A 57,671-nucleotide genomic window follows, 5' to 3' on the forward strand; every position below is an offset into this window, starting at 1 on the left:
GGCGCCTTCACCATGAACCTGGAAGCCCTTGATCAATTCGCGGGGTTCAGGACACGTCCGCGCTGTTGTACGCCCAGTGTGCCGTACGGATAGTCGGCCACGATCGGACGGCTGACCTCGGTGAGCAGGCCTGCCTCCTTCTCGGACAGGTGCAACTCGGCGGCGCCGAGGTTGTCGTCGAGCTGTTCGAGCGTGCGCGCGCCGAGGATCACCGACGTGACCGCGGGCCGGTCCGCGACCCAGGCCAGCGCCACCTGCGACATGGACACGCCACGCCCCTCGGCGATCTGCCGCACCGTGTCGATGACCTGCCAGGTTCGCTCCTGCGCGTTGCGCGGGGCATAGGCCTCCATGCCACGCTGCGGGTCCTCGCCGAGCCGAGTGGCGCCGGTCGGCACGTGGTCACGCGCGTACTTCCCGGTCAGCCAGCCACCGGCCAGCGGCGACCACGGCAGGATCCCGATGTTCTCATTGCGGCACACATCCACCAGCTCGAACTCGATGTCGCGCACCAGCAGGTTGTACTGGGGCTGCAGCGTCACGATCGGCGCGTGCCCACGGAACCGGGTCAGCAGCGCCGCCTTCTGCAACTGCCAGCCGAGGAAGTTGCTGACGCCCGCGTATCGGATCTTGCCGGCGCGCACCGCGTCGTCGAAGAAGCCGAGCGTCTCCTCGATCGGGGTCAGGGGATCCCAGGCGTGCGCCTGGTAGAGGTCGATGGTCTCGACCCCGAGCCGGCGCAGACTCGCCTCCAACGCCCGGGACAGGTGGGTGCGGGTCAGGCCCGCATCGTTGGGCCCATCCCCCATGGGAAAACGCCCCTTCGTCGCGATGACGAGCTGATCCCGTACCCCCTGACGGGCCGCCAACCAGCGACCGATGATCTCCTCCGACACACCCCGGGAGTAGACATCGGCGGTGTCGATGAAGTTCCCTCCACGCTCGACGAACCGGTCGAGCTGAGCATGGGACACCTCCTCGCTGCTCTCATTGCCGAACGTCATCGTGCCCAGGCACTGTGTGGACACCACCGTGCCGGTGCTGCCCAAGGTGCGGTACTCCATCGGTCTGCCTCCCTCAACGAGATCCAGTTCGGAGTCTGCTCGACCGGCATTGATCTGTCCAACAGCAGAAACTGATCCGTTCCATCACCCAGCACGATGAATCCCGATGCCCACGAACCCGCCCGGCCGCACAGCCGGCTCAAGGGATGGCCGGGTCCACCCCTGAGGGGGACGGGATGACCCGCGCATGATGGGTAGCGGGGTAGCGAGCGGAGCGTGAGCGGTCATAATGTCGCAAGAACGACAAGGGCCGCCCAGCCGACCACTCGGCTGGGCGGCACCTGGAAGAGGAGCGGATCGATGACGATGCGGTTCGAGCACGAGTTCGCGGTCCCCGTGCCGATCGAGCAGGCGTGGTCGGTGCTTCTCGATGTCGAGAGGGTCGCTCCCTGCCTGCCGGGGGCGACACTCGACACCGTGGACGGCGACGTCTTCACCGGCCGGATGAAGGTCAAGGTCGGTCCCATCACGGTGACCTATCGGGGCCAGGCGTCGTTCGAGGCGGTCGACAAGGACGCGCACTCCCTCAGCCTCAAGGCCTCGGGCAAGGAGGCACGCGGCACGGGCACCGCCAGCGCGGTCGTGAGCGCGGCCCTGGCCGCGGAGGGCTCCCAGACCAAGGTCACGGTGGAGACCACGTTCAACGTGACCGGCCGTCCGGCGCAGTTCGGGCGCGGGGTGATGGCCGAGGTGGGGGCCAAACTGATCGACCGGTTCGCCGCCAACCTCGCGGCGCTGCTGCGGGAGACCCCCGAGGAGGTGACCGCGACCGCGCTGTCCGAGGGCGCCGCGCCTGCCATGTCCGAGGAGCCCGCGACCACCCCCTTCAACCAGCCCGTCGCCAGCCCTCTGGGCGAGCCGGCCACCCCCATCCTGGACGAACCGGCCACACCCGTCCTGGACGAACCGGCCACACCCGTCCTGGACGAACCGGCCACACCCGTCCTGGACGAACCGGCCACACCCGTTCTGGACGAGCCCACTCAGGCCGGCCCGCCCGCGGAAGCGGACCGACCGGTACAAACGGGGCCGTCCGCCGAAGCAGCCGAGCCCGCGCCGATCAGCGAGGCAGGCCACCCCGGCGAGCCCGCGCAGACCGGCGAGGCCGGCCACCCTGGGGAGCCCGCGCAGGCGGGGCAGCCCGGACGGCACCTCACCGCCGTGCCCGACTCCTACGACGAGCCGTACGCCGAGGAGGTCGCCGGGCGCGAGGCGCATCCCGCGGGGACGGCCCGTACGTCCCGGACCGCCGACGAGGAGGCACTCGACCTGCTGGAGATCGCCGGAGTTCCGCTACTCAAGCGGGTCGCCCCGGTGGTCGCCGGTCTCGCCGCCCTGATCTTCATCGTCTGGCTGGTACGGCGCGTGCTCACGGGCCGGTGACCCACTGATCCGCAGGTGATCACGTGAGCGTCGGTGACCCACTGACCGGTCGGTCCTCTGGTGACCGGCAGTTCCATCGGTGAGCCGCTGACCGCCCATACCCGACTCGTCCGCCAATATCAGCCACGGTCGCGACGATAAGCGCAAAAGTCCGGCAGGCGCAGGTCAGCACTCCCCCGAGACCGGCGGCATGACCACGTCCCTGGGCATACCCGAGTCAGGTCAATGCCGACTCAGGGGATCAAGCATGCAGCCGGACGTCAGCGTTGTGCTCATCACGTTCAACGATTCCTCCCGGATGGCACGGGCCCTCACCTCCGTCCTGAACCAGTCACTGCGCAACCTCGAAGTGATCGTCGTGGACGACGCCAGCACCGACGACACCGCCCGCGTGCTGGCCCGGTTCGACGACCCCCGCATCCGTTACCTCCGCCGGGAGACCAACAGCGGAGGGTGTGGCGCGCCGCGCAACACCGGGCTGGACGCCGCCCACGCTGCGCACATCATGTTCCTCGACAGCGACGACGAGCTGACCAGACATGCCTGCAAGAGCCTGCTCGGAGAGGTGGAGCGGACGGGGGCCGACTTCGCGTCGGGGCAGATATCGCGGCTGTTCGAGGCGACCGGGCTCACCCAGCGGTACTACCCCTCCCTCTACCGGCCCCGGAGGGTGGTCGAGGGCATCCGCTCCGAACCCGGCCTGTTCCTCGACGGGTTCGCGACCAACAAGCTCTACCGCACCGCGTTCCTCCGCGAGCAGGGCCTGCGGTTCGCCGAGAACATCCACTACGAGGACCACGTCTTCACCGCCGCCCTGTACTGCGCGGCCCGGCGCTTCGCGGTCGTTCCGTGGGTGGTCTACCTCTGGCACCGGGCCGTCGACCCGACCTCCATCTCGCTCTCCCTGCAACAGATGGACAACATCCGGCACCGGGTGCGGGCGGCGCAGATCAGCGACGCGATCCTGCGGGACAACGGCTGCTCGGACCTGGTCGGTGACAGGCAGCGGCGCTTCCTGGTCCAGGACCTGCGCGTCTACCTCAACAAGCTCCCCCACCGCACCAAGGTCTGGACCAAGGAGTTCGCCTCGGTGGTGCGCCCGTACCTCGACGAACTGGAGCCGGGCGTCCTCGGCCGCGCCGAGCCGATGACCAGGGTGTGCTGCCACCTGCTCCGTACCGACCGTCTGGAGGACCTGGTCGTGGCGACCCGGTCGCTGACCGCGCCGAAGGCCGCGCCCCGCCACGCGCTGCGGGTGGACGGCCGGACGTACTGGGGCACGCGCGCCGACCCCGGGCTGGACATCACCGATCTGCGGCTGGCCGAGCTGCCGTTCACCGCGTCCAGGATCCGGCACGAGATCTGCGAGATCTCCCACGAGGGCACGGTCGTGTCGATGACCGTTCGGACCTACGACCCCTTCGCGGTGCTGCGGCGCTCGAAGAGCGTGGCCGACCTGACCGTCAAGGGCCTCTCCGTACGGCTGGACCCGCGGCGGCAGGCCGACGGCAGCTATCTCACCCAGGTGGAGATGGATCTCGCCGGGGCCAGGCTCGGCAGGCTGGGGTTCGACGGCCGGCGAGACGTGCGGATCGCGTTCACCCGGCCCGACGGGCATCGGACGAGCGACCGCCTGCTAGTAGACCCCGGCACGCCCCCGCTGGTCCTCACGGTGGGCAGGCACCAGGTCACGGTCGGCCCGGAGGGCGACAGCGCCTTTCTGCGCGTCTCGTGGCGGCCCGCCGGTTCGCTGCGGGGCGCGTCGCGGTTGCGCGGGCTCCGCGCCCTGACCGGCCGCGCCGATCTCAAGCTGTGGGTGTACCGGCGCCTGATCCACGTGCTTCCGCGCCGTCGCGACCTGGCGCTCTTCGAGTCCGACATCGGCGCCGGCTACACCGGCAACCCCAAGTACATCCACGAGGAGATCCGGCGGCGCGGGCTGCCGCTGGAGGTGTGCTGGTCGGTGCGCGGCGGTGACCGTACCGGCTTCCCGGCGGACGTTCCCCTCGTGCGGCGGATGAGCTGGCGCTACATCTGGGTCATGGCACGGGCGGGGTACTGGGTGGACTCGCACGGGTTGCCGCTCGACTTCCCCAAGCCCAAGGGGACGCGCTACCTGCAGACCTGGCATGGCCAGACGCTCAAGACGGTCGGATTCGACTCCCCCGACCTGCGTGGCGACTTCCCCGGCCCCCGCGAGCAGTGGCGCGCCGCCGTGGCGCGGTGGGACGCGCTGGTGTCGCCGGGGCCGGAGTTCGAGCGGGTCTTCGTGCCCTCGAACGAGTACACCGGCACCGTGCTCGGCTTCGGCTCGCCGCGCTGCGACGTGCTCGTCAACGGCGATCCGGCGGCGGAGTCCCGCGTGCGCGAGGCGCTGGAGATCCCCGAGGACCGCAGGATCCTGCTGTACGCGCCGACGTACCGGGACCTGTCCAAGCGGAGCGGGACGTCGGTGCGGGTGGACCTCGACGTGCTGGCCGGGGCGCTGGCGGACGAGTGGGTGGTGGTGCTCCGCACCCATCCGGTCGAGCGGTTCAAGGTGCCCGAGCGGGTGCGGCACTTCGTGCGGCCCGCCGGCTCCTATCCCGAGGTCAACGACCTCATCCTCGCCTCGGACGCCCTGCTCAGCGACTACTCGTCGATCATCTGCGACTACGCCTGCACCGGGCGGCCGATCCTGCTCTACGCCGACGACTACGACGAGTACGTCCGGATCGAGCGCGGCCTGAACTACGACCTGCGCGAGATCGCCCCGGGACCGATGCTGTCGACCACCACCGAGCTGGTCACGGCGCTGCGCCACCTTCCCGAGGTCACGGTGGAGTTCGCGGAGCGGTACACCGACTTCGTCGGCCTGTTCTGCTCGGAGGAGACGGGCAAGGCCGCCCCCCGGGTGGTGGACGCCTTCTTCCGCGGCTTCGGAGCGCCTCTGTGAACACCGTCGTGTTCGCCTGCATGGACGCCGACACGCTCGGCGGCATCCAGCAGGTGACCCACACGGTCGCCCAGGGGCTGGCCCTGCGCGGCCACGAGGTCCACGTGATCGGCCTGCACCAGGCGACCGATCCGTTCCAGTACGTCGAGCGGCCGCTGTACGAGCACCATGTGGTGCAGCGCCGGCCGCTCGGCAGGGGACGGCGCCGGGTGGCGCGCAGACGGGTCTCCCGGCTGCTCTCCTCCCTCGGGCCGGGATACGCCGTGCTGACCTCGCCTGGGGTGGTGTCGTGGGTCGCGGACCTGATCCCGCCCCGGCTGCACGCCATCGGGCAGTACCACGGCTCGTTCGACCACGCCCGCGGCACCTCGCACTTCGCGTCCGTACGGCGGGGCTACGGGGACCTCGACCAGGCCGTCTTCCTCAGTCCCGACGACGCCTGGCGGTTCGCCGAGGAGGCGCTGCTGCCCAACACGGCCGCCCTGCCCAATCCGCTGCGCGGGTGGCCGGAGAAGGTCTCGTTCCTGGACGTGCCGCGGGTGCTCGGGGTGGGGCGCCTGGCCGCCGTCAAGCGTTTCGACCGGCTGATCACGGCCTTCGCCCGCGCCGCACGTACACAGGCGCAGTGGGAGCTGCACCTGATCGGCGACGGGCCGGAGCTGGGCCGCCTGTGCTCGCACGCCGCCTCGGTCGGGGTCGCGGACCGCGTGGTGTTCCGCGGCCGGGTCCCCGCCTCGGAGGTCGGCCAGGAGTATCTCAACGGCTCGATCCTCGGGCTCTCCAGCGAGCACGAGGGTTTTCCGCTGGTCGTCGGCGAGGCCGCCTCGTACGGCATGCCGACGGTGGCCTTCGACATCTCGGGAGGCGTGCGATCGCTGGTTCTCGACGGCATGACCGGCGTCCTGGTGCCGCCCGCGGACCTCGACGCGTTCACCGGAGCTTTGAGCGGGCTGATGGCGGACCCGGCCAGGCGGCGGCGCCTGGGAACGGCCGCCCGGGCGCACGCGGGGTCCTTCCGGCTCGACAGGGTGCTGGACCGCTGGGAGGACCTGTTCGCCCGCGCCCGTCGCTGACGGCGTCGACACGGCCCGGGCGGCCGAGGCCGCCGGCGCATCCCAGACCGCCGAGGCCGCCGGCACGGCCTCCCACCGGGGCGCCGGCGCCTGTCGTCAGCACCTGACGCGCCTGTCGTCAGCACCTGACGCGCCTGTCGTCAGCCCCGGATGAGCTGCTGCGCCGACCTGCGAGGCTGCGGGACCCGGACGAGGGAGAGCTGCCCTGAGGTCAGCATGGCCGCGAGGGGGCCGGGTTCGCGCATGCGGTTGACCACGTCGCGCCCCCGCTGGTCGGCCTGGGCCAGCCGGCGCCGGACGACCGTCTTGCGGTAGGCCAGCAGATGCGTCATGGCGGCCCGGGAGCGGCCGGTCACCTCGTAGCCCTGGGCCTGGAGGCGGCCTCCCAGCACCTCCTCGCAGAGCGCTATCTCCCAGGGCGCGAGCCGGGTGGTCCAGCTCCCCACCCTCGTCCTGGTGACCTCCCTGTGGGTGTTGCTGTGCCAGACCTTGTGGGCGGGGACCGCCGTCGTGGCCATGTGGCGCGGCTCGCACATCGCGGGATCGAACTCCTCGCCGAGGAACCCGCACAGCTTCGTGAGCTCCCCCTGGGGGTCGGCTGTGAGGTCCTCGTACCGCAGCTCGTAGTAGCCGTCAGCCGGCAGCCGCCGGGCGTACCGCCGTCCCTGGTCGATCGACTCGGCCCAGGTGGCGATCGCGTGGAAGACGTCGAGCGTGAACCACGGCATCTCCTTCAGCGAGGCCACGCAGTCGCGCCCGTCGCGGATCAGGTGGATGAACTGGGCGTCGGGGAAGAGCCTGAGCAGGACGTCGACGTGCTTGACGTAGCTGGGCCGCTTGTCCCCCCAGCGCGGCTTGCCGAACCGCTCGGCGTACGCCCGGAAGGCCTCGCCGGTCACCGATCCCAGCGAACCGGGGCCCTCGGCGGCCCTGCGGACGTAGGACGCGCGGTCGATCCCGAGCTCGCGGAACTTGGTGGTCTTGTCGGTGGCGATCCACTCGGCCAGCCTGCGCCGGTTCTCGGCGTCGCGCATGTCCCCGTGGACGCGGCGGTGGAAGTACGCCGGGATCAGGAACCGGGTCTCCGGCGGCACCGCGATGCGCTCGTGCGAGTGCAGCATGAGCTGCAACATCGTGGTGCCGGAACGTGGACACCCGATGACGAAGATCGGCCTGTCGGGACTCATCGATCTACACCCCCGTGAAGAACGGATCGGTCCGCACGTGCTGCTGGTCGTCCGGGCCGGGCGGCCTGGACCCGGTTCGCGCGGCCGGCGCCCGGGTCGAGAGCCACATGCGGTAGACGAGGAAGATTTCGTTGAGGACGAGCAGCGCACCGGCACCGGTCGTGACCGGAAGCAGCGCCGCGGGCCCGATCAGCGGCGCGAGGACGAACACGGCCGCGTGGAACTCGATGCCGCTCATCAGGTGGGTACGCACCCGGTGCCGGGCGAGGAACTGGCCGAAGCGCTGCCGCACGCTCATCCGGGCATCGGCCGGCTCGTACGGATCCGCCTTCTCCTGGTCGTACGGCGCGGCGCCCGGCGACGGCGGGGCGTGGGAGAGCGCCCGGCGCGAGATGGGCTGGGTGGCGGCGAAGGAGTCGGCGTGGGCGGACGCCTGCCGGGGGATCGTGGCGCCGTAGCCGGCGTCGTGACCGGGTTCCCGGGCGGGCGGCTCGTACGGCGTGGGCATGCGGTCGGCGGGCTCGTACGATTCGTACACGTGATCACCGTGGTCGGCCGGCTCGTGCGCGACGGCGGCGTAGTCGGGGAACTCGTGCGGCGGGGTCAACGGCGAGCTGTAGGACACGTCGTATCCGGCGCCCTGGCCGAGCGATTCGAGCGCCATCGCCTCCCGCATCGCGGCGAGCTCCTCGCGGCGTGCGACGCGCCGGCGGGACTTCACGGTCTGCCGCACCCGCTTCATCTGCGGGGCGTTGACGTACCGGAACAGGTCGAGAATGGCGATCCCGGCTCCGAGCAGCACGTAGGCGAGCCGCCCCGTCGCGACGTACTGGCCGTATGCGAGGCCCATGGCGCAGAAGACGACGCGGATCCGGTCGCCCACGTAGTCGAGCCAGAGCCCGAAAGGCGTGCCGGTGCCCTTGAGCCGGGCGATCTTGCCGTCGACACAGTCGACCATGAAGCTCACATAGAACAGCGCGGCGCCGAGCATGAGGCTGTTGGCCGCGAAACACGCCGCGGAAGCCATGCCGAGAATCAGCGAGAAGCGGGTCAGGGCATTGGGCGTGATCTCAGTGCGATTCGCTACGAACAGTGCCACCCGGCAGGCCACCGGGTCGACCATGAACACCGTCCACCATGAGTCTCTGCGTTTGCGCGTCGCGCGGACGTCATCCAGCGAATAGGACCTCATGGCTGCCAGCATGGCGACGCGAAGCCACCGAAAACTCACCGTCTGTAACTAACATGAGATCTCTAGATGCTTTCTTGACCGGTCCGGGCGACTGGCCCACGGTCCTTGACCTGCGGTCACAGGAAGCCGAGCTTCCGATCGCCTTGACGCTCCTTTCGCAGGGCCGAAGACCGGCAAACACGCGATCATCTCCGTTGTGTACACGGCCGACCACATATCGTGGTGACCATGAGCTCGACGCACAGGGGGGCGCATTCGCCGGAGCTGAGTGTCATCGTCCCGATCTACAACGTGGAGCGGTTCCTGGCGGCGTGCCTCGACTCGCTCGCCACGCAGACCTGGCGTGACTTCGAGGTCATCATGGTCGACGACGGCTCCCCCGACGCCAGCGCCGCCATCGCCGCGCGGTTCGCCGCACGTGACTCCCGGTTCCGGCTGGTCAGGCAGGCGAACGCCGGCCTGGGCCGCGCCCGCAACACCGGTGTCCGCCATGCCGGCGGAGAGTTCCTGGCCTTCGTGGACAGTGACGACCTCCTCCCGGAGTACGCCCTGGAGTACTTCCTCGCGAGCCTGCGCACGACCGGTTCCGACTTCGCGACGGGCAACGTCGACGTGCTGACCTCCCGGGGCAGGAGGCGGTCGCCGATGCATCGTCCGATCTTCCGGGGGTCGGCGGCGCAGACCCACGTCACGCGCAGGCCCGTCCTGCTGTACGACCGCCTGGTCACCAACAAGGTGTGGCGCCGCTCCTTCTGGGACCTGCACGGCCTGCGCTTCCCCGAAGGGGTGCTCTACGAGGACATCCAGGTGGCGATCCCGGCCCACTTCCTGGCCGCGAAGGTCGACGTCCTGGCCTCCCCCGTGTACGTCTGGCGGCGTCACGCGTCCTCCATCACGCGGAACCGCGTCAACATCAAGAGCATGGAGGACCGCTTCTCGGCCGTGGAGTCGGTCCGCCGCTTCCTGGAGGAAGAGGGGTCACGCAGGTTCCTGCGCGAATGGGACCGCGTGGCCCTCGACTCGGACCTGCGGATCTTCATGCACCTGCTCGACCGTGCCGACGAGCCGTTCCAGCGGCGCTTCCTCGATCTGGCGGCCGGCTACCTGCACCGTGTCCACCGCGCTTCGACCGACCGCCTCAGCGCCATCAGGCGGCTCCAGTGGCATCTCGCCGGGTCCCGGATGCTTCCCGAGTTGCTCGAGACGCTGTCGTTCGAAAGGGCGACCAGGGGCGAGCACGCACGGGCCGTGCGCCACGGGCTGCGCCACTACGGCAGGCTCCCGTTCCTCGACGATCCCCGGTACGCCGTGCCGCGCGCGGTCTACCGCATGCGGGAAGACCTCGCGCTCGAACAGGAGGTGCGCGCGGTGACCTGGCGCCGGGGTGATCTGCTGCTGTCCGGCCGCGCCCGCGTCCTGCACCTGCGCGCCAACCGGCGCCGTGATCAGCAGATGGTCGCCTGGCTGGTGCAGAAGGGCGGCCTGCGCCGGTTGCCGCTGGGCGTGGTCCTCGGGTCCCGTGGCCGCTACCGGCTCACCGTCGACCCCAAGCGGCTCCACGTCCGGCGGGCCCCGGCCCCGGTGACCTGGACGGTCGAGTTGTGGGTGCTGAACCACGGCGTCTTCCGCCGGGCCGAGCTCGGGCCGCCGGCCCACGTCAAGGCGCGGGGCCTGGTGAGCAGGCAGTTCGAGCAGGGGGTGTGGGCACGGCCCCACTGGTCCGACCAGAAGACGCTGCGCATCACCGTCGGCCCGGTCCAGGCGCAGCTCACCGGCCACCGCCTCGTCGGCGAGGACCTGGAGCTCTGCCTGAACGTCCCGGGCCTGGCCGGCGACGGCGCCCGTCTGTGCCTGACGCCCCGGCCGGGCGGCCTCACCCGCCACCACGCGCTGGTGCGGGGCGAGGAGGCGGCGTCGTTCAGCGTGCGCGTTCCCGTGGGTCCGCTGCGGCGAAGCGCGACGGGACGGCCGTCGGAGTGGCGGGCGCACGTCATGGGGGGCGTGCTGCCCGAGCCGGTCGCGGTCACGATGCCGGGCGCCAAGGGCCGGGCGCGTTACACCACCTCCGAGCAGGAGATCACGCTGAGCCGGGCGGCGGCCGACGAGCTGGCGATCCGGGTGCGTGAGCCACGCACCACGGCGACGGTGTTCCCCGCCGTACGCCAGGCGATTGTCTGATCATTAAGGTATCTATACCGATTTTGCGTGCTTTTTCCGTTTAAGGGAAGGCTGGGATAAGGTGGCGCGGCCCTGACGGAAAAGGAGAATACCGATGCGGCGATGGATCCCGATCGTGCTGGCGGCGGCCGCGACGCTGACAGCGGCTCCGACCGCGTCGGCTCAGACTTCGGGGCCGTCGATCGCCGCTCAAACCTCCCGGCCGTCGGCCGCCGCCGTCAACTGCGCGAAGGTGAAATGCATCGCCCTCACCTTCGACGACGGCCCTGGCCCTTACACCGGGAAGCTGCTCGACCTCCTGCGCAAGCACCACACGAAGGTCAGCTTCTTCCTCGTCGGCACGCGTGTCGAGAAGTACGGAAAGATCGCCCGGCGGATGGCGCGCGAGGGCCACGAGATCGGCAACCACACCTACGACCACCCGCACCTGACCTCGCTCCCCGACGACGAGATCGAGGAGCAGCTCGGCCGCACTCAGGACCTCATCGAGCGGGCGACCGGACAGGTGCCCGGCATCATGCGCCCGCCGTATGGTGACACCGACGACCGCGTCGGGTCCGTCGCCACCGAGCTGGGGTTGTCGCAGATCCTGTGGAACGCCTCCTCGCGAGACTGGGAGCTGCGTGACTCCGCCGCCATCACCAAGAAGGTCGTCGGCCTGGCCAAGCGGAACCGGGTCGTTCTGATGCACGACGTGTGGCCGGAGACCGTCAAGGCCATGCCGAAGATCCTGTCGACGCTGAAGAAGAAGGGCTACCACGTCGTACCGGTGAAGTCACTGCTGCGCGGCAAGGAGCTCGGCGCGGGCGAGATCTACCCCGTGGGCGGCTGGCGCTGACGCACGGCCGGTCAGCCGCCGGGCGAGGCGGGCGAGGCGGGCGAGGCGGGACCGGAGTCCGGGTCGGAGCCCGGGGGCAGCGTGTGGCAGGCGCGAAGGCGCCAGTGGCTGATGGCCGGGTCGGTGAGGACTTCGGTGACGGTCTCCTGGATCTGCGTGGTGGTGATGTCGTCGTCGGTCTCGACGCGGATGATGATCTCCCCGTTGGCCTGCCTGAGGTTCTTGCGCCAATGGTCGGGCAGCAGGGCCAATATCCGGATGCCGTCGATGGGCGATTTCCCCGAAAGGTGCGGCGGGGTGGTGTGCATCGTTAATTCGACCAGCATTGTCTCGCGTCCTCATTTAGTCCCAGATGGTACCGTTCGTGCCGGTCAGAGCCGGGTCCCAGATGGCGCTGGCGGGCGCGGAGCCCCAGGTGGCGACCCTGGCGGGACACGGGATCCCCGAGCCCCGTGTGGTGCCGGCGGTGAGGGTGGTGCAACCGCCGATGGCGATGCTACAAGCATCGGCGGCCGGGACAATGACGGCGCACACCTTCGCGACGAAGTTGAAATGCGCCGACAGGACCGGAGGATACGTCATTTCCTCCCCTTATTGGACATCGCCATTACCGCGACAACGGCTGCTAACGTTGTTCTGCGACCTTTCCGAGGTCGCGTTCAGCGCCGAAGACGGTCCAAGCCGATTCAGACGACGAGGAAGATGAGCGACGTGCGCGAAAAGGCCGAGCTGTACGCTCTTGACCTCTCCGATGTGACCTGGCTCAGCGCCCCCGGGAGCAGTTCGGAAGACCGCATAGAGATCGCGTATCTTCCGGGCGGCGCCGTCGCGCTCCGCAACCCGGCCGATCCCAACGGCACGGTGCTGAGGTACACGGCCGCCGAGTGGCACGCCTTCGTCCTCGGCGTCCAGGACGGCGAGTTCGACGACTGACCCGGCCGCGAGTTCGACGACTGACCCGGCCGCGAGCAGCCATCGCACCACCTCGACGACTGCTCGCCGGCCGCGGACCTACCGTCGCACCACCTCGACGACGGCGGCGTCGCCGTTTCGGTCGATCTTGACCACGGCCGCCGCCCGGTCGCCCGTCAGATCGCCCTGGACCAGACGAGCCCTGTCCTGGGGGAGGAACAGGCTGTCGATGCCGCAGGAGAGCGGCCCGTACCCTCGCGTCTCGCAGCGCAGGTACGGCGGAGCCGCCGGGCGCTGCCGCACGATGCCCGTGCCCTTCCACAGAGGGCCGTCGGCGACCAGCGGGACGAACACCTGCCCCGGCCGCTCGCCGTCGGCCACCGGAAGCCCTGGATAGTCCAGCATCACGTACGCGCCTCGGAACGGGTCGATCGGGTCGATCGGTCCGGCGGCCAGGCGGTACTCCGTGCCGGTCAGCCGGGCCGATAGCCGGGGCGCGACGGCCACCACGAGCAGAACGGCCTGCAGGAGCAGCGCGGCGGCGACCAGCACCGGGCGCGAGAGCAGGGTGAGGCGGCTCATCGGGTCACCTCCATCAGACGGCGGCGCCCGTAGATGACCAGGACCCCGGTGAGGATGAAGACCACTCCGAGGACCAGGAAGAGCGCCGCACCGGCGAACAGGGACTGGAACACCGCGAAGCTCTGCACCGTGACGAAGACCACGAGAGCCACCGTGACCAGGAAGACCAGGGAGGACAGGTCGCGCCGGGCCGCGACGACGGCGAACCAGCAGGCCGCCAGGATGTAGGCGAGCGTGCCCACCAGTGCGCGGGCCGTCTGCGTGGCGCCGAACCCGCCCGAGCGCCCGTACTCGACGACGGGCGCCCACGCGACCAGCAGCAGCGCGATCCCGATCATGAGCCCCACGGCGAGGACCTCACGGCGGCCGTTCGCGTCGCCGAGGACGAGCGCGACCGCCATGGCGACAGCGGCGGCGGCCAGGCCGGACCACACCGCCGGCGAGCCGAACATGCTCTCCCGCCCCACACCGGGGAAGGCCGCGACGAACAGCCCTGCCAGGGCGAGCACCACTCCGGCCAGCCGCCACGGCGGTGCGAACCGGGGTGCGGCGACTCGCTCGTGCAGGACGGCGGCGGACGAGGCCATCGCGCCGGCGGCCAGCAGCGCCACGGCGACGGCCGCAGCGCCGTCCGCCTGCTCGCCCACCAGCCAGGCGTACCACGCCGGTCCGAGGAGCAGGGCCGCGACGAGCGGGCCGGTCGCGCCCGTCGCGTAGGCGTAGGCCAGCGCGCCGGCGGCCCACACGCCGAGGAGGCTGGAGGTGTACGCCGGCACCTGGAGGCTCTGCGCCGCCTGGAAGATCACGCCGCCCGCGGCCAGCACCGTGATCAGCCTGGCCGCCTGCTTCCCCGCCGGATGGGACAGGACCTCGCCGGCGACGGCCGCGGCGATCCAGACCAGTGTGATCCCGGCGAAGCGCACCAACGGCGAGAGCTCGTCGAGATTGGCCGACACCAGCCAGATGAGCCCGACCCCGAGGAAGCCGCCGCCGAGCACGAGGACGAGCCGTTCGAGGCTCAGGCGCCGGCCGACGGCGTAGCGGCCCCCGAGGCGCTCCGCCGTGCCGGCGTCGATGACCCCCTCCGCCTGCCACTGGGCCAGCTCACCACGCAGCCACGCAAGACGCCGGGCCGGTACCCGTACCGGGACCTGCCGGGTCGATTCCATCACGCGCTTCCTTCCTGTTCCCCCACCAAGGACGACCGATTGGCCCAAGTTTGGCGTGACGAATGTGCTCAGAGCCTGAGCATTCATACTCAACTGGAGGAAGTACCTCAACCCATACAACCAGTACGCCCGCACGGGGCTTGCCCCGTGGGGCGGCTATCCGGGGGACGGCGCCGTACCGTGCCGGAGCGCGTCCGGCAGGGCTCGCGCGAGGCGGCGGCCCAGGCGCTGCATGGGGTGTTCGACGAAGCGGTAGGTCAGCCAGCTACAGCACAGCACCAGGGCGACGAACGCGACCGCGAGCAGCGACTGCGCGATCGGCGACTGCTTCCTGGGATCGCCGAACACGGTCACGAAGAGCTTCAGCAAGGGGTGGTGCAGCAGGTAGACGGAGTAGCTGATCAGGCCCAGCCAGACCAGCACACGGGGCACCGCACGGTGCCGCAGGGCCATGCCGATCGCGAAGGTCGCCGCGGCGAGCACCAGCGTGGCGATCCACACGTGTGGATACGCCCACCACCCCGCCCGGACGGCGAAGAACGGGACGATCGCCACCACGACCGCCACGACGGCCGCCGTGCGCGGGCCCGACAACCGCCCCTGCTCCCACCGATGGAGCGCGGTGCCGGTGAACATCACCGCCAGGATCGCGGGGCCGAGCCAGGGCGTGCGGCTGCCGAGCAGTACGAGCGTCACCGCCAGGCCGCCGAGGAACAGCGCGCCGACCATGCGCGCCCTTCGTGAGCCGGTGACCACGCAGGCCAGACCGGCGAGCAGGACGGCGGCGGCGATGAAGGCGGCCGGGCCGCGCGTCAGCAGGGGACCGGCCAGCAGGAGGCCGACCACGAGCGAGGCGACGGCGAACGCCACGGCCCACACGCCGCTGTGCTGGTGGAGCCCGGCCACGAACAGCGCCGTGACCAGGAGGTAGAACACCATCTCATACGAGAGCGTCCACATCGTGTCGGCGACCCCGGCCGAACCGACGACGTCGACGAGCATGGTGGCGTGCGCGGCGGCGGTGGCGGGGTCGGGCACGACCTCGTCACGCAGCGGCACGAGCGGGACCAGCGCGAGCACCAGCCCGATGACCATCAGGTAGAGGGGGTACAGGCGGAAGAGCCTGCCCACCCAGAACGCCCGCACGTCGCCCCGGTGCTCCAGCGAGGCGGGGATGATGTAGCCGCTGACCAGGAAGAACACCAGCACCCCGTACATGCCGAGGTTGAACCAGTGGGGCCGCAGCCCGGGCAGGAAGCGGTAGAACATGTGCTCCAGCAGCACGGCGATGGATCCCACGCCACGAACGGCGTCCAGCCACGCCAGCCGAGGCCGGGAAGTGGCGCCGGTTCGCGCGTATTGCGGGGGTGCCGTGAGCATTTGACAAAACTTACCGAAACCGGAGTCAGCAAACCGGCGACCTGGAGCTATATCCCGTTTCGTCCATGTTCAACGGGTGAATGGAATGGGATTCTCCCCCGGTATAACCCTGAGGCGAGAAAGGTCCCTCACTCCCACTCGATGGTGCCCGGGGGCTTGCTGGTCACGTCGAGGACCACGCGGTTGATCTCGCGCACCTCGTTGGTGATGCGGGTGGAGATGCGGGCCAGCACGTCGTAGGGCACGCGGGACCAGTCGGCCGTCATGGCGTCCTCGCTGCTCACCGGCCGGAGCACCACCGGGTGGCCGTACGTGCGCCCGTCGCCCTGGACGCCGACCGATCGCACGTCGCCGAGCAGCACGACCGGGCACTGCCAGATCTCACGGTCGAGACCCGCCCGCGAGAGCTCCTCGCGGGCGATCGCGTCGGCCTCCCGCAGGATGGCCAGCCGGTCGTGGGTGACCTCGCCCACGATGCGGATGCCGAGCCCGGGGCCGGGGAACGGCTGACGCCACACCATGGCCGGCGGCAGCCCGAGCTCCTCGCCCGCCCGGCGCACCTCGTCCTTGAACAGGGTGCGCAAGGGCTCGACCAGGGCGAACTTCAGATCGTCAGGAAGGCCGCCGACGTTGTGGTGGGACTTGATGTTGGCCGTGCCCGTGCCGCCGCCCGACTCGACCACATCGGGATAGAGCGTGCCCTGGACCAGGAAGTCGACGGGCCCGTCGGCCAGGATGGCCCGCTGCTCGTCCTCGAAGACCCGGATGAACTCCCGGCCGATGATCTTACGCTTCTCCTCGGGGTCGGACACCCCGGACAGCGCCTTGAGGAACCGCTCGGCGGCGTCCACGACCCGCAGTTTGACGCCCGTGGCGGCGACGAAATCACGCTCGACCTGCTCGGCCTCGCCCTTGCGAAGGAGCCCGTGGTCGACGAACACACAGGTCAGGCGGTCGCCGATGGCACGCTGGACGATCGCGGCGGCCACCGCGGAGTCGACCCCGCCCGACAGGCCGCAGATGGCCCGTCCCCCGGGCCCTACCTGCTCGCGCACGGCCTCGACGGCGTCCTCGACGATGTTGAGCATGGTCCACGACGGGCGGCATCCGGCCGCGTCGAGGAAGTGCTTCATGACCGCCTGGCCGTGCTCCGAATGCAGGACCTCGGGGTGGAACTGCACCCCGTACAGGCCCTTCTCGGGGAACTCCATGGCGGCGACCGGGGTGTCCCGCGTCCACGCGGTGACCTCGAAGCCGCGCGGAGCGGCGGCGACGCTGTCACCGTGGGACATCCACACCGACTGGGCGGAGGGGAGCCCGGCGAACAGCACGCCCTCGCTGCCCACGGTCAGCGGCGTGCCGCCGTACTCGGCGATGCCGGTCTGGGCGACCTGGCCACCGAGGACCCGGGCCATCTCCTGGAACCCGTAGCAGATGCCGAAGGTCGGCACCCCGGTGTCGAACAGCCCTTCGGGGGCCGCGGGGGCGCCCTCGGCGTACACCGACGAGGGGCCGCCGGACAGGATGATCGCCTTGGGGTTCTTGGCGAGCATCTCGTGCACCGGCATGGTGGAAGGGACGATCTCGGAGTACACGTGGCACTCACGGACCCGCCGCGCGATCAGCTGCGCGTACTGCGCGCCGAAGTCGACGACAAGGACCGTGTCGAAATCAGACACCGAAAACCCCCCATAGAACGCCGCGGTCCTCACAGTCTATCGGCGGCCACCGCTGCCGGGACGCCGCCCAAGATCTGCCGCCGTGATCCCACGACCTGGCCCGCTGAACCACGCCGTCACGGGATGCGTCCTAGGGACATGAGGAATTCGATCGGTACGGCTGCGGCCGCCGCGCTCGCCTTCGGGCTTGTGGCGACGGCGTGCACGAACGGCGGAGGCAGCGCGGCGCCCTCGCCCGGGGAACCCGTGACATTGGGCGATATCAAGCTGGTGTCGTACACCGGCTGCGATGACATGCTCGCCGGCCTGCGCAAGGAGGCGGCGGAGAATGTGGGCCCGTGGGGCCTCGGCGGGGACACCATGTACCGTGCCACCCGCGAGCAGGCCGACATCTCGGCCAAGGCGGACACGGCCAGATCCGTCCCCACCCACTCCACCACGAACGTCCACGAAGCGGGCGTCGACGAGCCGGACCTGGTGAAGACCGACGGTAAGCGGATCATCACCTTCGGCCAGGGCGTCCTGCGTGTGGTGGACGCGGCGTCGAAGAAGGTCACCGGCACCCTGCGGCTCGTCTCGGCCGAGCAGGGGTGGGCCCCCGGAGACCTGCTGGTCCACGGTGACCGCGCGCTGGTCCTGTTCTCCGGCGGCGGCATCATCCCCCTGGGTGCCATGGCGAAGCGGCCCGTGTCTCCCGGTCCGCAGTACATGCTGGTCGACCTGAAGGAGCTGAAGCTCCTCGGCTCGATCACGCCGGCGGGCTCCAGCGTGGACGCGCGCATGGTGGGCTCGACCGCACGGATCGTGGTGAGGTCGCAGCCCGAAATCCGCTTCCCGGAAGGGCGCCCGGACGACTCCGAGGCCGAACGGACCAAGCGGAACAGGGCGGCCGTCGAAGCCGCCCCGGTCGACGCCTGGCTCCCGACCTACGAGGTCACCGGCCCCGACGGGTCTTCCCGCAAGGAGAAGGTGAAGTGCGAGCAGGTCAGCCACCCGGATGAGTACACCGGGACCTCCCTGCTGACCGTGCACACCATCGACCTGGAAGCCGGGATCGGCACCGGCGACCCGATCAGCGTGGTCGCCGACGGCGACACCGTCTACGCCACCCCCACCAGCCTGTACGTCACCAGCAACCCCAACTGGTGGTTCCAGCGCATGGTGGTCGACGACACCGTTCAGTCCGAGCCGGTTCCCAGCACCGTGTCCCCCACCGGCACCGACGTGTCTCCGGGTGGTGCGGACGCCTCCCCCTCGGGGGCGGGGGCGTCCCCCTCCGCCTCGGTCGTCGCGCCCAAGGACCCGACCTCGACCCCCGCCGAGAAGGTCGAGCCCAGCAACGACCCCTCGATGCCCTCGCTGCTCCCCGAACCGACCGCGACGCCGACGGACACCGCCCCGGTCACCCCCGTCCCGCCGTCCACGGCCACGCCCACCGCGTCGCCGAGCGCGGAGAGCACTCCGAAGGTGGATCAGGCGCCTCCGCAGCAGACCGAGGTGCACCGGTTCGACATCACGGGGTCGGGAGCGCCGAGATACGTCGCATCCGGGCGGGTTCCCGGCCGCCTGCTCAACCAGTACTCCCTGTCGGACTTCGAGGGGAACCTGCGGGTGGCCACCACCTCGTCCAGTGACGAGGGGCTGCCCACGGTGAAGAGTTCGAGCGCGGTCTACGTGCTCAACGCCGACACGCTCGCCAAGGTCGGCGAGGTCACCGGCCTCGGCAACGGCGAGCGGATCTACTCGGTGCGCTTCATCGGCCCCCTGGGATACGTCGTGACGTTCAAGCAAGTGGACCCGCTCTACACGCTGGACCTGCGAGACCCGGCGCAGCCCAAGGTCACCGGCGAGTTGAAGATCACCGGTTACTCCGCCTACCTGCACCCCGCGGGCGAGGGGCGGCTGCTCGGCATCGGCCAGGAGGCGAGCGACAAGGGCAGGACGCTCGGCACCCAGGTGTCGCTGTTCGACGTCAGGGACCCGGCCAATCCGGTGCGGCTGTCACAGTTCCACAAGAAGGACTCCGGCTCGGAGGCCGAGTGGGACCCGCACGCGTTCCTCTACTGGCCCGCGACCGGCCTGGCCGTGCTGCCGCTCAGCAGCTGGGGCGCGAAGACCGAGGACTCCCGGACGTCCGCGATGGTGCTCAAGGTCACCGACGACGCGATCACGAAGGTCGGTGAGGTGACACACCCCAGTCCGGCTCAGTCCGGCGGCCGCCTGATGCCGACCGGCACGATGATCCAGCGCTCCGTGATCATCGGCGACACCCTGTGGACGGTCTCGCAAAAGGGTCTCAAGGCGAGCGACATGGCGAGCCTGGACGACCAGGGCTGGATCCCGTTCGAGTCCTGACGGCCGATCCGGCATGACATGCTTCCGGGCCGTATCGCGCAGTACGGCCCGGAGTGCCGGGCCGCACCGTTCCGGCCCCTCTCGGGGGCGCCGGAACGTGCGGCCAACGGTACGTCGGAGTTCAGACGGGCTCGCCGCCCGGCTCCCCCACCGGGACGATCTCGGGGGCGCCGAGGCGGATGGCGTCGGCCTCCTGGTCGGTGTCCTGCTCCTGCGACGCCCGTTCGGCCTCGACCCGCTTGGTGTAGTACTCGACCTCGCGCTTGACCTGCTCGGCGTCCCAGCCCAGCGGCCCGGCCATCAGCTCGGCGGCCTCCTCGGCCACCGCCGTGCCCCGGTGGAAGGTCTCGATCGAGATGCGCGTACGGCGGGTGAGCGCGTCGTTGAGGTGGCGGGCGCCCTCGTGCGTGGCCGCGTAAACGATCTCGGCGCGGAGGTAGTCGTCGGCACCGGTCAGCGGGCGGGCCAGCGACGGATCGAGCTCGATCAGCGCCAGCACCTCGTCGATCAGCGAGCCGTACCGCTGCAGCAGGTGCTCGATGCGGGCCACGTGCAGGCGCGAGGAGCGCGCCAGCCGGTGGCGCGAGTTCCACAGCGCCTGGTACCCCTCGGCGCCGACGAGCGGGATCTTGTCGGTGCAGGACGCCGGCACGCGCTGGTCGAGGCCGTGCACGACAGCGTCCACCGCGTCCTTGGCCATGACGCGGTACGTCGTGTACTTCCCGCCCGCGATCATCACCAGGCCGGGAACGGGGTGGGTGACGACGTGCTCGCGTGACAGCTTGGAGGTCTCCTCGGACTCCCCGGCCAGCAGCGGGCGCAGCCCCGCGTACACGCCCTCGACGTCGTCCCGGGTCAGCGGCACCGACAGCACCGCGTTGACGTGGTCGAGCACGTAGTCGATGTCCTGGCGCGAGGCGGCCGGGTGGGCCTTGTCGAGCGACCACTGGGTGTCGGTGGTGCCGACGATCCAGTGCCGTCCCCACGGGATCACGAAGAGCACCGATTTCTCGGTGCGAAGGATGATTCCGGTGAGCGAGTGGATCCGGTCGCGCGGGACGACCAGGTGGACCCCCTTGGAAGCCCGCACGTGGATCTGGCCACGCCCGCCGACCATCTCCTGGATCTCGTCGGTCCACACACCGGTCGCGTTGACCACCTGACGCGCGCGGACGTCGAACTCCGCGCCGGTCTCCAGGTCCCGCACCCGGACCCCGGTCACGCGCTCGCCCTCGCGCAGGAAGTTGACGACCTTGGTGCGTGACGCGACGTACGCCCCGTACGCGGCGGCGGTCCGCAGCATGGTCGTGACGTACCTCGAGTCGTCCACCTGGGCGTCCCAGTACTGCACCGCGCCGGTCAGCGAGGACTTCCTCAGCGAGGGGGCGAGTCGCAGCGCGCGGCGCCGCGACAGGTGCCGGTGCCCGGGGACCCCACGGGACAGCCCGGTCGAGAAGCCCAGCGAGTCGTACATCGTCAGACCGGCGCCGACGTAGGGGCGTTCCCAGACGTGGTGGGTCAGGGGGAACAGGAACGGCACCGGGCGCACCAGGTGCGGGGCGATCCGCTGGAGCAGCAGCGCCCGCTCCTGCAACGCCTCGCGCACGAGGTCGAAGTTGAGCTGCTCCAGGTAGCGCAGGCCGCCGTGGATGAGCTTGGAGGACCGGGAGGAGGTGCCCGAGGAGTAGTCGCGCGCCTCGACGAGACCGACGGAGAGCCCGCGGGTCACGGCGTCCAGCGCGACGCCGGAGCCGACCACGCCACCGCCGACCACGATGACGTCGAGTTCATGGTCGGGATCGGCCATGGCCGCCAGCGCGGCCGTTCTCTCGGCCGGGCCCATGCGCGCCGAGTAGATACCGCCGCCCCGGGACTGCACATCGCTGCCGTCCCACCGGACCTGATGCCGGCCGTCCACACTCCCGGCCTCCGGCCCCGCACCGCCGTCCGAACCATCGGGCCGCTGCTGCCCATCGCCTCCCAGGCCGACCGCACCCACGGCCTCCGCCCGCGCGCCCGGCTCTCCTTGCAGAACGTGCTCCTCGGCGCCGTCCCGCCGCGCCCCGGTTTCGCTTCGCTCGGCATCCATGCCGGTCCTGCCCTCCTGAGCCACGGTTTCCGCCGCACCACCCTGGGTCTTGACGCCGATGCCACCATCTTCGCGGGCCGCCGGCTCGTCCTGGCCGCCCTGGGGCTTGTCCTCCGTCTCAGTCCGCCGGGCCTGCCGGCCGGTCTCGCCCAGCTCGGTCCCGTCGGCTGTGTGCGCTGTCATTGCGATCCCCCTGGGGTGCGGCTTGTCGCGTTGTGTCCTATTTCTACCCGCGAGTAGATAGCTGCATGCCGTGAGCGGACCTCGCCCAGGATGACGATCCGACCAGCGTGTGGCTCACGAGTGACCTGCTCTCTCATTGGCGACCTCACGTCACCGCGGTCACAGGCCGCGGAAGGTAGATCTTCTGCGAATCCCCGTGGACCGTAGATCCCTTTCCCGGGATCCACGGACCGTAGATCCTCCTGCGGATACCCCGAGAAGAGGGGGTCACGCTTCTCGTACCGGGGAAGCGCACGCCCACTCCCTCTCCACCCTCACACCTCGGGGACCCCACATCCACACTTCGGTTCCCGGACATCCGATCCTCACCGCCCCGACAGGGTCTTGGGGGACGGATCTCAGGCCCTCACCGGCCCGGCAGGTCCTGGGACGCATCTCAGACCCTCACCACGTCGACACCCGCCTCGATGAAGGCGCCGGTCGCGGCGTCGGAGAGGCCCACGTCGGTGATCAGCACGTCGATGCGGTCGACGGCACAGATCTTCGCGAAGGCCCGGCGGCCGATCTTGGACGCGTCCGCGACGGCCACGACGCGAGCGGCCCGCCCGATCAGCAGGTTGTTCACGCTCGCCTCACCCTCGTGGTGGGCGGACGCCCCCGTCTCGACGTCGATGCCGTCCACGCCCAGGAAGGCGATGTCCAGGGTGACCTGCTCCAGCACCCCGGTGGACAGCGGTCCGATCAGCTCGTAGGACTGCGGCCTGGCCACCCCGCCCGTGACGACCAGCTTGACGTTCTGCCGTACGGTCAGCTCCGCGGCGATGTTGAGTGCGTTGGTCACGACGGTGAGCCGGGTGGCGGGATCGGCGCGCAGGGCCAGCGTTCTGGCGACCTCGGAGGTCGTCGTGCCGCCGTTCATGCCGACGACGGCGCCCGGTGGGACCAGCCCGGCCGCCGCCTCGGCGATGCGCTGCTTCTCACCGGCGTGCCTGGCGGTCTTGTAGCGGAGCGGAAGGTCGTAGCTCACGCTCTGGGCGACGGCGCCACCACGCGTCCGCATGAGCATCTGCTGCCGGGAGAGCTCGTCGAAGTCACGCCGGATGGTCGCGGTCGAGACGTCGAGCGTCGCCGCGGCCTCCTCGACCGTCAGGCGTCCCTGCTGAGCCAGGAGCCCGAGCAGAGCGTTCCAGCGTTCATACCGGCTCATGGTCCCAAAGCGTGGCACACGACCTGACTTGGCACACCACATTGCCCCATCACCGCTATGCACATTCCTGCTCGATCCTGCTATAAAAAGTGCAGAACAGGACAGCAGGAGGGGGTGACCGTGACTTCGCACACCGAGACCGAGATCGCCTCTCAACCGGCCTGCTGGAGCCGCGCGGCCGAGCTTGCCGGGACCGCGACGCTGCCCCGGCCCGGTGAACGCGTGGCCGTCACCGGCTGCGGCACCTCCTGGTTCATCGCCCAGGCGTACGCCGCTCTTCGTGAGGCCGCGGGTCACGGGGAGACCGACGCCTTCGCCGCCTCGGAAGCCCCTCTCGGCCGGTCGTACGACAGGGTGCTCGCGCTGACCCGCTCCGGCACGACCACCGAGGTGCTGGACCTCCTGCGCCGGGTCGGCGGCACGGGGATCAGGACCACGGTCATCACCGCCGATCCGGACACCCCGGTCATGACGCTCGCGGACGAGGCCGTCGTGCTGGACTTCGCCGACGAGAAGTCCGTCGTCCAGACCCGATTCGCCACCTCCCAGCTCGCTCTGCTCCGCACCCACCTCGGCGAGGACCTCACCCGGGCGATCGCCGACGCGCGGGACGCGATCACGGAACCCGTTCCCGCGGAGCTCGTCCGCGCCGAGCAGTTCTCCTTCCTCGGCCGGGGCTGGACCTGCGGGCTGGCACAGGAGGCGGCGCTGAAGATGCGGGAGGCCTCCCGCGCGTGGACCGAGGCCTACCCCGCCATGGAGTACCGCCATGGCCCGATCAGCATCGCCGGACCCGGCCGCGTCACCTGGATGCTCGGTGTCGCCCCGGATGGCCTGGCCGACGCCGTGCGCAAAGCGGGAGGCACGTTCGTCACCCGCGACGCCGACCCCATGGCCGAGCTCGTACGGGTACAACGGGCCGCCGTGGAACGTGCGCACGCCCAGGGACTGGACCCCGACCAGCCGCTGCACCTGACCCGATCTGTGATCCTGTCCCCATGAGCATCACACTCGCCGACGCCCGTGTCGTCACCCCTGAGGGGGTGCACGAGGGCTGGATCACCATCGAGGACGGCCGCTTCACCCACATCGGCCAGGGTCAGGCCCCCCGTGACGGGCACAGCCTGGGCGGGCGGTACGTCGTCCCCGGGTTCGTCGACATCCACACCCATGGCGGAGCCGGAGGCTCGTTCCCCTCCGGCGACCAGGAGGAGGCGCGCCGGGTCGCGGCCTTCCACGCCGGGCACGGCACCACGACCATCATGGCGAGCCTCGTCACCGCGTCGCTCGCCGACATCGCCCGGGCCACGGCCCTCCTTGCCGACCTGTGCGACGACGGGCTACTGGCGGGCATCCACTTCGAGGGGCCGTACATCGCCCGGGCCCGCTGCGGCGCGCACGACCCCGCCCTTCTGCGCGACCCTTCGGCCGGGGAGCTGTCCGAGCTGCTCAAGGCCGGGCGGGGGCACGTACGGATGCTCACCATCGCCCCTGAGCTGCCCGGCGGTCTCGACACCATCCGGACGGCCGTGTCCGAGGGTGTGATCGCGGCCCTGGGGCACAGCGACGCCACCTACGAGCAGGCCATCGCCGGCATCGAGGCGGGTTGCACGGTCGCCACCCACCTCTTCAACGCCCTGCCCCCGCTGCACCATCGCGAGCCGGGGCCGATGGCCGCGCTGCTGGAGGACGAGCGGGTGACGGTCGAGCTGATCAACGATGGGGTGCACGTCCATCCGGCGATGCTGAGGCTGGCGGCCTCGGTCGCCGGCCGCAGCCGCACGGCGCTCATCACCGACGCGATGGCGGCCACCGGCATGGGCGATGGAACCTACCGGCTCGGGTCGATGGAGGTGGAGGTGTCGGGCGGCGTCGCCCGGCTCGTGGAGGGCGGCTCCATCGCGGGCAGCACGTTGACCATGGACATCGCCTTCCGCCGCGCCGTACTGGAAGTCGGGCTGCCGGTGGCCGAGGCCGCCGAGATGGCCTCGCTCACCCCCGCCCGCGTCCTGGGCGTGGACGACCGCGTCGGGTCGATCTCGGTCGGCAAGGACGCCGACCTGGTCGTACTGGACGACGACCTCACCCTCCACGCCGTCATGAGACAGGGCACCTGGCTCGAAAGCCCGCCTGCCGGACGGTGATCCGCGACTCGCAGGTCTTGTAGATGAAGAGGTCCGACGAGGAACCCATGGGAAGGTCCGGCGAGGAACCCATGGGAAGGTTCGCGGAGAATTGGCCCCGACTCACCCACCCACCCCCGGCCGCCCGCCGCTAACGGCGCCGGCTTCACCGCCCCGCCCCCCGCCGCATCGGCGCCGCACCGCACGCTCCCGGCACCGGGAGGAAATCCCCACCTCCAGCCCGCCGACCCGAGCCTCAGCAGGCATCAACCGTGAAACGGTTCGGCGAGGAACCCATGAAATGGTCCGGCGAGAATTGGCCCCGACTCACCCACCCACCCCCGGTCACCCGCCGCTGACGGCGCCGGCTTCACCGCCCCGCCCCCCGCCGCATCGGCGCCGGTCGAGAAGTCCCAGCGGTAACGGGGGTTGCGGACCGCAAGCCATCGTGACGAGACATGATCGCGAGCTAAGAACCTGAAGGCGGCGACCGAACTGGGGGTCATGGGGCCGGATTTAGGTGAGGTCTTGTTGGTGAAGGGTCGAGTGAACCGCGCGGCTCACCTCGCGGCGGATGCGAGCGTCGATCACTTTCGGTGCCCCGGTGGTGTGTTTTGGCGCCGACGCGGCGGGAGGAGACGGCGCCGACCACCTCTGGCGCCCCGGTGGTGTGTTGCGGCGCCGACGCGGCGGGAGGAGACGCGGTGAACCCGGCGCCGAGTACGGCGGGCAACCCGGGGTGGGCGGGTGGCCGGCGCCCATACTCGCCGACCAGTCCGACCATTCCAACCGTTCATGCAGCCGACTGCCCTGTCCGAGGATCCTACTCGGCCCGGAATCCCGGCCTCCGTCAGAGGACCGGTGGTGTCAGTGGACGTGGGGGGCTACGACCACCTCGACGCGTTGGAATTCCTTCAGGTCGGAGTAGCCGGCCGTGGCCATCGTGCGGCGTAGCGCGCCCATGAGGTTCATGGAGCCGTCGGCGACGCTGGAGGGGCCGTGCAGGATCTGCTCCATGGTGCCGATGGTGCCGACCTCGACGCGGGCTCCACGGGGCAGGTCGCCGTGGTGGGCCTCGGAGCCCCAGTGGTGGCCACGCCCGGGAGCCTCGGCGGCGCGGGCCAGTGGCGAGCCGACCATGACGGCGTCGGAACCACAGGCGATGGCCTTGGCGATGTCGCCGGAGCTGGTCATCCCGCCGTCCGCGATCACGTGGACGTACCGGCCGCCGGACTCGTCGAGGTAGTCGCGGCGGGCCGCGGCGACGTCGCCGATGGCGGTGGCCATCGGCACCGCCACGCCCAGCACGGTGCGCGTGGTGTGGCCGGAGCCGCCGCCGAATCCGACGAGCACGCCGGCGGCGCCGGTGCGCATCAGGTGGAGGGCCGCGGTGTAGGTCGCGCAGCCGCCGACGATGACCGGCACGTCGAGCTCGTAGATGAACTGCTTGAGGTTGAGCGGCTCCGCCCGGCCGGAGACGTGCTCGGCGGAGACGGTGGTACCCCGGATGACGAAGATGTCGGCCCCGGCGTCGATCACGGCCTTGTAGTGCTGGGCGGTGCGCTGCGGCGACAGGCGCGCGGCGGTCGTCACGCCCGCCGACCTGATCTCCTCGATGCGGCGCCCGATGAGCTCGTCGCTGATGGGGGTGGAGTAGATCTCCTGGAGCCGCTTGGTCGCGGCCTCTCCCCGAAGCTCGGCGACCTCCGACAGCAACGAGGCGGGATCGTCGTAACGGGTCCAGAGCCCTTCGAGATCGAGCACGGCGAGGCCGCCGAGACGCCCGATGTCGATGGCTGTCTGGGGCGAGACGACGCTGTCCATGGGGCTCACCACGACCGGCAGCTCGAACCGGTACGCGTCGATCTGCCAGGCGATCGAGACCTCTTCGGGGTCGCGGGTGCGCCGCGACGGCACGATGCCGATCTCGTCCAGCGCGTAACCCCGGCGCCCGCTCTTGCCACGCCCGATCTCTACCTGAGTCATGCTCTTGTCTTTCCCGTCACTCGGAGAAGCCGCTTCGCTCGTAGGTCTCTACCCGCGTGCGCCGCCATCTCGCCTAGAAGATCTCTATCCGCGCGCCGTCATGTCGCAATGATCCGGCGCACCCTTCACGCCGCACCGATCTGCGTGCCCGCCACGCGCTCGTCATGGATCCCCGTATCGGTTCGCTCATGATCACACTCGGCGGTCTGGCGGCTGTCAGCGGCCGTGGTAGTTGGGGGCCTCGACCGTCATCTGGATGTCGTGGGGGTGGCTCTCCTTGAGGCCGGCGGAGGTGATCGGCATCAGCATGCCGTTCTCGTGGAGCTCGTCGATGGTGCGGGAGCCGGTGTACCACATGCCCTGGCGCAGGCCGCCGACGAGCTGGTGGGCCACGGCGGAAACCGGGCCGCGGTAGGGCACCTGGCCCTCGATGCCCTCGGGGATGTACTTGTCCTCGCTGGTGACGCCCTCCTGGGAGTAGCGGTCCTTGCTGAAGGAACCGCCGCGCTCCCGGTTGCGCACCGCGCCGAGCGAGCCCATGCCGCGGTAGGACTTGAACTGCTTGCCGTTGATGAAGATCAGCTCACCGGGTGACTCCTCGCAGCCCGCGAGCAGGGATCCGAGCATCACGGTGTTGGCGCCGGCCGTCAGCGCCTTGACGATGTCGCCGGAGTACTGAAGGCCGCCGTCGCCGATCACCGGGACCCCCGCGGGAGCACAGGCCAGCGACGCCTCGTGGATGGCCGTGACCTGCGGGGCTCCGACTCCGGCCACGACCCGGGTGGTGCAGATGGAGCCGGGGCCGACCCCGACCTTGACGGCGTCGGCACCGGCGTCGATGAGCGCTTGGGCACCGGCCCGTGTGGCGACGTTGCCCGCGATGACGTCGACCCGGCCGTTCGCCTTGATCTTGGCGACCATGTCGCAGACGCCCCGCGAGTGCCCATGAGCGGTGTCGACGATGATCACGTCGACGCCCGCCTCGATCAGGGCCATCGCGCGCTGCTCGGCGTCGCCGGCGACGCCCACCGCCGCCCCGACGACCAGCCGGCCATCGGGATCCTTGGTGGCAAGAGGATATTGCTCGCTCTTGGTGAAGTCTTTGACCGTGATGAGGCCGCGCAGCCGGCCCTGGGCGTCGACCAGGGGCAGCTTCTCGACCTTGTTGCGGCGCAGCAGCCGGAAAGCGTCGTCGCGTGACACCCCGACGGGGGCGGTCACCAGGGGCATCGGGGTCATGACGTCACGCACCAAGATGCGCTGATCGGTCTCGAACCGCATGTCGCGGTTGGTCACGATGCCGACGAGCACGCCGCCACGGTCGACCACCGGAACACCGGAGATGCGGTATCTCGCGCAGAGCAGCTCGACATCGGCCAGTGTGTTCTCGGGCGAACAGGTGACCGGATTGGTGACCATGCCGGCCTCGGAGCGCTTCACCAGGTCGGCCTGCTGGGCCTGGTCGTCGATGGACAGGTTGCGGTGCAGGATGCCGATGCCGCCCTGGCGGGCCATCGCCACCGCCATGCGCGCCTCGGTGACGGTGTCCATCGCGGCGGAGACCAGCGGAATGCTCAGGTTGATCGAGCGTGACAGGCGGGTAGTGGTGTCGGCGTCCCCCGGCTGCAAGTCCGAATACGCAGGAACGAGGAGCACGTCGTCGAACGTGAGCCCGGGTTCGGTGAACTTGGCCATCTGCGACCCTCCTGCCGTGGCGCTCTCAGGGTGGGGAAAGGCGCCGGCCCCCTCGGTCAGTTTAGTGGCCCCCAGGTCACCGGCTTGGCAGCTCCTGTGGACAACCGGCCGGTCCGGCGCCCGCGCTTCCTTGAGCGACCCGCCGCCCACAAGATCGGTGACCGGCCGCTCAGGTCTGGCGATCCGGGGCCGAGGTCCGGTGAGGCGACGCTGAAGCCAGTGAGGCGACGCTCGTCGGCGTGAAACGTTCACCGGACGACCCGGCGGTTCGGCGGCCCGTCGCCGACCCGCCAGGGAGATCTTCGCGGACGACCCCGGTGCGTGTGGTGTCGCTGGTCACCGGCCTGGCCGGTCATGCGGGTGTCCATACGGCCTTCTACGAGGCAGTGCTTCCCCACCACTTGCCCTCATCAGGGTAGGTGAGGGTCATAAGGTGGAATGCGTGCTGGAAGACGTCCCCCGTGACCCCTTCGCGGAAGACCCGAATGATCCTGCCTCGGCGCTGGGTGAGCTCGACGACTGCGAGCCTCTGACCTTGGCGGAGCGCGATGAGGCGCTCACCGACCTCGCCGATGTGGAGGTCTTTCGCTCGTTGCTGGAGCCGCAGGGTGTGCTCGGGCTGGTACTCGACTGTCCTGAATGTGGCGAACAGCACTACTTCGATTGGGACTTACTACGCGGAAACCTCCGGCAGATGATCGACCACGGGCGGCCGCAGGTCCACGAGCCCGCCTTCGAGCCCGACCCTGCCGACTACGTCAGCTGGGAGTACGCCAGAGGTTATGTCGACGGGGTGATCGACACCGAGGAGAGCCACTGATCGACGTCGTCGGTCAGTGCGCGCAGCAGGGTCACCACGGCGTCCTGCTCGCCGACCGGCTCCCGCCGGGAGAGCCTGTCGATGATCGCGTCCGTCCTGAGCACTTCCGAATCCGACTCGGATCCGCGTGTTCGAACCGATCGCGCTGAGTGGACAGCGGTCAAGCTATCGACTCCATGTCGGCCATCGCCCTGAGCCTTGCGAGCGCCCGATGCTGGGCGACGCGAACCGCACCTGGTGACATACCGAGTACGTTACCGGTCTCCTCGGCCGACAGCCCCGACACCACCCGCAAAATGATCAGCTCGCGCTGGTTCTCCGGGAGACGCGAGAGCAGCGCCCGGGCGTGCTCGGCCTCGATGTAGCGCACCACGGTCTCCTCCGGCCCGGGTCCCTGGTCGGGACCGTCCGGCAGGTCCTGGGTGGGCACGGCCGAGCGCACAGAACTGCGCAGCGCGTCGGCGACCTTGTGCGAGGCGATGCCGAAGACGAACGAGGCGAACGGCCGGCCCATGTCGCGGTAGCGCGGCAGCGCGGCAAGGACCGCGATGCACACTTCCTGTGCCACGTCGTCGGCTATGTGGTAGTGACCGGACACCCGGCCCAGTCGAGCACGGCAATAGCGCACCACCATCGGGCGCAACTGGCCCAGCAGTGATTCGATCGCGGTGCGATCCCCCTGTACGGCAAGGCTCGTCAGTTCCCTGAGGTCGGACTCATCCGATCTCGTCGCAAGCCTTACCCCAGTCTTGGCGTCGGCGACGCGTCCCTCGGTCACGTTAGGCATGATGCCCGCCACGATCGCGCATGTCGTCATTGTGAATGGATACGGATTGGTCACATTGACGCGACGATAACCTTGGGTAATCGAGTGAACACAAGACTGTTTGCATATTTCACTCGCGAACCGAATTCGCTGGATATTTGTTAGATGTCGCGCCTGCTCGGAGGCACATCCGCGCGGTCTTGCGGACGCTTGGCGGCGCGGTCGGGTTTACCGCCGGATCAAATCGATGAGGGTGAAATCGATTCAACAAAAAAGTACGGCCCGCGCCCCCTCAGGACGCGAGCCGTACTTCGGCCGAATGATCGGGCTCAGTGGCCGTGACCGTGGCCGTGACCCTGACCGGCGGCCGGAGCCTCTTCCTCGGGCTTGTCGACCACGAGGACCTCGGTCGTGAGCAGCATGCCCGCGATGGACGCGGCGTTCTGCACGGCCGAGCGGGTGACCTTGACCGGGTCGATGACGCCCTCGGCGATCAGGTCGCCGTACTGTCCGGTCGCGGCGTTGTAGCCGTGGCCGGCAGAGAGCTCGCCGATCTTGGAGGTGACGACGTAACCCTCCTGGCCGGCGTTCTCGGCGATCCACCGGGCCGGCTCGACGAGCGACCGGCGGACGATGGCGACACCGGTCGCCTCGTCACCGGTGAGGCCGAGGTCGTCCAGGTCCTTGGACAGGTGCACGAGCGCGGAGCCACCGCCCGAGACGATGCCCTCCTCGATCGCGGCGCGGGTCGCGGAGATGGCGTCCTCGAGGCGGTGCTTCTTCTCCTTGAGCTCCACCTCGGTGGCCGCGCCGACGCGCAGGATGCAGATGCCCCCGGAGAGCTTCGCGAGGCGCTCCTGGAGCTTCTCGCGGTCCCAGTCGGAGTCGGTCTGCTCGATGGCGTGCTGGATCTCGCGGATACGGTCCTGGATCGCCTGCGGGTCGCCCGCTCCGTCGACGATGGTGGTGTTGTCCTTGGTGACCACGATGCGGCGGGCGGTGCCCAGCACTTCGGGGCCGGCGTTCTCGAGCTTGAGCCCGAGCTCCTCGGAGATGAGCTGGCCACCGGTCAGGATCGCGATGTCCTGCAGCATGGCCTTGCGGCGGTCACCGAAGCCGGGCGCCTTGACGGCGACCGAGGTGAACGTGCCACGGATCTTGTTCGTGACCAGGACGGCCAGGGCTTCGCCCTCGATGTCCTCGGCGACCACGAACAGCGGCTTCTTGGTCTGCGCCACCTTCTCCAGCAGCGGCAGGAACTCCGCGATGGAGGTGATCTTGCCCTGGTTCAGCAGGACGTAGGCGTCCTCGAGCACCGCTTCCATGCGCTCGGGGTCGGTCACCATGTACGGCGACAGGTAACCCTTGTCGAACTGGAGTCCTTCCGTGAACTCCAGCTCGAGGCCCATGGTGTTGGACTCCTCGACGGTGATGACACCGTCCTTGCCCACCTTGTCGAACGCCTCGGCGATCAGCTCACCGATCTTGGCGTCCTGAGCGGAGATCGTCGCGACATTGGCGATCTCCTTCTTGTCCTCGACGGGACGGGCGAGCTCGAGCAGGCGGTCGCTGACCGCCCGGGCGGCCAGGTCGATGCCGCGCTTCAGCGACAGGGGGGACGCTCCGGCCGCGACGTTGCGCAGGCCTTCACGGACCATCGCCTGAGCGAGCACGGTGGCGGTGGTGGTACCGTCGCCGGCGATGTCGTTGGTCTTGGTCGCCACTTCCTTGGCGAGCTGGGCACCGAGGTTCTCGTACGGCTTGTCCAGCTCGACTTCGCGGGCGATGGTGACGCCGTCGTTGGTGATCGTCGGCGCCCCGAACTTCTTGTCGATGACGACGTTCCGGCCACGCGGCCCGAGGGTCACCTTCACGGCGTCCGCGAGGGCGTTCACGCCACGCTCGAGAGCACGGCGCGCGTCCTCCTCGAACTCCAGGATCTTCGGCATTTAAGGTCCTCTCAGCATCAGAGCCCCGGGCCTTCAGAGAAGCACCCGGGGCTTGATACGCATTTTGTGTAAGGCTCCGTACTGATGGTCGCTTGCGCGCCCCGGGCTTTACTTCTCGATGATCGCGAGAACGTCACGGGCGGAGAGAACGAGGTACTCCTCGCCGCCGTACTTGACCTCGGTACCGCCGTACTTGCTGTAGAGGACGATGTCCCCTTCCTTGACGTCGAGCGGAATCCGCTTGTCGCCGTCCTCATCCCAGTTGCCCGGGCCCACCGCGAGGACCTTGCCCTCTTGCGGCTTCTCCTTGGCCGTGTCTGGGATGACCAGACCGGAAGCGGTCGTCTGCTCTGCCTCAAGCGGCTGGACCACAATGCGGTCGCCGAGCGGCTTAACGGGAACCTTGGTGGCGGTCGTCACGATCGGACCTCCCCTTCAGATTGTGTTGATGAGCTGAAGAGGCGACCAGCGGCCTGCCGTCGCGGGTGTCAGACCTGCCTCGTCGCATTTTGACTTGGCACTCTCACTAGGCGAGTGCCAACACTGAACAGTATGCAAGGCCGCCGACACAGTCAACACGGACAGGCCGTCCCAGGTCAGTACGGTGCACATACCCACGCTCGACCGCCGTGCAACTCACCCGAAATGTCCGGCCGAGGGCATGGTAGACCACATTTGGGACTCCCTCCCGAGGGGGTGGCGGCACCCGGTAGCGTCGGGAGGCGTGGACCCCGACGCCTTCCGCGAGTTGCTCACCCCACGAGGGCAGCGGGCCCTCGGCGACGCCGTGGAGGCGGTCACGGAGGGCGCCGACCCGGTCGTGGCGGCGAGCCGGCTCAGGAAGACCTACGACGCGTCGCTGACCGCCGCCGCCCTCACACAGGCACGGCTACGGGCTCGCGGCGCCGTCAAGTTCGGCGCCGACGCGGCCCGCATGTACTTCACCTCCGACGGCCTGGAGCAGGCCACCCGCGCCGAGGTGGGCGCCCACCGCGCCCGCAGGTTCCGTCCGGGGACGCGGGTGGCCGACGCCTGCTGCGGCATCGGCGGCGACCTCATCGCGCTCGCCCGCGCCGGGTGCGAGGTCGACGCCGTCGACCTCGATCCGCTCACCGTGGAGGTCGCGCACGCCAACGCCGTGGCGCTGGGCCTCGGCGACCGCGTCACCGTCCGCGTGGCCGACGCGGCCGACGTCGACCCGGCGGCGTACGACGTGCTGTTCGCCGACCCCGCCAGGCGGTCCACCGGCAAGCGCGTCTTCGACCCGATGGCCTACTCCCCGCCGTGGCCCGCCGTTCTCGATCTGGTGGCCCGGGCGCCGGCCGCATGCCTGAAGGTCGCGCCCGGCATCCCGTACGAGCTCATTCCGCCGGGCGCGGAGGCCGAATGGGTGTCCTACCGCGGCGAGGTCAAGGAAGCAGTGCTGTGGACCGGCGCCCTGGCCGCGACCCCGCCGGGCGGCCCGGAGTCCGTTACGGACATCGACCGCAGGGCCACGATGCTGCCCTCCGGGGAGACGCTGACCCCCGACCCGTCTCTCGGAACGGCCGGGCACGGGCCGGTGGCGAGATACCTGTACGAGCCTGACGGCGCGGCGATCCGGTCCCACCTGGTCGCCGAGGTGGCCGCGCTGGTGGACGGCCACCTGCTCGACCCGCACATCGCCTACATCACCGGAGACGCCTCCGCCGTCACGCCGTGGGCCTCGCGGTACGAAGTCCTGGAAATGCTGCCTTTCTCGTTGAAACGTCTGCGTACGGCGCTCCGCGAACGCGGGATCGGCACGGTCACGCTGAAGAAACGCGGCTCGGCCGTCGACCTGGAGCGCCTGCGGAAAGATTTGCGGCTTTCTGGGGATAAATCGTGCGTTGTGGCCCTTACCCGGATAGGCGAGCGCCCTTTCGCGCTTATTTGCGAACCCGCCTGACCTGGGAAGACGGCAAACCGGTCAATCCAGCGATAATCACGATCTTTTAAAGTCGGCCCCGAAAGTCTGCTGCCGAGCGACTACAGTTGGCCAGCGCGGGATTTTGCCTGATCCACGGTTTACCCGCCTTATTCGTCACGCCAGACAACCGGACCAATCCCACCGCAGTGCGGCCGACCGCCCGCGAGTGAAGGAGCTTTCGGTGGATCATTCCAACCACACCCTCCTCCAGGCGGGAAGCCAGACCGCCATTTCCGACCGGATGCGCGAGCTCTTGGCCAGGGCCGCCCAGGACCATGTGTACGAGCAGCGCACCCAGGGGGCCGTGCTCGACGAGATCCGGCAGCGGCTCGAAGGCATGGAGTGGCTGCTGCGGGAGGTCCGGGAGCGCGAGCTGGGCGGCCTGAGCGGCGCCCTCGACGGGGTCAGCGGCCGGCTCGACGAGCTGGCCATCCGGCCTCCGGCGTGGGCCGAGGGCCTGGCCCAGCACGTCGAGGTCGTACGCGACCGCGTCGACGGGGTGGGCAGCCGGGTGGCCGGCCTCGGCGACCGCATCGAGCTGGTCGGCGACCGCGTCAAGCCCGTCGCCGAGCTGCCCGGCCTGTGGACCGACCTCGGCACGGTGCGGGAGGGGGTCGCCGAGTCCCTGAAGCGCATCCAGGCGGTCCTCGACGGGGGCCAGGCCCTCCCGGGGCGCCTGGAGGAGCTGAACAGGCGGCTCGGCCAGCTCAACTCCAGCATGGAGGCGGCCGGCGGCCGGTTCACCCGGGTGGACAAGGCGCTGCTCGACCTCACGCAGCGCACCGAGCGGCTCGAGGGCGGCGTCCTCGACCTGAGCGAGGGCCTGGAGGAGACGCTCGCCTCGGCGATCGACCGGCTCACCGGTTCCGTCGAGCAGCTGGCCGGCAAGGTCGACGGGATCACGGCCCAGCTCGCGGACGCGGAGACCCGGCTGGGCGACCGTCTCGACGGCGTCGACGGCCGGCTCGCGGGCTTCGAAGGACGCCTCGACGGCGTCGACACCCACCTCACCGGCCTCGGCCCGAGGTTCGACGGCGTCGACAGGCGGCTCTCAGATGCCGGTGAGCGGTTCGACGGCCTGGAGGGGCGGTTCGAGTGCCTGACCGGGCGGTTCGACACCGTCGACAGCCATCTGGGGGCCGTCGAGGGGCGGCTGGACACCGTCGACATCCGGCTCAAGAGCGTCGACGGGCGCATCGAGACCACCGGCTCCTGCGTCGACGGCCGCCTGGCCGGGCTCGACCAGCGGCTCACCGACCTCGACGGGCGGCTTTCCGCCCAGGACCAGCGCTTCGGTGCGATCGACGGAAGCTTCGAAGGGGTCAACGAGCGCCTCGAGATGGTCGACGACCGCGTGGAGGCCGTCAACCAGCGCGTGGGCCAGCTACCAGGCCTGCTGGAGGTCGGCGAGGTCCACAAGCGCGTCGGCGAGCTGATCTGCGCCCAGGGCGACGACCAGGGCAAGCGGTTCGACTCCATCGACCGGCGGCTGGCGGAGGCCGCCGACGCCATGCCGCCCCTGGCCGAGCTGATGGACCTCGTACGGGCCCGTCCCGACCGCGATCAGCTTTCCGAGACCGTCGACGGGATCATCCAGCCCACCCACACCGACCTCACCCGCAGGCTGGGCGCGTTGGAGGAGACCATGCTGGCCCTGGCCGAGGCCCTCCTGCGCCCCACCCGCACCCCCAAGGACTGACCCGGGCGGCCCCCCGGTCACACGAACAGGCCCGGCCCGGCGATCCGACCGCGCGGACCGGCCATCGCGGTCACATCGCGACGGAGGTGATCGGGAAGGAGGAGTCGGCGGGGATTTCGAGCGACGACGGGCTCACTCCCGAGGCCACGAGCTCCGACCCGAGGGCAGCGATCATCGCGCCGTTGTCGGTGCACAACCCTGGCCGGGGCACACGCAGCCGCACGCCCGCGGCATCACACCGTTCCTGAGCCAGCGCACGCAGCCGGGAGTTGGCGGCCACACCGCCCCCGATGAGCAGATCCTTCACGTCGTACCGGCGGCACGCCTGCAGCGCCTTGCGCGTGAGCACGTCGACGACGGCCTCCTGGAACGACGCGGCCACGTCGGCGACGGGCACGGCCTCGCCCGCACGCTCCTTGGCCTCCACCCAGCGCGCCACGGCGGTCTTCAGCCCGGAGAAGGAGAAGTCGAGAGTGCCGTCGTCGTACTTCCCGCGCGGGAAGGCGACGGCCGTGCCAGAGCCTTCGACGGCCGCGCGGTCGATGTGCGGGCCGCCGGGGAACGGCAGGCCGAGCACCCGGGCGACCTTGTCGAACGCCTCACCCGCCGCGTCGTCGACCGTGGAGCCCAGCGAGATCACGTTGGTGGCCACGTCGGGGACGAGCAGCAGCGACGAGTGACCGCCCGAGACCAGCATCGCGATCGACGGCTTGGGCAGCGGCCCGTGCTCCAACTGGTCCACCGCCACATGCGCGGCCAGGTGGTTGACCCCGTACAGCGGGACGCCGATGCCCAGCGCGTACGCCTTGGCCGCGGCGACGCCCACCAGCAGCGCGCCCGCGAGGCCGGGACCGGCGGTCACGGCCACCGCGTCGATGTCGGAGAACCGCAGCCCGGCCTGCTCCAGAGCGCGCTCCACGGTGGGGGTCATGGCCTCCAGATGGGCACGCGAGGCCACCTCGGGCACGACACCGCCGAACCGCGCGTGCTCCTCGACGCTGGAGGCCACGGTGTTGGCCAGCAAGGTGTGCCCCCGGACGATGCCGACCCCGGTCTCGTCGCAGGAGGTCTCGATGCCCAGGACCAGTGGTTCGTCAGCCATTGCCGCTCTCCACGCTCAGCTTCCTCATCATCATGATCGCGTCGGTTCCGTCGTCGTAGTAGTCGCGCCGCAGGCCGATGCGCTCGAACCCGAAGGCCTCGTACATCGCCTGCGCGGGCGGGTTGTCGGCGCGGACCTCCAGGAACACCGCGGTCGCGCCGCGGCGCGTGGCCTCGGTGAGCAGTTCCCGCAGCATCGCGCTGCCGATGCCGGCACGCTGCATCGTGGCGCTCACGGCGATCGTCTGCACATCCGCCTGGTCGCCCGCCGCCGCCAGCCCGGCGTACCCGACGACCTCCTCATCGGCCACGGCGACGATGTAGTACCGGGTGCGGGGCTGGTCGGCCAGCTCGCCGCGCAGCATGCCCTCGCTCCACGCGTCGAAAGGGAAGGTCGAGCGCTCGATCTTCATGACGGCCGGCAGATCGGCCTCGGTCATCTTTCGCAGCGTCGCGGCCGTCATGTGGTCACCTTCTTCGGCGGACCTGGCACCTTGGCGTCCGGCCGGCGAAGGTAGATCGGGCTGGGCGAAGTGAGCACCCCGTCCACCGTGCCGGTGCCCGCGGCGAGGCGCTCGGCGGCGAGCGCGGCCAGCGCTCCGGCGAGGGGGTAGTCGGGAGCGTCCACCACCAGCCGCCCCTCCCCCAGGGCTTCGGCGTACATGCGAGCGCCGGCCCCGAACAGCGGCAGCTCGCCCGGAACGTGCTCGGGCCGGTCGACCGAGGGCTCGGACAGCCGCGTGCGCATGTCGGCGTAGCGCGCCCAGAACACCTCCTTGCGCCGCGCGTCGGTGGCGACGATGAAGGGCTCGGCCAGGCCGCCGGCGTAGGCGAGCGCGTCCAGAGTGCACACGCCGTACGCCGGGGCGCCCATCGTGGAGGAGAGCGCCTGGGCGGTCATCAGCCCGACACGCAGACCGGTGTACGGCCCGGGACCAGAACCGGCGACGATCGCGGTCACGTCGTGGAGGCGGACGCCCGCCTCTCGCAGGACCCGCTCCACGGAGGGAATGAGCAGCTCGCCATGGCGGCGGGCGTCGATCGTCGTCGACTCGGCGAGCACGCGGTCACCGTCGTGGAGAGCCACGGTGACGGCCGGGGTTGCGGTATCGAAGGCCAAGACCAGCACGAATGTCAAGCGTAGCCGTGTTTTCTCGCGCTCGCTCCGCCGGCGCGGCGGCAGGCCGACTCCGGCCGCGGACGGGGTCAGATCTCCCCACGCGGACCGGGTCAGGTCTCCCCAGCGGACGGGGTCAGGTCTCCCCAGCGGACGGGGTCAGGTCTCCGGCCGCGGGCGGGGTCAGGTTGCCAGGCGTGGACGGGGTCAGGTCTCCAGGCGCGAGGCGTAGACGATGATGTTGTCGAGGTACTCGTGGGTCTTCCGGTCGAAGGCTCCGCCACAGGTCACCAGGCGCAGGCCGTCCTCCACGTACACGCGCTGGGCCGGGAAGCGCTCCTTGGAGACCTGCTCGATGGCGTCGACCTTGTACTCCGCGACCCTGCCGTCACTGCGGACGACCTTGACGACCGCGCCCTTCTTGACCTGGTGCAGGCGGTAGAACACCGCGGGCGCCGTCTTGGTGTCCACATGGCCGATGATCACCGAGGCTCCGGAGTCCCCGGGCACCACGCTCTGGTCGAACCACCCCGCCATCGCCGGCTTCTCGAACGGCGGCAGCTCGATCTCCCCGTCGTCGGCGAGCCCGAGCTTCATCAGCGGGGCCTTCAGGTTCAGCGACGGAATGTCGAGCCGCTTGGGCGTCGCGGCGGCAGGCTGCGTCTCGGCCTGCCGGTCACGGCCGCTGAGCGCGAACATGATCGTGCCGGTGACGAACCCGGCCACCACGATCTTCAACCACTTTGATTCAGCCATCGGGGGGAGGCAGGATCGACGGTCAGCGGGCCTTCGACCTGCGGCGCGCCACCGCGACGCCGCCGCCGAGAGCCGCGAGGAGCGCCACGACCGTCACGCCCGCAGGGATGCCCGCCGGCTCGTCGGCGGGCTGCGCACCGGCCGCCGTGCCGCCGCCGCCTGCCCGCGGGGCCCGGGTCGGCACGATGCGGGTCACGGTGGGAGTGGGGCTGGGCCTGGCGGTCAGGGTCAGCGTGGTCCTGCCCGTGTCGTTGGTGCCCTCGCACTTGACCTCGACCGTGTAGCGCCCGGGCTTGGCGTCCTCGTCGATGAGGGCGAAGCCGTGGACCTCGGGCGAGGGGTCCGCCGTCACCGGGGACGAGGACGCGGCCGGGGTGGCGGGCGGTGGCTGGGTCAGTGTGACGACACCGGTGAAGGAGTCGGAGCGAGCGGTCGCGCGGTAGTCGGTGCCCCCCTGAGGGAGGGGGCAGAAGGCCCGGACCCTGATCGACCTCGTGGCCCCGCTCTGCACGCTGACGGGGATGACCTGGACACGGATGTTCTGACGGCTCACCGATGGCGTGGGTGTGGCCGTGGGCGCCGAGCCACCGGACTGGGCCTCGGCCGTACATGCGACACCACCTAAGAGAAGGAATGCTCCAGCAACCGCGACCTGCCCGACCCTGTGCACCGTCGCACTCCACTTCGCCGTACGATTTCGACCCCGCCCGATACGACCACGCCTAGGTGTTACTCCACCTGCATACCCAGAAAAAACAGGCCAATCCATTGGAACGATCTTCATTAAGATGATCCATAGCAATATAGGCCTGCGTCAAGGTTGGCTAGATTACCGGTCTAGATCAGCGGAACTCGGCTGATCTAGCAAAGCGGGCACGTCAGCCCATCTAGGGCCGACGCCGCGAAGCCGTACGAGGCGCTCGTCCCCCGCGTCGCCGCGCTCGATGGAGATCTCCAGCCGGTCGTCGGCCAGGTTCTCCACCAGCCCCTCGCCCCACTCGACGACGGTCACCGAGTCGTCCACGGAGGCGTCGAGGTCGAGGTCGTCGACCTCCAGCGACCCGCCCAGGCGGTAGGCGTCCGCGTGGACCAGCGCGGGACCGCCCGTCAGCGACGGATGGACCCGGGCGATCACGAACGTCGGCGAGGTGATCGGGCCGCGGACCTTCAGCCCTTCGGCCAGGCCCTGCACCAGGGTCGTCTTGCCGGCGCCCAGCGGGCCGGACAGCACCACGAGGTCACCGGGTCCCAGCAGGCGGGCCAGCTCCTCGCCCAGCGACCGCATGTCCTCGGTTGTGGCGGCACGCCTCATCGAACCGCCCTCCCCCCACGCCTCATCGGACCTGCCTCCCCGCGTGTGTCATCGGACCTGCTCCCCCGCGTGTGTCATCGAATCCCCTTCCCCGCCCGCCTCATGACGCCTCCCCCTCCGCACGCCTGCGCAGCCTCCGTACGCGCTGCGGTGGCGCGCCGCCGGTGTCCCGGAGCCGCTCGATGCCTTCGACGACCCCGTCCGGCTCGGCGTCCTTGACCCTCTTGAGCAGCTCGGCGATCGCGTCGTTCACGATGGCGGGCTTCTCGAGCAGCACCAGGTGGGAGGTGCCGGGAACCTCGGTGAGGCGCGCGGACGGCAGCCCCGCGTTGATCGACTTGCTGTGGTCGGGCGGGGTCAGCCAGTCCTTGTCACCGACGATGATCTCGGTCGGCACCTTGTCGAGCACGTCGAGGGCCGCCAGCTTGTCGTGGGACATCAGCGCCGGATAGAAGTCGGCGATCACGTCGGTGGGCGTGGAACGGATCATCGACTCCGCGAAGTCGACCACGGTGGGGCTGATGGTCGAGGGATCGCCGAATCCGAGGTAGCGCAGCGCCAGGAACGACACGTCGTTGCCCGCCTGCCTGCCCCGGTCGACGAGCGCCGAACGGCGCCCGAGCACCGACACCGCCGGCGCCGCCGCCCAGTGGACCACCTTGGAGATCAGGGCCGGCAGCCCCAGGGTCAGCTCGGCCAGCTTCCCCGCCGAGGTGGAGATCAGGGCGACGCCACGGACCTTCTCCCCGAACAGCTCGGGATGCCGGTCGGCCAGCGCCATGACCGTCATGCCGCCCATGGAGTGGCCGATCAGCACGCACGGGCCCGGCACCAGCGCCTTGAGAAGCTCCGCCAGGTCGGCGCCCAGACGGTCGATCGTGCAGTCCTCGGCGGGGGTGCGGGCCGAGCGCCCGTGGCACCGCTGGTCCCAGAACACCAGGCGGTAGGTGTCACGCAGATCACGCCGCTGGTAGTGCCACGAGTCGAGGTTCAACGTGTACCCGTGGCAGAACACGATCGTCAGCGGGGCGTCCTCCGGCCCGTCGACCTCGGCGTACAACTCGACGCCGTCAGAGGTCTTCACCGTTGCCGGGCGGCCCCGTAGCTCGCCGAAGGGCTCGCTCGCCTCGAGGTCGGGCCGCAAGCGGATGCGCCCGACGGCGTACCTCTTGGCCAGGGCCGCCGCCGCCAGACTCGCCGAAGCGGTGCCGAAGACCGCCCCTGCGATCCCGACCCTGCGCCGTGTGGACATCCCAACCTCCTGTTATCGGTAAACGCGCGGCACGCGTGAACCAATCCTGGTCACGATCTCATGAGTGATCGTGCCGACGGAATCCGCCCACTCCTGCGCGGTCGGCTCACCTTCTGCCCCAGGCCCGAAGAGGATCACCTCGTCCCCCTCCTTCACCTGGTCGTCTCCGACGTCGATCATGAACTGGTCCATGCACACCCGCCCCGACACCGTGCGCCTCCGCCCCGCGACCTGGACCTCCGCACGGTTGGTGGCGCCCCGGAGCACCCCGTCGGCGTACCCAAGAGGGACCAGCGCCAACGTGGTGTCGGTCTCAGTGGTGTAGAGGTGCCCGTAGGACACACCCGTGCCCGAGGTCACGCGCTTCACCATCGCGACGCGGGCGCTGAGCGTCATGGCCGGCCGCAGGCCGAAGTCGCCCATCTCGGGGATGGGGCTGAGCCCGTACACCGCGATGCCGCAGCGGACCATGTCGTAGTGGGACTCGGGGAGCGTCACCGTGGCGGCCGAGTTGGCGATGTGGCGCAGCACGTGGGACCCGGTCACCCCGGCCTTCCTCGCGACGGTGAGGGCCTCGTCGAACACGGCGAGCTGCCGTGCGATCGACGGATGGCCGGGAATGTCCGCGCACGCGAAGTGGGACCACAGCCCCACGATCTCGATCGCGCCCTCGGACTGCACGGCGAGCGCCCTGTCGACCAGCGAGGGCCAGTCGGAAGCGGTCGCCCCGCCGCGCGAGATGCCTGTGTCGATCTTCAGGTGCACGCGGACCGGACGCTCGGCCCGGCGGGCGGAGGCGGCGATGTCGTCGAGGAGCCAGGGCGCCCCCGCCGACAGCTCGATGCCCGCCGCCACGGCGTCGTCGATGGGCTCGCCGGGAGTGATGATCCAGGACAGGATGGGCGCCGTCACACCGGCGGCGCGCAGGTCGAGCGCCTCCTGGAGGTAGGCGGTGCCGAGACGGGACGCGCCCGCTTCGAGGACGGCGCGCGCGCAGGGCACCAGGCCGTGGCCGTAGGCGTCGGCCTTGACGGCGACCATCATCTCGGCGGCGGGGGCGTGCCGGCGGAGGACCGCCACGTTGTGCGTGATCGCCGAGAGATCCACCCGGGCCTCGGCAGGCGTAACGAGGGAACCGTGAATGGGGAAGCTCACCCTTCCAGTCTCGCAGTCACGCGCCGGTGACAGGGCGGCTTGACGGCCATGTCGGAGGGGAAGGCCATGACATGGGTCACACCACCACCTCGGTCGACGGGCCGCGCCGCCCGGACGTCCGGGTCGGGACGCCGCGCCGGATCGCGTCGGTCAGAGGAACGCATGGGTCGCACGGTCGCGTCGGCGGGGCGATGGCGCGCCGCGCGGTCGGAGGGCCCAGGGATGACATCAGCGGCTCGCCGTGAGCGTCCGGATCGCGCTGGGGAGCTCCAGAGCCACGTCCAGGGCCGCGATGGGGGCCTGACCACCCTCCGGACCCCCGGCCGCCATCCGGGCCGCGAGACCGTGCACGAAGGCCGCGCACGAGGCCGCTTCATAACAGCTCAAACCCCCCGCGAGGAAGGCTCCCGCGATGCCGGCGAGCACGTCGCCCGTGCCGCCGGTGGCCAGCCAGGGGGTGCCCGTGAGGTTGACCCGGACCGGCCTGCCCTCCTCCGCGACCAGGGTAGTCGACCCCTTGAGCAGGACGGTCACCCCCAGCTCCGCCGCCGCGAGCCGCGCGTGGTGGAGCCTGCGCTCCTCGATCTCCTCGACGGGCACGCCGAGCAGCCGGCCGAGCTCACCGGCGTGCGGAGTGATCAACGTGGGCGCCGAGCGCCGCAGCAGCGAGCGGTCGCGCGTGGCCAGGGTCAGCCCGTCGGCGTCGACCAGCACCGGCACGTCGCTGTCGAGAACGGACCTCGCCAGCGCGTGCGCGTCGTCGTCGGTGCCCATGCCGGGGCCGAGGACCCACGCCTGGACACGGCCGACCTCACGCACCCCCTCCTCGGGAGTGATGATCTTCGTCACCGCCTCCGGCCACTTGGCCCGCACCTGCTGGACGGCCTCGGCCGCGCTCGCGAAGCGCACCAGCCCCGCCCCCGCCCGTACGGCCCCGCCCACCGCGAGCACGGCGGCTCCGGTGAAGCGGTCGCTGCCGGCGACGACGCCGACCACGCCTCTGCGGTACTTGTTCGACTCCGGCTCGGCGCGGGGCATCCGCTCGGCCACATCGGGGCCGGTGAGCGTGACCACGCCGGGAGCGGGCAGGAAGGGGCCGAGCCCGATGTCCACCTGCCGCAGGGTGCCGGCGTGGCTCGCCCCCGGGTCGATCAGCAGCCCGGCCTTGACGGCTCCGAACGTCACCGTCAGGTGGGCGCGTACCGCCTCGCCCTCGACCTCACCGGTGCTCGCGTCCACGCCGCTCGGCACGTCGACGGCCACGACGATGCCCGGGGAGCCCGCGCTCATCCTGGCCAGCGTGGCGTACGGCTCGCGCAGCGCCCCGGTGCCACCGATCCCGACCAGACCGTCCACGATGACATCGGCCCCGCCGATCAGGTTCACGAGCATCGGATCGGTCTCCAGCGCCTTGGCCGGACCGCTTGCGGACGTGCCGGCCTTCGCGCCCTCGGTGCGCGCGGGATCCGATATCCCGCGCAGGTCGTACGTCCGGCCGCCCACACGGCGGAGCTCGGCGAGGCCGCCTTCGTGCGTTCTGGCCCCGGCGAGGATCGCGTGCACCCGGGCGCCCCGGCGGGCGAGCGCCGCCCCCGCGTACAGCGCGTCGCCACCGTTGTCCCCGCTGCCGATCAGCAGGACGACGCGGGAGCCGTACACGCGGGGAAGGGCCTTCACACAGGCCACGGCCAGTCCCGTGGCGGCGCGCCGCATGAGCGTGCCCCCGGGCAGACGCGCCATCAGCACCTGTTCGGCGGCCCTGATCTCATCGGATGTGTACGCGGTCAGCATCTCACCGAATGTAGCTCTCCCCGATCACCGGCGAGAAGGCCACCCGCCGCGAACTCCGTCACCCTTCGGCGATCACGTAGGCGACCGCGAATCCCCCGTCGTGGCTGAGCGACACGTGCCAGCGCTCCACACCCTGCTCCGCCGCCACCTCGGCGACCCGCCCGGTGACGCCGAGCACCGGCCGGCCGTGGGCGCCCGTCGTGATCTCGGCGTCCCGGTGGCCGAGGCCCGGTGGCGCGCCCAGCGCCTTGGCCACCGCCTCCTTCGCGGCGAACCGCGCGGCCAGGGACTCCACCGGCAGCCCTCGCTCGGCATCGGTGAACAGCCGGTCCCGTAGCCCGTGCGTCCGTTCCAGGGCGGCCCGCAGACGGGCGACGTCGACGATGTCCACCCCGATCCCCACGATCACCGGTCGGCCCCACGCTGCCGGAACGAGGTGGGGACGGGCGCCTGAACGGCGGGCGGCGGGCGGCGGATCACGCCCTCATTTTGCCGCACACCTGCCCCCCGGCAGACGTAGGAGGACTTCTCAGTAGAGTTTGCGCCTATGGAGGCACCCAACCCGTATGTCGAGCTCAGCCGCGAGCAATGGCGGAACCGGAGAAAGAACACGCCTCTGACCCTCACGGCCGACGAGCTGGAAGAGCTGCGCGGCGTCGACGACCCCATCGACCTGGCCGAGGTCACCGACATCTACCTTCCACTGACCCGGCTGCTCAACCTGCACTTCACCGGGGCGCGGCAGCGCAGCGCGGCGCTGAACACCTTCCTCGGCGACGACAGCGAGCCCCCGCCGTACATCCTCGGCATCGCGGGCAGCGTCGCGGTCGGCAAGTCCACCACGGCACGGTTGCTGCACACCCTGCTCGCCCGCTGGCCCGAGCACCCTCGGGTCGACCTGATCACCACCGACTCCTTCCTGTACCCCAACAAGGTGCTGGAGGAGCGCGGCATCACCGACCGCAAGGGCTTCCCCGAGAGCTACGACCGCCGGGCCCTGGTCCGCTTCGTCGCCGACGTGAAGGCCGGGGTGCCCGAGGTCCACGCGCCCATCTACAGCCACCTGGAGTACGACATCGTCCCAGGAACCGTGCAGACGGTGAGCCGGCCCGACATCCTGATCGTCGAGGGCCTGAACGTGCTCCAGCCCGCTCCTCCGGCGGCCCTGGCGGTCAACGACTACTTCGACTTCTCGATCTACGTCGACGCCAAGACCGAGGACATCCGGTCCTGGTACGTCGACCGGTTCCACAAGCTCCGCCGTACGGCCTTCGCCGACCCCAAGTCCTACTTCACCTACATCGCCGAACTGTCGGACGAGGAGGCGACCCGCTTCGCCAAGAACGTCTGGCGGGACGTCAACGAGCGCAACCTGGTGGAGAACATCGCCCCCACGCGTGGCCGCGCGGGCCTGGTCATGCACAAGGGCTCCGACCACTCCGTGCGCCGCATCCGGCTCCGGCGTACCTAGGATCGCCTCGTGCTCCACTTGCGGGTCATCTGCCCGGCCGACCGCAGCTCTGAACTGGTCGACCTCCTCACCGACGCCGGCGGCGTCACGAACGTCGTCGTGCTGCACGGCGCCGCCCACCGCCCGAAGGGCGATGTGGTGCTGTTCGATGTCGCGAGGGAGGCCGCGAACCAGATCATCGAGCGGCTGAAGGAGCTCGGGCTGGCCGAAGAGGGCTCGATCGCCATCGAGCGGGTCGACCTCTCCCTGTCCCGGGCCGCCGACACCGCCGAGGCCGAGGCGCCGGGCGCCCCCGACGATGCCGTGGTGTGGGAGGACCTTTCGACGCAGGTCTCGGCCGAGTGCCGGATCACCTGGGCCTACCTGGCGTTCCTCGCGATCGCCACGCAGATCGCGGCCATCGGCGTGCTGCTCCCCTCGATCATCCTGATCGTCGGCGGGATGGTGCTCGGGCCGGAGTTCGGCGCCGTGGCGGCCGTCTGCTTCGGCCTGCTCCGCCGTGACTGGCGCCTCATCACCCTGGCCGTCCGTACTTTGGTCATCGGATTCACGGTCGCCATCGCCGTCACCTGCGCTTGCGCTCTCGTCTCGCGCGGCCTCGGCTGGATCGGCCCCGAGAACCTCAACGGCCACACCGAGGTGGAGTTCATCGTCAAGCCCGACAAATGGTCGTTCATCATCGCGCTGCTCGCGGGCGCGGCCGGAGTGCTGTCCATCACGGCGGGCAAGTCGTCGGCCCTCGTCGGCGTCTTCATCTCGGTCACCACCGTCCCGGCGGCAGGCTACATCGCCATCGCCATCGCACTCGGCAAATGGGACGACGTGACCGGGTCGGTGGCGCAGCTCGCGGTCAACATCACCGGCATGGTGATCGCCGGCACGACCACGCTGTTGCTCCAGCGGTTCTTCTGGTCGAAGTACGGCCTGCGTATCGCCTCCCCCACCCCTCGGATGAGGGGGAATTCCTCCGTGTGAGGGAGGAACTCGGGTCGCGCGCTTGGATAGTGTCCGGACATGACCATCCTCGCCACCGAGGGACTCACCAAACGCTTTCCGCGGGTGACGGCGCTCGACCGCCTCACCGTCACCGCGGGGTCAGGCGTCACCGGCCTGGTCGGGGCGAACGGCGCGGGGAAGTCCACTCTCATCAAGATCCTGCTGGGGCTGCTGCCGCCGACCGAGGGAAGCGCCACGGTCCTCGGCCTGAACCCCGCGACCCAGGCCCTCGACATCCGGCGGGCCGTCGGCTACATGCCCGAGCACGACTGCCTCCCGCCCGACGTGTCCGCCACCGAGTTCACCGTCCACATGGCCCAGATGTCCGGCCTGCCGCGCAGCGCGGCGCGCGAGCGCGCCGCCGACACCCTGCGCCACGTCGGCCTGTACGAGGAGCGCTACCGTCCCATCGGCGGTTACTCCACCGGCATGCGGCAGCGGGTGAAACTGGCCCAGGCGCTGGTTCACGACCCACAGATGGTCTTCCTGGACGAGCCGACCAACGGCCTCGACCCCCAGGGCCGTGACGAGATGCTGGCCCTGATCCGCCGCATCGGCGCGGAGTTCGGCATCAGCGTGGTCGTCACCTCCCACCTGCTCGGCGAGCTCGAGAGGGTGTGCGACCACGTCATCGTCATCGACGGGGGGCGCCTGCTCCGCTCCTCCTCCATCGGGGAGTTCACGCAGGCGACCCAGTCGATCACCGTCGAGGTCGAGGAGGGGCAGCAACCCCTCGCCGATCGGCTCACGGCCGCGGGCCAGCAGGTCACGGTGCACGGGCGCCTGCTGACGGTCGCGGTCGCCTCTCCTGGCACCTTCGACATCGTCCGGGACGCGGTGTGCGACCTCGACCTGTGCCTGGTCCGGCTCGAACAGGGCCGCCACCGCATCGAGGACGTCTTCCGGGAGGAGATGGCGAATGTCTGAGCCCGTCCCCATGCCGGCCTCGGCACCCCAGGCGGCGCCCACGGGCGTCATCCACGACATCGGATACCGCCACTACGACGGCCCGCGGCTCGGTCGCGGCCACGCGCTGGCGGCGCTCACGCTGAACAGCCTGCGCGGCGTCTTCGGCATCGGCCGCACCGCCCGCGCCAAGATCATGCCGTTCCTGCTCGCCGCGGTCATGATGCTGCCGGCCGTCGTGTCGATCGCCGTGATGGCGATGATCAAGCAGCGGGCGCTGCCCTATCCGGCGTACGCCGGGACGATGCAGGCCGTCCTCGCCGTCTTCCTCGCCGCGCAGTCGCCCTACCTGGTGGCGCCCGACCTCCGGTTCCGCGTGCTGCCGCTCTACCTGTCGCGGCCGACCACGACGGGCGACTACGTCACGGCCAAGCTCGCCGCGATGGCGCTCGCCCTGTTCCTCCTGATCGCCGTGCCCCTGACCGTGCTGTTCGCCGGTGAGCTGCTGGTCGACCTGCCGGGCCCGCCGCAGACCTCCGACTACATCGCGGCGATGGTCACCGCCGTGATCTACGCGCTGCTGCTGGCCTCCATCGGGGTCGCGCTGGCCTCCTTCACGCCCCGGCGCGGGCTCGGTGTCGCCTCGGTCATCGCCGCCTACCTGCTGTCGTCGGCGATCTCCGCCGTGCTGGTCGGGGTCCTGATGTCGGTCAGCCGCGACAGCGCCGCCGCCTGGGCCTGGCTGATCAACCCGTTCTTCCTGGTCGACTCCGTGCAGGTGTGGCTGTTCGGGACCAGCCCCAACAACGGCGACGGCTACCCACCGGGGGCCGGCGGCCCGATCGCGGCCGTCGCCGTGGTCGTGCTGATCGCCATGTGCGTGGCCGCCCTCGTCCTCCGCTACCGCAAGGCGGCCGCATCGTGATCATCGAACTGGGGCAGGTCTCCCGCTGGTACGGCAACGTGGTGGCCGTCAACGACGTCACGATGACGGTCGGGCCCGGCGTCACGGGCCTGCTCGGCCCCAACGGCGCGGGCAAGTCCACCCTGCTGCACATGATGGCCGGCTTCCTCGCCCCCTCCACCGGCACCGCGACCCTCGACGGCGAACCGATCTGGCGCAACCACCAGATCTACCGCTCCATCGGGCTGGTCCCCGAGCGTGAGGCCGTCTACGGGTTCCTCACCGGCTGGCAGTTCGTGCTCTCCAGCGCCCGCCTGCACCGCCTGCCCTCCCCCGAGGACGCCGCCGCCAAGGCCCTGGCCATGGTCGAGATGGAGGACGCCAAGGACCGGCGCATCGAGACCTACTCCAAGGGCATGCGCCAGCGGGTCAAGGTCGCCGCCGCGCTCGTCCACGAGCCGCGGGTGCTGCTGCTCGACGAGCCGTTCAACGGCATGGACCCGCGCCAGCGCCTGCACCTGATGGACCTCGTCAGGGAACTGGGAGCCGCCGGTCGCACCATCCTGTTCAGCTCCCACATCCTGGAGGAGGTCGAACGGGTCGCCCAGCACATCGAGGTGCTGGTGGCGGGCCGCCACGCCGCCTCCGGCGACTTCCGCGAGATCCGCCGGCGCATGACCGACAGGCCGCACGTCTTCCGCGTGCGCTCCAGCGACGACCGGCGCCTGGCCGCCGCCCTGATCGCCGACGCCTCCTCCGGGTCGGTCTCCCTGGGCGAGGCCGGGCTGGAGGTCCAGGCGGTGGACTTCCGCAGGTTCACCTGGTCGCTGCCCCGCATCGCCCGCGACTCCGGGATCACCGTCTGGCAGGTCTCCCCCGCCGACGAGGACCTGGAGAGCGTCTTCTCCTACCTGATCTCCGGGAGCACCCGATGAGCTCTCCGTCCCCGGCGAACCTCGCCGCCTTCACCTCGGGGAGCATCCGATGAACTCCGTCGTCGCAGGAATCACCTACCGGGCCGTGCTCGGGCGCCGCAGGATCCTGCTGCTGATCCTGCTCCCTCTCGTGCTCATCGGCCTCGCCCTGCTGCTGCGGGCCGTGGGCAGCACCGACGAGAAGGCCACGATCACGCTCATGCAGGTCTACGCGATCGGGACCATGCTCCCGCTGCTCGGGCTGATCGCGGGCACGGGCACGATCGCTCCCGAGATCGACGACGGCACCATCATCCACCTGCTGTCCAAGCCGATCTCCCGGCCGGTGATCGCCACCACCAAGTTCCTGGTGGCGGCCTCGATGCTCGCCGTCTTCGCCGCCGTCCCGACGTTCGTCGCCGCGTACCTGCTCGTCCGCGACGAGGCCGGCATCGCGTCCGGCTTCGCACTGGGCGCGCTGATCGGCGGCATCGCGTACGCGGCGGTGTTCCTGCTCCTCGGCGTCGTCACGCGGCACGCCGTGACCGTCGGCATCATCTACGCGGTGGTGTGGGAGAACCTCGTCGGCGGCTACGTGCCGGGGGCGCGGAACTTCTCCATCCAGCAGTGGGCGCAGACCTTCGCCGCCGAGATCAGCACCTCCGGGTTCTTCAAGCCCTCCGTCGGCATGGGCTTCGCCGTCCCCGCCGTGCTGATCGTGACCATCGGCTCGGTCATCTGGGCCGGCCAGCGCCTTCGCTCCCTGTCCCTGACCGGCGACGAGTAGCCCGCCACGGCGGGCCGCTCCAAGCCCGGCGGCTCTGGCGGTTCAGCGACTCTGGGGCTCACAGGATCTGGCGGTTCAGCGACTCTGGGGCTCAGCGGCGGAACATCAGGCGGATGCAGACGCCGATCGCGATGCAGCCGATGGAGAACACCATCAGCACCATCGAGGTGACGAAGCCGAGCGCCCAGAGGCCGTTGCCGTCTGGGTGGGGCGTCACGCCGTCCCAGATGGCCACGAGCGGTTGCGGAACGGAGAACGGCACGAGAACCGCCACGGCGCTCCTGACCGACACGGCCACCCCAAGGACCACGCCGCCGAGCAGGACCGCGGCGCACATCCAGGGATACATCAGCGAGCGGAAGAAGTCCCCGTCCGTGCCGCTGACCGACAGGACCCACGTCGAGATCGCCCCTGCCACGAGGGAGATGACGGCGATCAACTGGTGCCTGTGCCTGTGAACCACGAGCAGTCACCCTAAATCACATCGTCGGCCTGGCGATCCCTGCTTGCGGTGCTTGATGGCATATGTGGCCAAGCTGTGCACCCGGGCGGGGAGATCCGAACGCGGAAAGGCGGGGTCCTCGGTGCGAGGACCCCGCCTTGCGGTGCGTGGATCATGCTGTCCGGGCTCAGGCTCGTACGGCCCGGTTCCGGTTACGACCCAGGCGTACGGCCCGGCTCGAGTACGACCCGGGCTCGTACGGACGATCTCAGGCGCAGACCGTACGGACGACGTCGGCCAGCTTGTTGGCGATGAGCTCGGCCTCCTGCTGGGACTCGGCCTCGACCATCACGCGGACCATCGGCTCGGTGCCGCTCGGACGGATGAGCACCCGTCCCGTGTCACCGAGCGACTTCTCGGCGGCGCTGACGGCGGAGGCGAGATCCGGCGAGGTCGCCGCCTTCGCCTTGGAGACGTCACGGACGTTCACCAGCACCTGGGGAAGCCGGGTCATGACCGATGCCAGGTCGTCCAGAGAACGGCCGGTACGTGCCACTTCCGCGAGCAGGTGCAGTGAGGTGAGCAGCCCGTCACCCGTGGTGGCGTGGTCGAGCATCACGACGTGGCCCGACTGCTCGCCGCCCAGGTTGAACCCCCCGGCCTTCATGGCCTCAAGGACGTAACGGTCACCGACGGCCGTCTCCACCATGGTCAGCCCGGCCTTCTTCAATGCGATCTTGAAGCCGAGGTTGGACATGATGGTGGCGACGACGGTGTCCTTCACCAAAGTGCCGCTGGAGTGCATCGCCAGCGCCAGGACGGCCATGATCTGGTCGCCGTCGACGACCTCTCCCGAGGACGTCACGGCGAGGCAGCGGTCGGCGTCACCGTCGTAGGCGATGCCCGCGTCGGCCCCGCGCTCCAGGACCGCCTCGCGCAACGCTCCAAGATGGGTCGAACCGACCCCCTCGTTGATGTTGAGGCCGTCCGGCGAGGCGCCGATCGTCTCGACGACGGCCCCCGCACGCAGCAGCGCCTCGGGCGCGACCATGTGGGCGGCGCCGTGCGCGCAGTCGACGACCAGCCGCAGGCCGTCCAGACGCCCGGGGACGGTCGTCAGGACGTGGGAGACGTAACGGTCGGCCTCGCCGAACGCGTCACGCACCCGGCCGACGGCCGGGCCCACCGGGCGGTTCCACTTCTCCCCGAGCCGCTGCTCGATGTCGTTCTCCACCGCGTCGGGCAGCTTGAAGCCGCCGCGGGTGAAGAACTTGATCCCGTTGTCCGGAGCGGGGTTGTGGGACGCGGAAAGCATGACCCCGAGGTCGGCTCCGAGAGCAGAGGTCAAGAAGGCGACGGCCGGGGTGGGCAGCACGCCGAGGCGTAGCACGTCCACTCCAGACGACGCGAGGCCGGCGACGACCGCGGCCTCGAGAAACTCTCCCGAGGCGCGCGGGTCCCGGCCCACGACGGCGACCGGGCGGCCACGCCGCCCGACGCTCGACTCGAAGGCGCCGGCATCCCCGAGGACATGAGCGGCCGCGACCGAAAGGTCCATGGCCAACTCGGCCGTGAGGTCGCGACCCGCGACCCCACGAACCCCGTCGGTGCCGAAAAGCCGACCCGTCAACGCTTGCTGTACTGCGGAGCCTTACGGGCCTTCTTGAGACCGGCCTTCTTCCGCTCCGTCTCACGGGAGTCACGGGTGAGGAAGCCGGCCTTCTTCAGCGGCGCGCGGTTGACCTCGACGTCCAGCGCGGTGAGCGCGCGGGCGAGGCCCATGCGCACGGCGCCGGCCTGGCCGGTCACGCCGCCACCGTCGATGCGGACGAAGACGTCGAACTGGTCCTCCGCGCCGATCGTCACGAAGGGCTCGTTGACGATCTGCTGGTGGACCTTGTTCGGGAAGTAGTTCTCCAGCGTGCGACCCTCGATGGTCCACTTGCCGGTGCCCGGCGTGATGCGCACCCGGGCGATCGCTTCCTTGCGACGGCCCGTGCCGTACGAGTTGCCCGTGGTGATGGGCTTACGCGCGGGGACGTCACTGCTGGGAGCGGACTCGCTGGTGTACTCGGACGGGAACTCCTCGGGGGAGTTGTCCGCAATGTCCAGCTCGCCCTCGATGGGCGTCTCGACACCGGTGGGCTCGGCCACGGTTCTCCTCTAACTTTCGATCTCGACGTCAGCTGTCGGCCAACGGTGTGCGACTACTGGGCGATCTGGGTGATCTCGTACTGCACCGGCTGCTGCGCCAGGTGCGGGTGCTCGGAACCGGCGTAGACCTTGAGCTTCTTGGCCATCTTGCGACCAAGGGAGTTCTTGGGGAGCATGCCCTTCACGGCCTTCTCCACAGCCCGGTCCGGACGCTTCTCCATGAGCTCCCGGTAGGAGACGGCGCGCAGACCGCCCGGGTAGCCCGAGTGGCGGTACGCCTTCTTCTGCTCCAGCTTGTTGCCGGTCAGGGCCACCTTGTCGGCGTTGATGACGATGACGAAGTCACCGGTGTCGACATGCGGCGCGAAGATCGGCTTGTGCTTACCGCGGAGCAGCGTCGCGACCTGGGTGGCCAGCCGACCCAGCACGACGTCGGTGGCGTCGATGACGTACCACTGACGCTGTACGTCGGTGGACTTAGGGGTGAACGTGCGCACGGTGGTAAGCCTTCTGTCGGGTGACATCTCTCGGTAGGTCGTGGGCGGGCGCACGACAAGGCCCAGACCTTCCGTCTCCACGAGCAGGGAGATGACGCCGGACGCGCCGCGCCTCGGTCACAAGGGACCGATCGCACACAACGAATCAGCAGACTACCGGTCGTGACAGGCGTGGGTCAAAACGAAGCACCGACGCTGGAACGTCACACCGGATCCGCGAGACGAGTCTACTGTGCGACCAGACCAATGGCTCAACGAAAACCAGTCCCCCGCGTCTCTTCATTAACATGAGCCGACCTCTCTATATTTGGCAGCGGTATGTGTCAGCCCCCTTACCCCAGGAAAACCCAATGGTTCCCCCGTCGGCGAACCCACGTGGGTCTCCTGGCATGCCTCACGGCCGCCCTGCTCGCGGCGCTCGTGGTGTCGGGGCTCGAAACCCCCAAGACCGCCGACGAGATCTACCTCTCCCCTCGCACGCCTGCTCCCAAGCCGGCCCGTGTCCTCGCCGCGCCCGAGCCCCTCGCCAAGCGGCCCGCGCTCGGCCACGTGGCGAAACCGCCCACCCGCGTCAAGAGCGAGACCGAGCCGCGCTCGACCACCTCGGTCGCCAAGAAGCGAAGCTCCATCGACGGGTTCTCATCGACACTGCCCCCTGGCACCAGCGTGGGCACGGCCAGCGGCGCCGACGAGGCAGGGACGGAGGACCAGGACGCTCCTCCTACCGGCGACCTGGAGGCCATGGCCGTCGACCTCACCAACAGGGAGCGCATGCGCAAGGGGTGCGCCCCGCTGCGCGTCGACCTCCGGCTGGCCCGTTCGGCACGCGCCCACAGCAGGGACATGGCCGCCAAGAACTACTTCGGCCACACCTCCCGCGATGGCCTTAGCCCCTGGGACCGCATGGCCAGGGCGGGATACTCCAACAGCGCCGCGGAGAACATCGCCCGCGGCTACCAGTCGGCGGACGAGGCCGTACGCGGCTGGATGGCCAATACCGGTCATCGCCGCAATATCCTGAACTGCCAGATCACGACCGTTGGCGTGGGGGTCGCCTACGGTTCGGGTGACACATGGTGGACGCAGGACTTCGGCTATTCCTGACCTGTTATGTCGCGGCGCCGAGTTAGTCTCAAGCGCATGGGTTACCCCGGGGATCAACAGCCACGCCGTCAGCCTTACCGCCCGTACGAAACACCTCAGCCCACCGGTGAGAACCGGCCCGAGGCGCCGCACGAGCAGGCCGGCGAGTCGGCGTCGTGGCCGCCCGTGGAGGAACGCGACCCGGGCCGGCGGCCATGGTCCCGCGCCGACGACGGCCGCAAGCGACCGCAGGCCAATCCCTTCGCCGTCACCGGGCACGAAGGCGTGGTCGACCCGATCATCAGCGGCGGCACCCCACCCTCCCGCGCCGGCAGGTCGGCGTCTGGCGCCGGCACACCGGGTCCGGGTACATCGGGCCTGAGTACGTCAGGTGCGGGCACATCGGGCCCGGGAACGTCGCCCTCAGGCGCGGGAGACCCGGCGTTCGGCATGGGCCAGAGTTTCGGCAACCGGGCCGCGAGCGGCGACCGGCCTCCGCCCGGGTACCCCTCGTTCAACAGTGGCCCGGCGTTCGACGGCGGGGGCCGCACGTACGGCCGCGACCGCTCAGGCAACGCGGGCGGCACGCACGGGAGCGATCCAGCCTCCGGCGGCAACCGGCCGCCCGAAGCGCGGCAGACGCCGTCACACCCCCTCGAAGAACCGAGCCACCGCCCCTTCGAGACACCACAACAGCCCTCGAATCGTCCTTTCGAGACACCGCACCCCTCGAACCGGCCCTTCGAGACACCACAGCAACCCGCGAGCCGTCCCTTCGAAGCCCCGCAACAGCCTCAGAGCCGCCCCTTCGAGGCCCCGCAAGCGCAAGGCCGCGCCTTCGAGACGCCATCACAACCGCGGAACCGGCCCTTCGAGGCACCGCAACCGCCCCAGAGCCGTCCCTTCGAAGCCCCGCAGCCCCCCTTCGAGACACCGCAGCAGTCCCGAAGCGGTTCGTTCGAGGCGCCGCGGCAACCGGAGAACCGGCCTTTCGAGGCGTCACCACAGTCCGAGGGCCCTCGGTCACAGGGACGCTCGTTCGAGGAACGGGGAGGCGGCGGCCGGTCCACCGAGGCCCGCGCAGACGTGCCCCGGCCGCCCATGGAGCGGCGAAGGCGCGAGCCGGAGCCCGCAGGGCGTTCCCGGGCTTCGATGTACATCACCGGTGGTCTCATCGCCGTCCTCCTCTCGGTCGGCGTGGGCATCGTGGTGGTGAACCGCGAGCCCGATCCCGTCGGCCAGGTGAGCAAGCCCGCCCCCACGGTCTCTCGCCCGCCCGAGCAGGTGCCCTTGGTCGGCAGCCCCAACGACAAGTTCGGCTTCACGGCGTCCCGGAAGACCGATCCGCAGCCGCTGACCCTCAAGGAACTGTTCGGCCACAAGAAGGTGACCGCGCGCGGCCGTTCGTACCTCATGACCGTGCGGCGGGTGGACAAGAAGTGCAAGGACGCCGTCCACGGCACGGCCATGCAGAAGGCGATGACCACGGGTGGGTGCACGCAGTTCCTGCGCGCCAGCTTCCGCGACGGCCCCGGGAAGCTGATCGGCACGGTCGGCGTCGCCAACCTGAAGGACGCGGCCTCGGCGAGGAAGGCGGCCAAGACGGGCACGGGCGGCGAGCTGGAGGACTATGTCAACCCGCTCCAGGGCAAGGACTCGGCGACCAAACTGCTCGGCAGCGGCGGCGACTCCTACGCCACCGCGTGGACACAGGGCCACTATCTGGTCCTGCTCTGGTTCCAGTACAAGGACGGGCACAAGCCGTCCAAGACGGAGCTGAGGAACCTCAACCGAGCCGCCGTCGACATCACCGAGGCCAGCGTCTTCTCCGCCCTGGACACCCGAGCCCTAACCGGCGCCCGAGGCAACTGACCCCCACCTCCCATCTCCCGACGCACCCCCCGCGGAACAGACCTTCGTGAGCGAACCCTCGTGGCAGACCACGCGGGGGGTGGACGCGCGGTAGATCTCATGAGGGGTAGACCCTGCGGTAGATCCTTGTGACCGCTGAGGCGTGGGTGTCGGGGGTGCGGGTTTCTGTGGTCGTCTTCGGCCTTGGGTTCTGTCTCCCTGCGGAGAGCCGGAGCCGCCGTTCAGAACCCGCGGGTCTCCTCGGCCACGGGCCCTGTGCCTGACGAGGGATGCCCCTTTCGTCGGTCTTCAAATCTTCTTATAAACGTTGATAACCGGACAAACCGGTTGGTGAACTAGACCAGGAAACGCCCATAGCGGTATGCCGATCTCCGACTGTGGATACGCTTCCGCCTATGCGTGGCCAGGATTCCGGATCCGAGCACGAACGCGAGACCGAGAGCTCGGGGGCTCCGCCGATGCCACCCCCAAGCTTCGGGCAGGCGCACAAGCACGTGCCACGGACCGAGCAGAGCGTTACGGACCCCGCCTCCACCAAGGAGACGCCGTGGTTCCAAGACGCGTCCACTGACCAGCCGAAGCGCCCTGGGCCTGCCGGCGGTCCAGGTGTCGACCCGTGGGAGCCTGCCGAGCGTTTTCCCACCGAATACGACTGGTTCGGGGGCATCGACGATCTGGATCAGACCAATAAACACCGATCCCTCCTCGATCCCCCGAAGTCCGGCGACCCCCGCCGACCGTCCGCCCCACTGCCCGACCACCCCTACGA

51 protein-coding genes are annotated in these 57,671 nt (G+C 70.1%); 20 read left to right on the plus strand and 31 right to left on the minus strand.

Annotated elements, in window-relative coordinates:
* Window positions 1-32: 32 nt before the first annotated feature.
* Entirely contained in the window at window positions 33-1,064 is a 1,032-nt protein-coding gene (locus ABD810_RS36865; RefSeq protein ID WP_344952056.1) for an aldo/keto reductase, read from the minus strand.
* A gap of 300 nt (window positions 1,065-1,364) precedes the next feature.
* On the opposite strand from ABD810_RS36865, the gene ABD810_RS36870 reads away from it, so the two are divergent.
* The 3 genes from ABD810_RS36870 to ABD810_RS36880 all read left to right on the plus strand — a co-directional run bounded on the left by ABD810_RS36870 (window position 1,365) and on the right by ABD810_RS36880 (window position 6,455).
* Window positions 1,365-2,447 carry an SRPBCC domain-containing protein gene (locus ABD810_RS36870; protein WP_344952058.1) on the plus strand — a complete coding sequence of 361 codons (1,083 nt, stop codon included), beginning with the start codon at window positions 1,365-1,367 and terminating at the stop codon, window positions 2,445-2,447.
* A 247-nt stretch (window positions 2,448-2,694) separates the two neighbouring features.
* A complete protein-coding gene (locus ABD810_RS36875; protein WP_344952061.1) occupies window positions 2,695-5,382 on the plus strand; it encodes a bifunctional glycosyltransferase/CDP-glycerol:glycerophosphate glycerophosphotransferase in 2,688 nt (895 codons plus the stop codon).
* Window positions 5,379-6,455, plus strand: coding sequence for a glycosyltransferase (locus ABD810_RS36880; RefSeq protein ID WP_344952064.1), 1,077 nt, complete (start codon window positions 5,379-5,381; stop codon window positions 6,453-6,455). The genes ABD810_RS36875 and ABD810_RS36880 overlap by 4 nt, the downstream gene beginning before the upstream one ends.
* A gap of 140 nt (window positions 6,456-6,595) precedes the next feature.
* Here ABD810_RS36880 and ABD810_RS36885 read toward each other — a convergent pair whose 3' ends face one another.
* Window positions 6,596-7,642: a sulfotransferase family protein gene (locus tag ABD810_RS36885; protein WP_344952067.1), complete on the minus strand. Its 1,047-nt coding sequence runs from the start codon at window positions 7,640-7,642 to the stop codon at window positions 6,596-6,598.
* Between the two features lie 4 nt (window positions 7,643-7,646).
* Window positions 7,647-8,834 (minus strand): CDP-alcohol phosphatidyltransferase family protein, encoded by a 1,188-nt coding sequence (locus tag ABD810_RS36890; RefSeq protein WP_344952070.1) that lies wholly within the window; start codon window positions 8,832-8,834, stop codon window positions 7,647-7,649.
* 228 nt (window positions 8,835-9,062) lie between these two features.
* Between ABD810_RS36890 and ABD810_RS36895 the strand changes: the two genes are divergently transcribed.
* Both ABD810_RS36895 and ABD810_RS36900 read left to right on the plus strand, forming a co-directional pair.
* A complete protein-coding gene (locus tag ABD810_RS36895) occupies window positions 9,063-11,012 on the plus strand; it encodes a glycosyltransferase (RefSeq protein WP_344952073.1) in 1,950 nt (649 codons plus the stop codon).
* Window positions 11,013-11,106: 94 nt separating this feature from the next.
* A complete protein-coding gene (locus ABD810_RS36900) occupies window positions 11,107-11,850 on the plus strand; it encodes a polysaccharide deacetylase family protein (RefSeq protein WP_344952075.1) in 744 nt (247 codons plus the stop codon).
* An 11-nt stretch (window positions 11,851-11,861) separates the two neighbouring features.
* On the opposite strand, the gene ABD810_RS36905 is transcribed toward ABD810_RS36900, so the two are convergent.
* Both ABD810_RS36905 and ABD810_RS36910 read right to left on the minus strand, forming a co-directional pair.
* The gene (locus ABD810_RS36905) at window positions 11,862-12,176 is read right to left on the minus strand and encodes a hypothetical protein (RefSeq protein ID WP_344952078.1); all 315 of its coding nucleotides are present in this window, start codon (window positions 12,174-12,176) and stop codon (window positions 11,862-11,864) included.
* 16 nt (window positions 12,177-12,192) lie between these two features.
* A complete protein-coding gene (locus ABD810_RS36910; protein WP_344952081.1) occupies window positions 12,193-12,432 on the minus strand; it encodes a hypothetical protein in 240 nt (79 codons plus the stop codon).
* A 120-nt stretch (window positions 12,433-12,552) separates the two neighbouring features.
* Here ABD810_RS36910 and ABD810_RS36915 point away from each other — a divergent pair, with 120 nt between their 5' ends.
* Window positions 12,553-12,783, plus strand: coding sequence for a DUF397 domain-containing protein (locus ABD810_RS36915; RefSeq protein WP_344952083.1), 231 nt, complete (start codon window positions 12,553-12,555; stop codon window positions 12,781-12,783).
* 78 nt (window positions 12,784-12,861) lie between these two features.
* On the opposite strand, the gene ABD810_RS36920 is transcribed toward ABD810_RS36915, so the two are convergent.
* The 4 genes from ABD810_RS36920 to guaA all read right to left on the minus strand — a co-directional run bounded on the left by ABD810_RS36920 (window position 12,862) and on the right by guaA (window position 17,605).
* Window positions 12,862-13,344, minus strand: coding sequence for a GDYXXLXY domain-containing protein (locus ABD810_RS36920; RefSeq protein ID WP_344952086.1), 483 nt, complete (start codon window positions 13,342-13,344; stop codon window positions 12,862-12,864).
* Window positions 13,341-14,513 carry a DUF2157 domain-containing protein gene (locus ABD810_RS36925; RefSeq protein ID WP_344952089.1) on the minus strand — a complete coding sequence of 391 codons (1,173 nt, stop codon included), beginning with the start codon at window positions 14,511-14,513 and terminating at the stop codon, window positions 13,341-13,343. Before ABD810_RS36925 ends, ABD810_RS36920 begins: the two co-directional genes overlap by 4 nt.
* A gap of 156 nt (window positions 14,514-14,669) precedes the next feature.
* The gene (locus tag ABD810_RS36930) at window positions 14,670-15,893 is read right to left on the minus strand and encodes an acyltransferase family protein (protein WP_344952092.1); all 1,224 of its coding nucleotides are present in this window, start codon (window positions 15,891-15,893) and stop codon (window positions 14,670-14,672) included.
* A 128-nt stretch (window positions 15,894-16,021) separates the two neighbouring features.
* Window positions 16,022-17,605 (minus strand): glutamine-hydrolyzing GMP synthase, encoded by a 1,584-nt coding sequence (gene guaA / locus ABD810_RS36935; RefSeq protein ID WP_425567027.1) that lies wholly within the window; start codon window positions 17,603-17,605, stop codon window positions 16,022-16,024.
* A 105-nt stretch (window positions 17,606-17,710) separates the two neighbouring features.
* On the opposite strand from guaA, the gene ABD810_RS36940 reads away from it, so the two are divergent.
* A complete protein-coding gene (locus ABD810_RS36940; protein ID WP_344952098.1) occupies window positions 17,711-19,927 on the plus strand; it encodes a beta-propeller domain-containing protein in 2,217 nt (738 codons plus the stop codon).
* A gap of 121 nt (window positions 19,928-20,048) precedes the next feature.
* Here ABD810_RS36940 and ABD810_RS36945 read toward each other — a convergent pair whose 3' ends face one another.
* Both ABD810_RS36945 and ABD810_RS36950 read right to left on the minus strand, forming a co-directional pair.
* On the minus strand, window positions 20,049-21,770 hold the full coding sequence (locus ABD810_RS36945; protein ID WP_344952594.1) for a glycerol-3-phosphate dehydrogenase/oxidase: 1,722 nt from the start codon (window positions 21,768-21,770) through the stop codon (window positions 20,049-20,051).
* Window positions 21,771-22,635: 865 nt separating this feature from the next.
* Window positions 22,636-23,406 (minus strand): DeoR/GlpR family DNA-binding transcription regulator, encoded by a 771-nt coding sequence (locus ABD810_RS36950; protein ID WP_344952101.1) that lies wholly within the window; start codon window positions 23,404-23,406, stop codon window positions 22,636-22,638.
* Between the two features lie 120 nt (window positions 23,407-23,526).
* Between ABD810_RS36950 and ABD810_RS36955 the strand changes: the two genes are divergently transcribed.
* Together ABD810_RS36955 and nagA are read left to right on the plus strand one after the other, a co-directional pair.
* Window positions 23,527-24,408 carry an SIS domain-containing protein gene (locus ABD810_RS36955; RefSeq protein WP_344952104.1) on the plus strand — a complete coding sequence of 294 codons (882 nt, stop codon included), beginning with the start codon at window positions 23,527-23,529 and terminating at the stop codon, window positions 24,406-24,408.
* The gene (gene nagA, locus ABD810_RS36960; RefSeq protein ID WP_344952107.1) at window positions 24,405-25,550 is read left to right on the plus strand and encodes an N-acetylglucosamine-6-phosphate deacetylase; all 1,146 of its coding nucleotides are present in this window, start codon (window positions 24,405-24,407) and stop codon (window positions 25,548-25,550) included. The genes ABD810_RS36955 and nagA overlap by 4 nt, the downstream gene beginning before the upstream one ends.
* A gap of 846 nt (window positions 25,551-26,396) precedes the next feature.
* Here the strand turns inward: nagA and ABD810_RS36965 are convergent.
* Both ABD810_RS36965 and guaB read right to left on the minus strand, forming a co-directional pair.
* Window positions 26,397-27,515, minus strand: a complete 1,119-nt coding sequence (locus ABD810_RS36965; protein ID WP_344952110.1) for a GuaB3 family IMP dehydrogenase-related protein — start codon at window positions 27,513-27,515, stop codon at window positions 26,397-26,399.
* A gap of 216 nt (window positions 27,516-27,731) precedes the next feature.
* A complete protein-coding gene (gene guaB, locus ABD810_RS36970) occupies window positions 27,732-29,210 on the minus strand; it encodes an IMP dehydrogenase (RefSeq protein WP_344952113.1) in 1,479 nt (492 codons plus the stop codon).
* Between the two features lie 442 nt (window positions 29,211-29,652).
* Between guaB and ABD810_RS36975 the strand changes: the two genes are divergently transcribed.
* Window positions 29,653-30,030: a DUF5319 domain-containing protein gene (locus ABD810_RS36975; RefSeq protein WP_344952116.1), complete on the plus strand. Its 378-nt coding sequence runs from the start codon at window positions 29,653-29,655 to the stop codon at window positions 30,028-30,030.
* On the opposite strand, the gene ABD810_RS36980 is transcribed toward ABD810_RS36975, so the two are convergent.
* From ABD810_RS36980 to groES, 4 genes are all read right to left on the minus strand, one after another.
* Entirely contained in the window at window positions 29,991-30,134 is a 144-nt protein-coding gene (locus tag ABD810_RS36980) for a hypothetical protein (protein ID WP_344952119.1), read from the minus strand. The genes ABD810_RS36975 and ABD810_RS36980 overlap by 40 nt on opposite strands.
* A 56-nt stretch (window positions 30,135-30,190) precedes the next feature.
* A complete protein-coding gene (locus ABD810_RS36985) occupies window positions 30,191-30,817 on the minus strand; it encodes a sigma-70 family RNA polymerase sigma factor (RefSeq protein WP_344952596.1) in 627 nt (208 codons plus the stop codon).
* A 308-nt stretch (window positions 30,818-31,125) separates the two neighbouring features.
* A complete protein-coding gene (groL, locus tag ABD810_RS36990) occupies window positions 31,126-32,745 on the minus strand; it encodes a chaperonin GroEL (protein WP_344952122.1) in 1,620 nt (539 codons plus the stop codon).
* A 108-nt stretch (window positions 32,746-32,853) separates the two neighbouring features.
* Window positions 32,854-33,165, minus strand: coding sequence for a co-chaperone GroES (groES, locus tag ABD810_RS36995; RefSeq protein WP_012887898.1), 312 nt, complete (start codon window positions 33,163-33,165; stop codon window positions 32,854-32,856).
* A 304-nt stretch (window positions 33,166-33,469) separates the two neighbouring features.
* Between groES and ABD810_RS37000 the strand changes: the two genes are divergently transcribed.
* Both ABD810_RS37000 and ABD810_RS37005 read left to right on the plus strand, forming a co-directional pair.
* Window positions 33,470-34,672, plus strand: a complete 1,203-nt coding sequence (locus ABD810_RS37000; RefSeq protein ID WP_344952125.1) for a class I SAM-dependent methyltransferase — start codon at window positions 33,470-33,472, stop codon at window positions 34,670-34,672.
* A 202-nt stretch (window positions 34,673-34,874) separates the two neighbouring features.
* The gene (locus ABD810_RS37005) at window positions 34,875-36,392 is read left to right on the plus strand and encodes a coiled-coil domain-containing protein (protein ID WP_344952128.1); all 1,518 of its coding nucleotides are present in this window, start codon (window positions 34,875-34,877) and stop codon (window positions 36,390-36,392) included.
* 70 nt (window positions 36,393-36,462) lie between these two features.
* On the opposite strand, the gene tsaD is transcribed toward ABD810_RS37005, so the two are convergent.
* The 10 genes from tsaD to ABD810_RS37055 all read right to left on the minus strand — a co-directional run bounded on the left by tsaD (window position 36,463) and on the right by ABD810_RS37055 (window position 45,285).
* Complete coding sequence (gene tsaD, locus ABD810_RS37010) at window positions 36,463-37,494, minus strand: tRNA (adenosine(37)-N6)-threonylcarbamoyltransferase complex transferase subunit TsaD (RefSeq protein WP_344952131.1); 1,032 nt, start codon at window positions 37,492-37,494, stop codon at window positions 36,463-36,465.
* Window positions 37,487-37,957 (minus strand): ribosomal protein S18-alanine N-acetyltransferase, encoded by a 471-nt coding sequence (rimI, locus tag ABD810_RS37015; RefSeq protein ID WP_344952134.1) that lies wholly within the window; start codon window positions 37,955-37,957, stop codon window positions 37,487-37,489. The genes tsaD and rimI overlap by 8 nt, the downstream gene beginning before the upstream one ends.
* The gene (gene tsaB / locus ABD810_RS37020; protein ID WP_344952600.1) at window positions 37,954-38,622 is read right to left on the minus strand and encodes a tRNA (adenosine(37)-N6)-threonylcarbamoyltransferase complex dimerization subunit type 1 TsaB; all 669 of its coding nucleotides are present in this window, start codon (window positions 38,620-38,622) and stop codon (window positions 37,954-37,956) included. Before tsaB ends, rimI begins: the two co-directional genes overlap by 4 nt.
* Before the next feature lie 195 nt (window positions 38,623-38,817).
* Window positions 38,818-39,366 (minus strand): class F sortase, encoded by a 549-nt coding sequence (locus tag ABD810_RS37025; RefSeq protein ID WP_344952137.1) that lies wholly within the window; start codon window positions 39,364-39,366, stop codon window positions 38,818-38,820.
* 22 nt (window positions 39,367-39,388) lie between these two features.
* A complete protein-coding gene (locus ABD810_RS37030; protein WP_344952139.1) occupies window positions 39,389-39,919 on the minus strand; it encodes a hypothetical protein in 531 nt (176 codons plus the stop codon).
* A gap of 276 nt (window positions 39,920-40,195) precedes the next feature.
* Window positions 40,196-40,678 (minus strand): tRNA (adenosine(37)-N6)-threonylcarbamoyltransferase complex ATPase subunit type 1 TsaE, encoded by a 483-nt coding sequence (gene tsaE / locus ABD810_RS37035; RefSeq protein WP_344952142.1) that lies wholly within the window; start codon window positions 40,676-40,678, stop codon window positions 40,196-40,198.
* Window positions 40,679-40,778: 100 nt separating this feature from the next.
* Window positions 40,779-41,930: an alpha/beta hydrolase gene (locus ABD810_RS37040; protein WP_344952145.1), complete on the minus strand. Its 1,152-nt coding sequence runs from the start codon at window positions 41,928-41,930 to the stop codon at window positions 40,779-40,781.
* 12 nt (window positions 41,931-41,942) lie between these two features.
* The gene (alr, locus tag ABD810_RS37045) at window positions 41,943-43,037 is read right to left on the minus strand and encodes an alanine racemase (protein ID WP_344952148.1); all 1,095 of its coding nucleotides are present in this window, start codon (window positions 43,035-43,037) and stop codon (window positions 41,943-41,945) included.
* Between the two features lie 276 nt (window positions 43,038-43,313).
* The gene (locus ABD810_RS37050) at window positions 43,314-44,876 is read right to left on the minus strand and encodes an NAD(P)H-hydrate dehydratase (RefSeq protein WP_344952151.1); all 1,563 of its coding nucleotides are present in this window, start codon (window positions 44,874-44,876) and stop codon (window positions 43,314-43,316) included.
* Window positions 44,877-44,934: 58 nt separating this feature from the next.
* The gene (locus ABD810_RS37055; RefSeq protein ID WP_344952154.1) at window positions 44,935-45,285 is read right to left on the minus strand and encodes a holo-ACP synthase; all 351 of its coding nucleotides are present in this window, start codon (window positions 45,283-45,285) and stop codon (window positions 44,935-44,937) included.
* Window positions 45,286-45,423: 138 nt separating this feature from the next.
* On the opposite strand from ABD810_RS37055, the gene coaA reads away from it, so the two are divergent.
* The 6 genes from coaA to ABD810_RS37085 are packed head-to-tail and all read left to right on the plus strand — an operon-like array spanning window position 45,424 to window position 50,854.
* Window positions 45,424-46,347 carry a type I pantothenate kinase gene (gene coaA, locus ABD810_RS37060; protein ID WP_344952157.1) on the plus strand — a complete coding sequence of 308 codons (924 nt, stop codon included), beginning with the start codon at window positions 45,424-45,426 and terminating at the stop codon, window positions 46,345-46,347.
* Between the two features lie 9 nt (window positions 46,348-46,356).
* Window positions 46,357-47,322 (plus strand): DUF389 domain-containing protein, encoded by a 966-nt coding sequence (locus tag ABD810_RS37065; RefSeq protein ID WP_344952160.1) that lies wholly within the window; start codon window positions 46,357-46,359, stop codon window positions 47,320-47,322.
* A gap of 39 nt (window positions 47,323-47,361) precedes the next feature.
* A complete protein-coding gene (locus ABD810_RS37070) occupies window positions 47,362-48,270 on the plus strand; it encodes an ABC transporter ATP-binding protein (protein ID WP_344952163.1) in 909 nt (302 codons plus the stop codon).
* On the plus strand, window positions 48,263-49,174 hold the full coding sequence (locus ABD810_RS37075) for an ABC transporter permease (protein ID WP_344952166.1): 912 nt from the start codon (window positions 48,263-48,265) through the stop codon (window positions 49,172-49,174). The genes ABD810_RS37070 and ABD810_RS37075 overlap by 8 nt, the downstream gene beginning before the upstream one ends.
* Window positions 49,171-50,088 (plus strand): ABC transporter ATP-binding protein, encoded by a 918-nt coding sequence (locus tag ABD810_RS37080; RefSeq protein WP_344952169.1) that lies wholly within the window; start codon window positions 49,171-49,173, stop codon window positions 50,086-50,088. Before ABD810_RS37075 ends, ABD810_RS37080 begins: the two co-directional genes overlap by 4 nt.
* A 49-nt stretch (window positions 50,089-50,137) precedes the next feature.
* Window positions 50,138-50,854, plus strand: a complete 717-nt coding sequence (locus ABD810_RS37085) for an ABC transporter permease (RefSeq protein WP_344952172.1) — start codon at window positions 50,138-50,140, stop codon at window positions 50,852-50,854.
* Between the two features lie 91 nt (window positions 50,855-50,945).
* Here ABD810_RS37085 and ABD810_RS37090 read toward each other — a convergent pair whose 3' ends face one another.
* The 4 genes from ABD810_RS37090 to rplM form a co-directional block, all read right to left on the minus strand.
* Complete coding sequence (locus tag ABD810_RS37090; protein WP_344952174.1) at window positions 50,946-51,317, minus strand: hypothetical protein; 372 nt, start codon at window positions 51,315-51,317, stop codon at window positions 50,946-50,948.
* 247 nt (window positions 51,318-51,564) lie between these two features.
* Window positions 51,565-52,926, minus strand: a complete 1,362-nt coding sequence (glmM, locus tag ABD810_RS37095) for a phosphoglucosamine mutase (RefSeq protein WP_344952177.1) — start codon at window positions 52,924-52,926, stop codon at window positions 51,565-51,567.
* Window positions 52,923-53,450 (minus strand): 30S ribosomal protein S9, encoded by a 528-nt coding sequence (gene rpsI / locus ABD810_RS37100; protein WP_344952180.1) that lies wholly within the window; start codon window positions 53,448-53,450, stop codon window positions 52,923-52,925. Before rpsI ends, glmM begins: the two co-directional genes overlap by 4 nt.
* Before the next feature lie 53 nt (window positions 53,451-53,503).
* Window positions 53,504-53,947 (minus strand): 50S ribosomal protein L13, encoded by a 444-nt coding sequence (gene rplM / locus ABD810_RS37105; RefSeq protein WP_344952183.1) that lies wholly within the window; start codon window positions 53,945-53,947, stop codon window positions 53,504-53,506.
* Window positions 53,948-54,322: 375 nt separating this feature from the next.
* Here rplM and ABD810_RS37110 point away from each other — a divergent pair, with 375 nt between their 5' ends.
* Together ABD810_RS37110 and ABD810_RS37115 are read left to right on the plus strand one after the other, a co-directional pair.
* Window positions 54,323-55,051, plus strand: coding sequence for a CAP domain-containing protein (locus tag ABD810_RS37110; protein ID WP_344952186.1), 729 nt, complete (start codon window positions 54,323-54,325; stop codon window positions 55,049-55,051).
* Between the two features lie 1,080 nt (window positions 55,052-56,131).
* Window positions 56,132-56,902 carry a hypothetical protein gene (locus tag ABD810_RS37115; protein WP_344952189.1) on the plus strand — a complete coding sequence of 257 codons (771 nt, stop codon included), beginning with the start codon at window positions 56,132-56,134 and terminating at the stop codon, window positions 56,900-56,902.
* Window positions 56,903-57,671 lie beyond the last annotated feature (769 nt).

The organism is Sphaerisporangium flaviroseum (assembly GCF_039537005.1).
GTDB lineage: Bacteria > Actinomycetota > Actinomycetes > Streptosporangiales > Streptosporangiaceae > Sphaerisporangium > Sphaerisporangium flaviroseum.

Coding starts and splice junctions, on each gene's coding strand:
- ABD810_RS36865 (WP_344952056.1), bottom strand. CDS start 1,064: ATGGAGTACCGCACCTTGGGCAGCACCGGCACGGTGGTGTCCACACAG.
- ABD810_RS36870 (WP_344952058.1), top strand. CDS start 1,365: ATGACGATGCGGTTCGAGCACGAGTTCGCGGTCCCCGTGCCGATCGAG.
- ABD810_RS36875 (WP_344952061.1), top strand. CDS start 2,695: ATGCAGCCGGACGTCAGCGTTGTGCTCATCACGTTCAACGATTCCTCC.
- ABD810_RS36885 (WP_344952067.1), bottom strand. CDS start 7,642: ATGAGTCCCGACAGGCCGATCTTCGTCATCGGGTGTCCACGTTCCGGC.
- ABD810_RS36890 (WP_344952070.1), bottom strand. CDS start 8,834: ATGAGGTCCTATTCGCTGGATGACGTCCGCGCGACGCGCAAACGCAGA.
- ABD810_RS36895 (WP_344952073.1), top strand. CDS start 9,063: ATGAGCTCGACGCACAGGGGGGCGCATTCGCCGGAGCTGAGTGTCATC.
- ABD810_RS36900 (WP_344952075.1), top strand. CDS start 11,107: ATGCGGCGATGGATCCCGATCGTGCTGGCGGCGGCCGCGACGCTGACA.
- ABD810_RS36905 (WP_344952078.1), bottom strand. CDS start 12,176: ATGCTGGTCGAATTAACGATGCACACCACCCCGCCGCACCTTTCGGGG.
- ABD810_RS36910 (WP_344952081.1), bottom strand. CDS start 12,432: ATGACGTATCCTCCGGTCCTGTCGGCGCATTTCAACTTCGTCGCGAAG.
- ABD810_RS36915 (WP_344952083.1), top strand. CDS start 12,553: ATGAGCGACGTGCGCGAAAAGGCCGAGCTGTACGCTCTTGACCTCTCC.
- ABD810_RS36920 (WP_344952086.1), bottom strand. CDS start 13,344: ATGAGCCGCCTCACCCTGCTCTCGCGCCCGGTGCTGGTCGCCGCCGCG.
- ABD810_RS36925 (WP_344952089.1), bottom strand. CDS start 14,513: ATGGAATCGACCCGGCAGGTCCCGGTACGGGTACCGGCCCGGCGTCTT.
- ABD810_RS36930 (WP_344952092.1), bottom strand. CDS start 15,893: ATGCTCACGGCACCCCCGCAATACGCGCGAACCGGCGCCACTTCCCGG.
- ABD810_RS36940 (WP_344952098.1), top strand. CDS start 17,711: ATGAGGAATTCGATCGGTACGGCTGCGGCCGCCGCGCTCGCCTTCGGG.
- ABD810_RS36945 (WP_344952594.1), bottom strand. CDS start 21,770: ATGGGCCCGGCCGAGAGAACGGCCGCGCTGGCGGCCATGGCCGATCCC.
- ABD810_RS36950 (WP_344952101.1), bottom strand. CDS start 23,406: ATGAGCCGGTATGAACGCTGGAACGCTCTGCTCGGGCTCCTGGCTCAG.
- nagA (WP_344952107.1), top strand. CDS start 24,405: ATGAGCATCACACTCGCCGACGCCCGTGTCGTCACCCCTGAGGGGGTG.
- ABD810_RS36965 (WP_344952110.1), bottom strand. CDS start 27,515: ATGACTCAGGTAGAGATCGGGCGTGGCAAGAGCGGGCGCCGGGGTTAC.
- guaB (WP_344952113.1), bottom strand. CDS start 29,210: ATGGCCAAGTTCACCGAACCCGGGCTCACGTTCGACGACGTGCTCCTC.
- ABD810_RS36985 (WP_344952596.1), bottom strand. CDS start 30,817: ATGCCTAACGTGACCGAGGGACGCGTCGCCGACGCCAAGACTGGGGTA.
- groL (WP_344952122.1), bottom strand. CDS start 32,745: ATGCCGAAGATCCTGGAGTTCGAGGAGGACGCGCGCCGTGCTCTCGAG.
- tsaD (WP_344952131.1), bottom strand. CDS start 37,494: ATGGCTGACGAACCACTGGTCCTGGGCATCGAGACCTCCTGCGACGAG.
- rimI (WP_344952134.1), bottom strand. CDS start 37,957: ATGACGGCCGCGACGCTGCGAAAGATGACCGAGGCCGATCTGCCGGCC.
- ABD810_RS37025 (WP_344952137.1), bottom strand. CDS start 39,366: ATGGCTGAATCAAAGTGGTTGAAGATCGTGGTGGCCGGGTTCGTCACC.
- tsaE (WP_344952142.1), bottom strand. CDS start 40,678: ATGAGGCGTGCCGCCACAACCGAGGACATGCGGTCGCTGGGCGAGGAG.
- ABD810_RS37040 (WP_344952145.1), bottom strand. CDS start 41,930: ATGTCCACACGGCGCAGGGTCGGGATCGCAGGGGCGGTCTTCGGCACC.
- ABD810_RS37050 (WP_344952151.1), bottom strand. CDS start 44,876: ATGCTGACCGCGTACACATCCGATGAGATCAGGGCCGCCGAACAGGTG.
- coaA (WP_344952157.1), top strand. CDS start 45,424: ATGGAGGCACCCAACCCGTATGTCGAGCTCAGCCGCGAGCAATGGCGG.
- ABD810_RS37070 (WP_344952163.1), top strand. CDS start 47,362: ATGACCATCCTCGCCACCGAGGGACTCACCAAACGCTTTCCGCGGGTG.
- ABD810_RS37075 (WP_344952166.1), top strand. CDS start 48,263: ATGTCTGAGCCCGTCCCCATGCCGGCCTCGGCACCCCAGGCGGCGCCC.
- ABD810_RS37085 (WP_344952172.1), top strand. CDS start 50,138: ATGAACTCCGTCGTCGCAGGAATCACCTACCGGGCCGTGCTCGGGCGC.
- ABD810_RS37115 (WP_344952189.1), top strand. CDS start 56,132: ATGGAGCGGCGAAGGCGCGAGCCGGAGCCCGCAGGGCGTTCCCGGGCT.